We start from the raw sequence: 57671 nt of genomic DNA on the forward strand, positions 1-57671 counted from the left end.
TGCCCGTTTCTAGCTATTTTGCAAAATTATTTTTTTCTGTGGAACGGGCATCTTGCCCGTTTCTAGCTATTTTGCAAAATTATTTTTTTCTGTGGAACGGGCATCTTGCCCGTTTCTAGCTATTTTGCAAGAGGTCTAATATATCAATAAAATTGGTTCGTAGTGAGGACTTTAGTCCGCATAAATCAGAGGACTAAAGTCCTCACTACAAACCTTTTCACACAGCAGCTAAGCGCGATCGAATTTCCGTATCCGTATATTCCGGCGTCCAGCCTTCGGTGGTAATGAAATAGCGCACCGCTTTAATTTTCCGGGCTGCTGTCAAATAAAACCAGTGTTCTGTATTCGCCGGTACGTTGATAAATTCTTCCGGTTGTACCGTGAGCTCGACTTGGGTGCCGTCTGGCCGCACGAAGCCGAAAATGCCCTCACCTGCTACGATGTAGCGCACTTCATCGTCGGTGTGGATGTGGCACTTGTTGAATTTGGACAGCATGGTGTCGAGGTTCGGAATGTCTGGGTGCAGTACGATTAAGTCGCGGGACTGATAGCCTGCGGTTTCCTGGAGTTGTTGGAAGTAGCCGTCTAGGGCTTGCAGGATTTGCTCTTTTTCGCTGTCGCTAAGCGCATCTTTGGCTAGCAAATTTTGAATTTGTGGACTGTCACCCACGCGCCAGCGGTTGAGTTGAATGTTTAAGGGAGCGAGTTCGCGGGTAATGTCGCTCAGTTGAGTGTAGGTTGTACCGTTTTCGTGTCGCAGGATAGCCATTTTTGTACGTTCCAATTGTTGAGTCAGGCGATACACAGGCACTTTGCCAGATGTTTGTCGATCGCGCCTGTAGCAGAAAAACAATTTTAACGTTAATTTGAACAGGCTCTCCGGCCTGTTCCACAAGAGTTCAATTTTGTCGCGATAAGATTGATAAGTCAGGTGTCTGTCTGCACCGGGCGATCGCCATACTGACCTTATTCATGTAACTTTTGCAACAATCATGCCTACTTATACAGGAATTTCTAGCGAAGCTTTTCAGCATCCCCTCGATCGCCAAGCTGAGGAAGCATTGCGGAGCGTACCTGGATTTGACTTAATTGCCAGCAAATTTGTAGAATTCATCTACGAACGACCGCAATTCGTTTACCTAATGGGAAATAGCATTCAAGTCGGGCCGCGCCAATATGCCAGCATTTATCACATATTTCGAGAGTGCGTGCAGGATTTAGATGTTTTTCCAGAACCGGGTTTGTTTGTGTCTCAGAATCCTGCGGTTAACAGCTATGCCCTGGGAAAAAACCAGCCCTACATAGTCTTAAACACAGGTCTTTTAGACTTGTTGGATGAGTCAGAAATCAAGGTAGTGCTGGCTCACGAGTTGGGACACATTAAATGCGGTCATCCAACTTTAAATCAAATGGCGATGTGGGCGATGAACATTGCATCGACAATTGGTGAGATGACTTTTGGGCTGGGAAATATTGTCGGCAGCGGTTTGATTTTCGCTTTTTACGAGTGGCGCCGCAAGGCTGAATTGTCGGCAGACAGGGCGGCTTTGTTGGTGACAGATGACTTGAACAATGTGATGAAAACGATGATGAAACTTGCGGGAGTTAGCAGTAAATATGCTGACCAATGTAGTTTGCAAGAGTTTATCCGCCAGTCTGACAACTATCAAGAGCTCGATCGGGACAATCTCAACCAAGTGTATAAATTTTTACTTTACAACGGCGGCCAAGGCGTGATGCTGAGTCACCCTTTCCCGGTGGAACGTTTGCGGTATTTGCGAGATTGGGCGAGTTCGGAGGAATATCGCCAAATTAAGCTGGGAAACTACAAGCGGGCTGTGGCTGAGGGTGCGGTTGATGTGAAGTCCCAAACATCTAACAGCGAGACGGAGGCTTTGCGCCGTCAGATTCAGGAGTTGCAGCGGGAGATCGATCGGCAAAAATCCCAGCAAAAATAAGTTTAGGATGTGCCGCAAGCACCTGGCGGCTACAATTAGCGCGTTACACCACTGTTTGCGTAAGTCTTAGAAAATTTACCGGATTTGGGCGAGGGAGGAAAGTAGAAGGAAGACAGGCTAGTGAGAGACTTACTCGCAACTCGCCTCCAATCTAAAAACTGTCCTCTCCTTTCTGAAATCTGTTTCACAGAAGGTGTAGTTTAAATCTAGATAAGCTAATAACTCAAACGGGCTAGGAAAAAAAATGATTATTGATAAACCGATGAATACTCACAAACCAACTTCTAATTTTTTCGGCAATGTCGGAAAAGTTGCGATCGCCCTAACTGTTCTGGCTGCTGGCATGGTATTTACAAATCCTCCGAGAGACAAATACCTAACTTATGCTTCCGGCGTGCTCGAAACCGAGTTTAAAAACACTGTGCGCAATGATTCTCGCGTACCCAAAGCTTTGAGTGGCGTTGCAGAGACTTTGCTGACTTCGCAGCGCCGATCGATCGAACACTTGCTCGACAATACAACGGAACGTCAGAACTTAGGCGTTGTCAGCATTTACAAAACTCAACTGGGTAAAAAAAGCTATCAAACAGTTGGAGCTTTTGGGAATTTTGTTACCCTGCCACCTAGTTCTGAAAATGCTCAAAAGTAATGTCAAATTCAGTTAAATTATAGAAACCGGGTTTGGGATCGAGCCCGGTTTTTACTTGCGTAATTCTATGTAAGTAAATCTCAATAAATTCGGATACAGGCAGCACATCTTTTTAATCAAGCCCGCTATGAGACGCAAAATATTAATTTTTATTAAAGATGAAAAGTTCTTGTGGCACTTAATATTAACATTAGCAGTATAAATTTTTATGTTTGACAAATAAGCAAATGGCAATGCAATTAAATAAGGGTGAGAGATTTAATATCTCTAAAGAAGCGCCGGATTTAAAAAAAATGGCGATCGCCCTCGGTTGGCAGGTAGCTGAGGCAGGACAAAACTACGAGATTGATGTCTCTGCGTTTATGCTAGGTTCTGATGGCAAAGTACCTAACGATAAATATTTTATCTTTTACAACAATTTGCAATCCTGTGATGGTGCGGTACTGCAATCGATTCCTGAAAACAACAACCCAGGTAAAGAGAATAAGACTATTTACGGCGTTATCTTAGAAAAAGTTAATCCTGAAATTGAGGAAATAACTTTTGTTGTCACTATTCACGAAGCACAGAAAGTTAATGCAAATTTTAGCAATATCAGAAATAGTTTTATCAAAATTGTCAATTTGGATACGGGAATCGAACTTGTTCGGTATGAATTAAAAGAGAATTTTACGCGAGAAACTGCTGTAGAATTTGGTCGTTTGTATAGAAAGAATGGAGAGTGGAGATTTCAGGCGGTAGGAGCAGGATATCAGGCAGGCTTGCAGAGTTTTGTTGACAAGTATTGCAGCTAAAATAGTAATAATTTAGCAACCGGGTTTTGTAGAAAGTCCGGTTTTTACTTACGTAATTATATCTAAGTAAATCTCAATAAATTCAGATACAGGCATCACCTATTTTTAATCAAGCCCGCTATTAAATCAAAATATTAAGTTTTATTAAGATTGAAAAGTTATTGTGCCACTTAATATTAAGATGAGAGTTATAAAATTTTATGTTTGACAAATAAGCAGATGGCAATGCAATTAAGTAAGGGTGAGAGATTTAATATCTCTCAAGAAGCGCCGGATTTAAAAAAAATGGCGATCGCCCTCGGTTGGCAGGTGACAGAGGCAGGACAAAGCTACGACATTGATGTCTCTGCGTTTATGCTAGGTGCTGACGGCAAACTACCTAACGATAAATATTTTATCTTTTACAATAATCTGCAATCCTGTGACGGTTCGCTACTGCAATCGATTTCTGACAAAAATAACCGAGGTCAAGAAAAGAAGACTATTTACGGCGTTATTTTAGATAAAATTAATCCAGAAATTGCCGAAATAACTTTTGCTGTCACTATTCATGAAGCAGAAAAAATTAATGCCAACTTTAGCAACATCAAAAGTGCTTTTATCAAAATTACCAATTTGGATACGGGAAGCGAACTGGTTCGGTATGAATTAAAAGAGAATTTTTCGCGAGAGACTGCTGTAGAATTTGGTCGTTTGTATAGAAAGAATGGAGAGTGGAAATTTCAGGCGGTAGGACAAGGATATCAGTCAGGATTGCAGAGTTTTGTTGACAAGTATAAAAGCGGAAACAGCAATAATATTTCTCCAATTACTCACGAGTTGACAGCGGGAACAGCAGCAGATGATTTGCAGTTGCCGGCTTGGGAGTTGGAGGTGGAGCCAGAACAGGAACCTTCCGGCGAGACGGGGAGCCGGCGGCGATCGCAAATTAACAATCAAGTTAATTCGGGAAGTCGCAAAATACCGCTAGCTATAGCGGCAAGTTTAGGGGTTTTGGTGTTGGGGACAGGTGCAGGAGCGATCGCCTTTATGCGATCGGGAAATGAAACGCTGAAGCAATCGAAAATACTGGCAGTTGAAACGCAGAATGCAGCGCAAGCAAGCGATGTAAATCTGCTCAGAAGTTTCGATAAACGACTTAAAGAAACGATCGCGAATTTAGAGAAAATTCCTAACTTCCCCGGCTTTGGGTATCAGCAAGCTAGAGCTGATTTGCTGCAACTGCGCCCGAGTTTGGTTCCTGTAGAGCAAAACTTACAGGCGGCTGAAAGTCTAGAAGCAGCTCAAAAATTGGCGATGGAAGCTGCTGTGCTGGTGCAAAAACCGCCTCATCCGATGGAAGTTTGGCATCAGTCGCAAAGTAAATGGCAACAGGCGATCGCACTTTTAGAAGCGATCGATTCACGTACGCCTGTTTATAATCTAGCTCAAAATAAGTTATCTAGTTACCGAGCCAATCACGCTGTTATCAGTCAAAGAGTGGCGATCGCTCAAAAAGCCGCAACTTTCAGCAACCAAGGTTCTTTGAAAATTCAAAAGGGAGATGTTCCGGGGGCGATCGCAAATTTTACTCAAGCTTTAGGGCTGAATCCCAACATACCCCAAGCTTATCTCGGATTGGGAATTGCTACTTCAAAACAGGGAAACAAGCAGCAGGCAATTTACAATTACGATCGAGCACTGCAATTCAATCCTAACTTGGCAGAAGCTTATTTTGGTCGCGGTCAAGCATACTATGAATTGGGAGATAAGCAAAAGGCGATCGGGAATTACGAACAAGCTATTCGCGTTAATCCTAATTATGGTTTGGCTTATATGGAACGAGGCGCTATTCGCTGTATGCTGGGAACTAAATCGCAAGCAGTAGCAGACTTTAATCAAGCTGGAGAACTTTTCTCAAAGCAGGGAGACGGCAATAATTACCAATTAGCCAAAAACTTTATCAATGAGTGTCAAGAACCGACTGCACAGGCTGTAATCTGCGATTATCGCAGGAATATCGACTCCTTGGGGCGACGCTGTGGTGGAGTTCCGAATGTTCCGATTATAGTTAGAAAAAAATCCGCTAGTAGTGCCTCAAACTCTGACTCTACTGAGATTAAAACCAATAGCAGCGATGCAGACATCTCGCCGACAGATTCTGATAGCAGCAGCACAAAAACTCGCCGCAGGAAAAGAAGTAAAAGGTAAATTTCAGTCGCGTTAGTTAATAGATGACAAAATGTGCTGGTAGGCATTGATGGTTTGTCGGGCGATCGCCTCCCAGTTATAATGCTTTTTGGCATAAGCTTGCGCGTTCAAGCCCCGCCGCTGGCGTTCCTGTGGTGCCAGGAGTGCTGATTTGATCGTGGAGGCGATCGCCCCTACTTCCAGAGGCGCAACCCAGCCCGCTTCTGCTTGCTGGATGTCTGCGGAAATATGTACGCGATCGGAAATAGCAACAGGTACACCAGCCGCCATCGCTTCTGCCACAGCAATGCCGAAGTTTTCGTAATAGGAAGGCAACACAAATAAGTCAGCCTTTCTCAACACTTCCGCTTTTAAATCACCGCTAACAAAGCCCGTTATTGTTGTAAATGTTCCTAAATTTGAATTTTGTATTTGTTCTTTAATTTGAGTTTCATAATATGCATCTTGCGGATTGGAACCTGCTAAAATAAAGTGAAATTTTATGCCGTCTGCTAAAATACTTTCCAGTGCCGGGATGAGCAAATCTAATCCTTTTTTGGGTTCAATTCGCGACATAAATAATATAATTGGTACTTGAGAATCCGGCAATAAATCAGGAGATGAATCTGCCATCACCCCCAATGGAATAACCAAATCTAGTGGCATAAAATCTTGTGGCACAGGCATCTTGCCTGTGCTATGTTGTGGCATAAAATCTAGTGGCACAGGCATCTTGCTTGTGCTATCCAAACCAAATCTTTCTGAAATTTTAGCTTCTTGTTTGCTAGTGAAGTGAATCGCTGCTGCACCTGCTAAATTAGGGCGTTCTAAAAGTGCAGCATAAATCTGCTTCAAGCGCTTTTTTTTCTGCAAATCTGCGGGGTCAAGCATACCGCAGGGACGGATAATATACGGCAACTTATGATATCTCGCAATTGTAGCGGCGAGGGTAGTTACTGGCGAGAACAAAGCGTGAATGTGGGCGAGGTCAAATTGTCGCGCATTTTGATTCAACCACTGCAATAAACTCAGGGAAAATTTATATCTGCGGAAGGGAGAACAGCGGAAATAAATAATCTGATAACCGTTTTGTTTGATTGGTTGATTTAACGGCACATCTAAGGGAGGTTGACCAATATCTCCATTAGAATCTGTGGTGATAATTGTGACATCAATGCCTTGGGAAGCGAGGGCGGCAGAAAGTCCCAGTACCATTTGACTCGGGCCGCCGTAGACAAGAGAAATTGAGGGTATTATTTGAAGGATTCGCATGATTAGCACTTGGTTTTAGTTGGGGTAGCTTGTTGTGTTATCATAAGAAAAATTGCAAATCTTGTATTTTATACTCATTTAGGCGATCGGAGGCAGGTTATGCTGATTGGATTCAGCGTCGGCAACTACAAATCTTTTAAAGAAACTGTCACCCTCAGCATGGTAGCTTCCTCAATTACGGAGGATGATAAAGAGCTTGACGAAAACAATTTATTTGAAATCCATCATAAATTAAAATTGCTTAAAAGTGCTGCTATTTATGGAGCAAATGCCAGCGGCAAAAGCAATCTTGTTGCTGCTATTAGCTTTATGAAGTGGTTTGTCCTCAACTCATCCAAAGAAACGCAAGTTTCAGAGGCGATCGATATTGAAGCGTTCAGGCTAAGCACAGAGACAGAAAAAGAGCCATCCTTCTTTGAAATCGTTTTCTTGCTAGAAGGCAAAAATTTTAGATATGGTTTTGAGATTAACACGGAACAAGTTGTTGCTGAGTGGTTGTTTCAAACTGATGACTATGCAGAAAAAATGCTTTTTGAACGGGATTTAGACAATTTTATATTAGATGATTTCCCCGAGGGGCAAGGCATTAGCGATAAAACTAGAAGCAATGCTTTATTTCTTTCTGTTGTCGCACAATTTAATGGTAAACTTTCTGGAAAAATTCTGCTGTGGTTCAGTAAAAATTTGCAATTGATATCAGGCTTGCAAGATACACAATACCGCAAGGAAACTTTAGAGTCTTTTGAGAACGATCGCCACAGAGATGATATTATTGAGTTTATCAAAAAATTAGACTTGGGTATTGCTGATATCCAAATCACAAATCAACCTGTATTTATTATTTCCAATAATAAGGCATTATATGCTAGTTCCTACGGCGGTAGTTTATATCTTAATTCTGAAAGCAAACCAACCGTAAAAACAGTTCATCGGAAATATGATAGTGACGGTAAACAGACTGCTATCGAATTATTTGATATCGAAAAGCATGAATCCGAGGGAACAAACAAATTGTTTGCATTAGCAGGCCTTCTCCTGGATACTTTAAGGACAGGAAAGATTTTATTAATTGATGAACTTGATGCCAGACTGCATCCGTTGATTACTCGCGAATTAATCTGCTTATTCAATTCTAACGAGACTAATCCGCACAACGCACAGCTTATATTCACGACACACGACACAAATCTGCTCAGCAGCAAGGCTTTTCGCCGAGATCAAATATGGTTTACCGAGAAGGATAATAAGGGCGCTACTGATTTGTATTCTTTGGTGGAGTATAAAGTAGGAAAAGATGCCTCATTTGAGCGCGATTACATTATCGGTAAGTATGGCGCTATCCCTTTTATTGGTAATTTCAAAGAACTTCTAGGTGAACTTGATGCGTAAAAAAAGTTCATCGAAAAGAACAAATATTGATTATTATAACCGAAAAGTTAAAAATAGAATATGGTTTTTAATTTTCTGCGAAGGTGAGAAAACAGAACCAAACTATTTTAGAAGTTTCCCGGTAGACACAAAGGTAATCAAGCTTGATATCAAGGGAGAAGGGAGAAACACGAAGAGTTTAGTAGAAAAAGCTATTGAGTTAAAAAAAAACTCAGAATACGACGAAAGCGATCGATTTTGGTGTGTGTTCGATCGCGATATAAACGGTAAAAATTCTAACGACGCGCAAAATTTTAATGAAGCTATAACTCAATACGGTTTACTTAACACTATTTACGCCCCGGAGATCCCCCTAAATCCCCCTTAAGAAGGGGGACTTTGAGAGCATTCTTGTCCCCCCCTTTTTAAGGGGGGTTAGGGGGGATCTCTCTTAAGTGAACCGTATTGAGCTATAACTCTTGCCAAAAATAACGGCATTAAAGTAGCTTACTCCAATGATGCTTTTGAACTTTGGTATTTAGTACACTTCCATTTTTATAATACTGGAATTTCTCGCAAGGATTATCAAAATATGTTGACGAAGTTGCTCGGACACGAGTATCAGAAAAACAGCGAGACGATTTACGAGGAACTAAAAAACAAACAGCAGGATGCGATTAAACACGCAAAAAAGCTTTTGTTGGAATACGATCGCCCTAATCCTGAAAGTGATAATCCTTCGACAACGGTGCATCTGCTAGTGGAAGAACTTAACAGTTTTATTCCTGATTAATCGGAGATTTTGACAGGACATACATCCGATTCAGGACTTACCCAAAAAGTGTTTGACCCGCTACTTATACCGATCGCGTGCGCCGTGCACATTTGTAGTGATAATTGTGACATCAATACCTTGGGAAGCAAGGGCGGCAGAAAGTCCTAGTACCATTTGACTCGGGCCGCCGTAGACAAGAGAAATTGAGGGGATAATTTGGAGAATTCGCATCACGGATAGTTATTTAAATCAACATACCAACATCTCCCATTACAAATTTAATTATCTTGAAAAGGCTGCCCGTCTAGCTGTTCAGCTTCCTCTCTCTTGGTTGCTGTAATTTGGGTATTGTGAGATATTTTCTTGGAAAAATCATACATCTCACTGGCTTTGGCTTCAGCGGCTTTCACAATTTCAAGGATTTCCAGGAGTTGGCTTTCATCAGGTAATTGTTTCATGGCAATGCTTCTAATTTCTCAACTACTTTGTCTATCATAATTTTCGATTCGGGAGCAATATGTAGCAAGGCTGCTAAATAATCTCCTGCTTTTTGAACATCTTCATCCGGCACACCAGCCATCAATACATTGCCCACCATGTGCTCGGCTTGTAAGCGAGTACCTGCTACGTTGAATTGAAAATTGGTGATAGAAGAAAAGTATTGCATCAGTATTTCATTCTGGGGAAAAAGAGACATTGCTCTTCTAAGTGCAAAAAGTCCCTGCGTTGCTTGGCGTTCGGTATCGTCTAGTACCTGGTATAGTTCGCTAACCAAAGAGCGTATGTCGGGAGGAATAGACATTTACCACAGTTTTTTTTATTTAACACTTGCATTATAGCTAAAAGTTACAACAATTTTTTGTAGAATTCCAATAACTGCTCAGCTAAAGCTTTATTTGTATAATTGGTCATGGCTCTATGATAACCCCGATCGCCCAAATCAGCAGCCAACTCCCGCCGCTCCATCAATTGCCGCAAACAATCTCGCAAAACCGCTGCATTTCCCTCCGGGAAGACTAACCCCGCATCGCCGATGACGTGGGGAATTTCCCCGCAGTCGGAACCGATAACCGGAATTTTACAAGCCATCGCTTCGATTAAAACGTGACCAAATTGTTCTTTCCAACCCACAGTAGTCAAAGTTTTGAATTTATAGCTGGTTTGCGAGGGCAATACCAAGCAGTTCATTAAGTTAATGTAGGGGGGTATTGCTTCGTGGGAAACGCTTTCTATCCAGATTATTCGGTCGCTGATGCCCCATTCTATACATTTTTCTTCGAGGTGCGCCCGTAATTTTCCTTGTCCTACTAACAGCCACTTCCAAGAGCTTTTTTTCAACCCTGCCAAGGATTCAGCTAAAGTGAGCAGTCCTTTTTCTTCGACAAACCGCCCGACAAATCCTACCACAAAATCGGTCGGTTCAATGCCTAATTTTAGCGATAAATCAGCGTCTTTACCAGTAGGCAGAAACAATGTTTCATCTACTCCGAGTTGCGGCATTACTTCCATCATACCTGTGTAACCCCGCTGGTGCAGAATTTTAGAACCATCTAAATTGCCGGCAATAATCCCGTCGGTATTCTGAAGATTGCAATTTTCTAAGACAGAAATAGGCCATTTCAATTCATAGGATAGGTTCCACCAGGTAAATAATATATTTTTGGCTTGGAGTTTGAGTAATTTATTGAGTATAATTAATTGGGTGTAGGCTAGGGATTTTGAACCCTGTTCGACTTGGATAATCTGCGGCTGGAATTCCTGCAATAGTTTAATTATATCTGTGCCAAATGTTAGCAATCCTTGATTGTTTTGACTAAAGTTGGAGACGGGTACTACTTTAAATGACCCTTGTTGACAGAATTGCGTTTCTATAATTTTATTTTGTACGCCTCCGGGTTTCCAGCGTCGCGGCACTACAATTGTTACTTCAATGTCTGGTTCTAGGTTGGCTAATATTTTAAATTTTTCCCTATTTATGTCAACTATATAGGTGTGGCTGGCAACCAAGATTCTCATTGTTCAGTCATTGGTAATTGGTAGTTGATAATTGTAATTATTTAAGGTTAATGTGATCTTGATGAGTGTAAATTTGTCCGTCGTTCCAGAGGGACTGAATTAATGTATTGATGGCGCTAATCAAGCCGAGGATATAAAAAGTAAGTCGAACAATAATTTTAATGGGCGATCGGCTTTTATGACAAGGCGGATTCCCCAAAACGTGGCAGTCAAAGAGTTTGGCGAAAAATCGCAGGCATTGAAAGACGGTTAAATTTTTCAATCCCATCAGGAAGTGGTTGTGATAAAATGTGACTTGATATTCGATCGATCGCGTGCTGACATCGTGACATCCGCCGCTCTCCTCCCCCAAGTGAACTAAACAGGCAGTGGGATCGTACCAAATTTTCATGTTAGTCGATCGCAATCTCAAACAAAAATCCGACTCCTCCCGCACCGCACTCCCTGCAAACCGCTCGTCAAACCTCAGCCCGCATTCGACAAAAACTGAGGAGCGAAATGACATATTGCAGCCTCTAGCCGAGAGCACCTGCTGCGGTTTTACGGTATGCACCAAATCGATAAAATACCACGCAATGCCTGCATCCATCGCTTCTGGGGGCAAATATTCGATCGCCAAATCCCCTCCAGAATTATCCAGTTTCATTCTGTCAAAAACCCTGCCCGCCACACCTACCACATCCGGTTTTTCTAAATAGTTGCCAGCGTGAGCCGCCAAAAAACCATCTGGCAATTGTACATCATCGTCAATAAATAAAATAATCTCTCCAACTGCGCGCCGCACTGCATAATTTCGAGCTCCCGGTAAACTCGCCCAATCTACCCGAAACCACCGAATTTTGCCAGCATTTGCCAATTCCTCTAAATAAACTTGAGTTTCCGATTCGTGGGTGCGAGTTTGATCGATTACCAGCACTTCAAAATTCGGGTAATTTTGCCGAATCGCATCAGCCAATGTTTCTCGCAGGGGTTGCTCGCGGTTGTAGGTGGGTATCACAACAGAAATCATCATTCGCAGTTGCCGCTTTCATTATTTCTCTAAACGCCAAAGCCAGACATTGCCCGGTGGGTAAATTGGTGTAATTTTATATTTTTGCACTTGTTCTAATTCAAATTGCAATAGCTCGGTGCTTCGGTAGAGAAACACATCGCTAAAACCCTCAGGAATTTTGACTTGCTCGGGTTTAACTGCCAGCAAAAGCTGTACTTGCGGTTTCAGCAGATAGCTGACAGATAGTATTTTTCCGGTGATGTTGTTGCCTCCGTGACAAATCACTAACGGTTTTTGGGCTTGATTCACAATCGCGGCTACTCCGGGATTGTATCTAGTGCTAGAGGGATATTTGTTCCACCAAAGTTGTGACTGCGAGCTGACGGCACAAGAAACTATTTCACTTGAAATTATGGCGATTAAACCGATCTGCCACAGCTTTTGTTGTCGGGGATTGGTGGCGACTGAAATTTTAGTTGCGAACAGGTAGGCAACAGCTAGCTGGACTGCTAAAATATAGATAACTAGATAGCGATCGGCAACGCCTCCGACTGCTATCAATACTATCGCTGGAATTGCGATCGCTGTCAATACAAATAGCCAAACTCGTTTCGGAGTTGAGCGGTAGAGCAAGCATATTGAATAGGCGATCGCTAACAGCAATGCGGCCGCTACAATCACTCTGATTAAATCTGTCGCGAACTTGCTGGAACCAAAATTGATAATCCCGCCCGCCCAATGCGTGTCTACAAACATTCGGCAGGTGATGATAATTAAAGGTTTAAGTGAAGACATAAAAGACAGGGAAATGCGGGGAAAGCCTACTGTTGCCTCGACTTTTCGCGAGTTATGAATTAATACCAAAATCCAAGGTGCAAAAATGATGGTTGCTGCCGCTGAAGCTAGTAAGTAAGCAATCAATATTTTGCTAAAACGCCAATTTTCAGTGATAATTACATAGATGCCGTGGGCGAATATTACTAAAAAGAATAATAAACTAGAATAGAGTCCAAAAGTCAGGGCGATCGCATAAATGAACCAAACGGCCTTGCTCAATTTAGATGTGGCGGTAGAGTTTTGTAGTGCGATCCTCTTCGAGGGCTTCGCTAACGCCCGCAGCAGAATTGCATTCGACAGCAAGACGAGGACTGCAAACATCATGTACGGCCTTGCCTCTTGCGCGTACAAGACGTGAAAGGGCGACACAGCGACGATTGTAACAGCCATCCATCCCGCAGAGGTAGACTGAAATAATTCCCAGCACAGCCAATAAATGCTGGGGAAAAGTAACAAACTAATCCAAGCTGAAAGACTTCTGACAGTCGCCACTTGCGGGCCGAACAACTGCACCCAAAATCTGGCTAAAATAAAATACAGCGGCGACAGTTGAGGTTCTTCTGTAGCTAAACCTTTAATAGTATCTAACCAACTTTTTTCGGAATTTATCTGCTGATATTTCCGCTGCAAATCTTCGACGCTAATTGTTTTGCCTTGAAAATCTTGCTGCACCATTTCCGTCCAGGTGTAGCCAGAAATTCGCAGCGAGGTGATAGATTCGTCGAAAGAGTAGACTTTGCGATCGAGGTTTGTAAAGCGAAAAAATATCCCAGTTAGTAATATGACGACAATTAAAATTTTCAAGGAATTTCGCTGCAAGCCCATTTTGAATTGATTTGCTGTTCATAAAATCAGAAATGGGGAAATGAAGAAAGAAGGTTTTAGTTATTTAGGAGAGAGGGAATAAAGAATGAGAAATGAGTTTCAATTTTCCCTATATTTCTATAGATTGTTCTTTATTCTTCATTCTTCCTTCTTGCTTCTCCATTCTTCCTTCAGATTAATTCCCCATTTCCATCAAATAGCTATGTGTTGCTGAACGGCTAAGACTAAATTTTCAGTCCAGAAATTAGCCAATTCGGCGCTGGCAGCTTCTACCATAACTCGGATCAGCGGTTCAGTGCCAGAAGCGCGAACCAAAACCCGTCCCTGTTCTCCCATTGCAGTTTTAGCACGATCGATCGCCCGTTGCATTGCCTCGCACTCGTGCCATTTCAGGCGTTTTTCACGATCGTCCACCCGAATATTTCGCAGCAACTGCGGATAAGTTTGGAAACTGCCACTTACCAATTGTGCCAAAGATTGCCCGGACTGGCGCACCAGCGAAGCCATATGCAAAGCTGTCAACAAACCATCGCCACTGATACCGAAATGCGGACAAAGAATGTGTCCCGACTGTTCGCCGCCCAACATCGCACCGGTGCGCTGCATTTCAGCATGAACGTGCTGATCTCCCACGTTTGTTCTAGTTAGTTTGCCCCCCAATTCTTCCCAAGCTCGCTCGAAGCCGAGGTTAGCCATTACAGTAGAAATAATTAAATTATCCGGTAACTGTTCGGAGTCGCGCAATTGCCGGCCCCACAGATAAAGAATGTAATCGCCGTCAATCGATCGACCTTTGTTGTCAACACCCAAAACTCGATCGGCATCACCGTCAAAAGCAAATCCCAAATCAGCATTGTACTCCACAACCGCAGCTTGCAAACTGTCGAGATGAGTAGAACCGCAGTTAACATTAATGCGAGATCCATCAGGAGAGTTGTGCAAACAGATCACATCCGCCCCCATTTGCTCGAACACCTGCGGTGCCAAACCAGCCGCCGCCCCCCAGGCCAAATCCAAAACCACCCGCATTCCCGACAAATTCATCTGTTGCAGCGAATCAGAGAGAGAAGCAGCATAATCTTTCACCAACTCCTGACGGTGGTAGTGTTGTCCCAAAGCAAAACTAGCAACCGGAACCTTAGCCCCCCGGATTCCCGCTTCGATTTGTTCCTGCAACTGCTGCGACAGCTTCGAGCCGTTTGAGCCGAAAAACTTAATCCCGTTGTCTTCTGGGGGATTGTGGCTAGCCGAAATCATCACTCCGCCGACAGAATCCGAAATGCTTGCCAGATAAGCAACGCAGGGAGTCGGACACAAGCCCAAATTCCACACTTCCAAACCGGCGGCTGTCAAACCCGCTGACAGCGCCATTGCCAGCATATCGCTAGAATTCCTGCTGTCTTGCCCCAAAATAACAGGCCCCTGGTTGGGGGCATTTTGGCGGAGAACTTGTCCCGCCCAGAAGCCAACTTGCAGCGCGAGGGGCGCATTCAGCAATTCTCCAACTTTCCCGCGAATGCCGTCGGTGCCGAAGAGTTTGGTATTTGGCAGGCAGAGGCTATTGCCCACCAAAATCGCATCGCGTTTGGCTGGCACTGCCGAGTTAGCAGCCGGAAATTCGCTACCACGATGGCGCGAAGGTGTCTGAACCATATTCACTCCTTTAGGAATATTCACACTCACACTTTGCAACTTATGTTACAACTGAAAGTCTTTATTTTCAGCGTAAACTCGATTTATTTCGGGGATCGATCGCCCAAGTTGCTTTGACAACCCATGCAGCAAGCTTAACTTCCTCGGAAAAATTTGTATTGCATTCAATAGAAAAACTTTTATTTCCGGGCGCGCCCTGTGAAACCCGGTTTTTTTTCTGCATCCAGAGTGACGCCGCCGCAGCCGTTTGAGCCTGTTAGCAACTGCGCGTATAGAAAGTTAATGCTGTATTGCCGTATACTTTTTGGCGGCAAATTTCTAGACCGGGAATCGGTTGGGTCGATCGCTCCGGGCTGTGTTCGATCGCGATTTCGCCATCAGGTGCTAGCATTTCTTGGCTGGCGATCGCGTTTAAAACAGGTTCGTACAAGTCGCTGGCGTAGGGCGGATCGAAGTAAATGCGATCGAACTGCTGTGGGGCGAGAGCCGCCAATTTCGCCGTCGCGTTTCCCCGCAATATTTGGAATGTTTGGGAAGAGTCTGCTACTTGCTCCCAGTTTTCGCGGATAATTGCACAAGCTTTCGCCGACTGTTCGATACCCGTGACACTCGCGGCTTGGCGACACAAAGCTTCTGCACCCATCGAACCGCTGCCGGTACAAATGTCAAGCCACCTGCAATCTGCGATCGTCCCCTGCCAAATATTAAATAAAGCTTCTCTAACTCGCGAAGGTGTCGGGCGAGTTGCAAGTCCCGGCAGAGTTTTAATTTGGCGGTTGCCGCAGATTCTCAGACTCATACAATTTTAGATTTTAGATTTTAAATTTTAGAATTGAGGATGACTGAATAGATATGGGTTTGGATGCGAATTACAGTTGCATTATTTTGGGAAACTGGTATCGTTTAAAACCCAGATTTTACAGTATTTTCTTGTTGATTGCACTCAGGTACTGGTGTCTGAGCCTGTTTTACACATAAAACAGTATTGCTGACTACGAGCGATACTAACACCACTTTAACCGGAAACGAAACAGGAGGAGTATTCATAAATTTATAATTGGTAATGGCGAATTGGTAATGGCGAATTGGTAATGGCTAATAAGCTGCACTTGAGCTAGCTATCAACCGGGAATTTTGGGCAACCACCGGGGATTGCCCCTGCGACATAACAGCGATTAAAAGTTGTTGATAATCACCGGCTGGGTTTGCCGCGCCGGAGGAGATGCCGGTGCTGGTGCAGGATAAGGTTGCGGATAAACTGGATATCCTGCTTGCGGATATCCAGGTGCCGGCGGATAAGTTGGTTGTTGATAAGTTGGTTGTTGATAAGTTGGCTGTTGGGGAGTTGGGTATTGAGGCAAAGTATTGGGTTGTCCGGGATATTGAGGTGCAGCATTTGCCGGAAAAGTTTCAGGAGAACCAGCGGCTCCTTGGGGAAATTGCTGTTGATTTTCTGGGAGATTTTGAGGATTAGATGGAATTCCTAATATGCCTTCGACAGCGCGGCGGAGAATTGGTCTGAGGGGAATTGCTAAGCTCATTTCGGCGGTTGAGCCGATCGCCATTACAGACAGCGTTCCGACAATAGCTAGTTTTCCGAATCCTGTTTGCAGTTGGTGTTGAGTCATCATGTTTTGTCTTCCTTGTCAAGCGATTTTAGATTTTAGATTTTAGATTTTAGTTGACTGCCCAGAGGAATCTGGGTATTCAACTAAAATCTAAAATTTCAGGTGTTGGTCAATAGATAGATCTGGTAACCTACCGTTTATTTCAACGAACCCAAAACGAGATATCGCGGCGGCCGTTAACAGAAGTTCCAAAGTTAACAACACTGACATTGTTGCAGTTGAATTCACCTGGCAAACCGTAACCAAAACGGGCATTTTGGTTGGTGCCGCGGACGCCGATTGTCCCGTTACCATTAACATTTTGTACGACCCCAATGTGGCCGTGAGTGCCGTCAGCACCTGGGAATGAAGGCTGCATAATTACGACAGCACCGGGTTGAGGGCCAACTTGACGGAAGCCTTGGCGTTGCAAAACCTGACCGTAATCTTTGGCACTCCAAACGTAGGGAGGTCGCAGTTGAAAGCGGTTGTTTACGTAAATCGGACACTGGCAAAATTGTGCTGCTACCGCTGGTTTGATATTGGAGAAAGTCGCAGTTACAACAGTGCTGGCGGCGGCCAAAGCAGTGAACAATACGAGAGAGATTTTGGAGGAAGAAGTAAATAATTTCATGATTGATTCCTTGTTTGTTTGCGGTTGTTTGCTTAACTGTTGATACTTTCGCAGAAGCGCAAAAAAACCGAAACGGGAGAAGACGGAGTTAAACAAGGAGTTAAGGAAGTGCAGAAATATTTTTGTCAAGCCTTTGCTCGGAAAGGGTTTCAGGCGTTATAAAATTTAAGGAGCGCGGTTTGTTAACTCCGGTTTCTCCCGGATCGATCGCAAATTCCGATTTACTTCGGCGTACATCCCATATCTGACAAGGTGTTCGCTGCGCGCCCAAAGTCTCAATCGCAGTGCATAGTAAGGTAGCCGGCGCGGAGTGCGCGCCCGAATCGAGTTCCCGATTTAAAATCTAAAATCTAAAATCTAAAATCCACATGACTTTACCCAAAGCAAGGCGCGATCGCGGCAGAATACTGACAGACAAAGGATGGAAGAAAATCTGGGACGCTATTTACCTCAAATTTACCGATCGCCCCAGCTTGCAAAATATCTCGGAGCTCACAGATCCTGGATCTAATCCCAATTCTCCCTCTTTCGTCTCCACGGATACGGTGTCTAATATATTGAACCGGCGAGCACCGGCTGACAAAGCCAAAATTGAGAGTTTGTTTGCAGCTTTTGGACTGCGACTCGAAGCTGACGATCGCACTTCCGGGGATATTTCCGGCAATCTCGCGCCCGCGCCAACTCCTCAAATCCGCCAAAATTGCAGCGAATTGCCGGATATTTCGGGTTTTTGCGGCCGCCGGGAAGAATTGGGTTTGTTGAAAAACTGGATTTCGGGCGATCGCTGTCGTTTAGTTGCGATCTTCGGGATGGGGGGAATTGGCAAAACTGCACTTTGCGCGCAATTAGTCAAGCAAATTCAGCACGAGTTTGATTTTGTGATCTGGCGGAGTTTGTCAAATCAACCGAGTTGTCAAGATTTGGCGACCGGCTTAATTCAATTTATCTGCGACTGTCAGGGCAAAAAACTGCCGGAAAACCTGGGTTACGGCGTTTCCAGGCTGATCGAGTATTTGCAAGCGCACCGCTGTTTAATTGTGCTTGACGGTGTGGAAACGATTTTAGATACGGGCGGTTTGGCTGGCAAATATCGATCGGGCTACGAAGACTACGAAAAGCTGTTCAGACAAATAGCAGAATCCAACCATCAAAGCTGTTTGTTGCTTACCAGTTCCGAAAAATCAAGAGACATTGCTTTGTTGGAAGGTCAAACTCGCCCCGTGCGCTCGTATAAACTCACAGGTTTAGACAATATGGCAGCGCGGGAAATCCTGCAAGAAAGAGGCTTAGTTAAAGAAAGAGAATGGGACGAATTGATTGAATGTTATGCCGGTCATCCTTTGGCGCTGAGGATTGTTTCGGCAATGATTTTAGAGCTATTTAACGGTAAAACTTCGGAATTTATTAGAGAAAACACGGTATTTTTAGGTCAAATAAATCACATTTTATCCCAGCAATTTCAGCGGCTTTCCGTGTTGGAAACAGAGGTGATGAAGCAGTTGGCAACTGCGGGAGTGCCAATGGATCTCGCCCAATTGCGCGGGGGACTTTCTGCACCGGTTAAGACCTCGAATTTGATGGAAGTGCTGGAATCTCTGGGATGGCGATCGCTAATTGAAAAAATCACAGTCAGCGGTAATGTCGCTTTTACGTTGCAGCCTGTAGTGAGGAAATATGCGATCGAGCGATAGGTATTAGCTGGTGCGATATGCTGTGAGATAATAGTTTTCCGAGATCAGTAGACCTCTTACAAAAATAGCTAGGACGGGCAAGATGCCCATTCCACCAAAAGTTTTTTTCTTGTGGAATGGGCATCTTGCCCGTTCCGATTAAAACGACTGAGGCAAGAGATATATTACCTAAGCGGCAACTTTTGTCTTCACCAAACTGACAAAATTTGACAGCATTTTCAATCCCGTACTCGAAGACTTTTCCGGGTGAAATTGTACGGCCATCAGATTGTCTTTAGCTATAGCCGCCGTCACGTTTTGACTCCCGTGAGTCACCATTGCCGATCGCACTTCCAAATCAACAGGATCAACATAATAAGAATGCACGAAATAAACCCAAGGATCGGATGGTAAACCATCCCACAGCGACAGATTCGGCTGAGCAAATTCCAATTGATTCCATCCCATGTGTGGAATTGTCAACCCCGGTTCCGATTGAAACCTGCGTACTTTTCCCGCAATCACGCCCAATCCCGGTTCTACGCCTTCTTCGGAACTGTCAAACAGAATTTGCAAACCCAAACAAATGCCTAAAAAAGGCTTCCCCGAGGCGATCGCACTTTTTATCGGTTCTATCAAATTGCGCGATCGTAAATTCTGCATTGCCGGATCGAACGAGCCCACACCCGGCAAAACCACCGCATCAGCCTGCTCGATGGTAGCAGGAGAATCCGTAATTTTTGGCACTGCACCCACATTTTCCAAGCCTTTACAGACCGAGTGCAGATTACCCATGTCATAGTCCACTACTGCAATGACAGACATTGACTTACTTGCCTTATAGTATCAATATCAGTATTATTGCACAAAATCACCCGTAATAAAGGTTCGATCGTTCGGACTTTAGTCCGCATCAAATCCAGAGGACTTTAGTCCGAACGATCAAACCTATTTGATTGCGATCGATAGACAGGACATTATATGACTAATAAAATCCTGCTAACCTCATTTGATACTTGGCTTCCCCATCAGAAATCCAACTCTTCTGACGACTTATTAGCCAAAATTTCCCAAATGCAATCTTTGCCTAATTCCGTGATTTTTTTGAGGAAACTGCCCGTAGATGCCCAGCTAGCAGCGAATTTGGCGATCGCCCAGATCAACCAAATCCAACCCCACACCATTATCTGCTGCGGCATGGCCGAAAGCAGGTCAAAATTAACCGTAGAATCCTGCGCTTGCTGCGATACAGATATGCTGAAAACAGCAGTCAATCTCGAACCGCTAGTCGCCGATTTAGCCGCCACAGAAATCAGTCACGAAGCCGGGAAATATGTTTGCGAAGCCCTATATTATGCAGTTTTAAAGAATATTTGCGATGCTCAACTTACCGCTAAATGTATTTTCGTCCACGTCCCGATTTTAACTTCCGAAAACACCGACAAGATTGTCGCCGATTTTTTATTAATTATGCGCCGCCTAACTACAAGCAGAGACTAGAAACCGGGTTTCTTCCTATATTTCTCGTGACTCGTCCCCAAATCTCGTAGAAACCCGGTTTCTGAGGGCTTAGGTGCATGGACGAGAAACCGGGTTTCTTCGCATATTTCTCGTTACTCGTCGCACAATCTCGTAGAAACCCGGTTTCTGAGAGCTTAGGCGACGAGTAACAACTGCCAAGTAATTAACCGCCGTAATTCCAACCAGTGGTTTCCAACAGCAACGGAGCTCCCTCACGGTGAACCCCTGCACCGATAACTTCTCCCACATAAACCGTGTGATCCCCGTGTTCCACAGCACCCACAACATTGCACTCAATGTAACCCAGAGAGTCCGAAATAATCGGACAACCCGTTTCGGGCCCAGCATAAAATTCTACATCTTCAAATTTATTGCCAACGCGGCGCTGCGGCTTAAAGAAGTTCTGGGCTAACTCTTTTTGTCCTGCTTCCAGGAAACTCAAAGCAAACACACCGCTGGCTTTAATCATGGCGTGGGATTTCGAGTCTTGCTTGACGCAGTTGACGACTAAGGGAGGGGTAAAGGAAGATTGCATCACCCAGCTAGCGGTGAAACCGTTAACTTCCTCCCCGTCTTTGACACCGCAGATGTACAATCCGTGAGGGATTTTGCGCAGGATGGTCTTTTTAGCTTGTTCGTCTAGCACGGGCTTACCTGTCGATCGATAATTCTACACAGCCAGTTTACCAATGTCGCGCCCACAAACCCAACTGTCTTAAGGGCGATGCGCCACACCGAGACTGTTGAGATTGCCAATCTTGCTTTTTTCAATACCAAATTTTCTGCTTCCCGCAACATTTATTTTTATTAACCTAAATTTAGTTTCCCAGATTTTTTGACAACTAACTATCTGCTGTGTTAAAACTTGAGCTATTAATATTGCAATCTGAACGCAGTCGCTGAATCCATTAACTAAACTGGAGAAAATTCGATGACAGAATCGTTTAAGCGGAACTTTGGTTTAGGTCTTTTAGCCGTCAGTATATTATCTCTAATTTGTTTCGGCATAGTAGGGATTGGCAGAGACGGTCAACTCAATGCTGACGGTGGCGTCCTTTACGCGGCCGGACGTGCTTGGCTGATGGGTTTGAATGCTTACAACCACGATATGCTGACCAAAAGTGTAGTGGCAATCAAGGAAATTGACAACCTTCAAGATGCAGCTTTCTTTTATCCTCCTCAATCAGCCGCATTGTGTATGTTTGTCGGTCTTTTCGATTACTCAGTTGCCAAATTCGTCTGGCTCTTACTCAACTTGCTGTCAATCGCAGCGATTATTGCGATGACAGTTAGCACCATCAACGAACATCAAAATAATAATCAAAATCAACTCGGCAGTTTGGTGATGAGTGCGATGATTATCGGCAACCCATTCACTGCCCACGTTGTGTGGATGGGTCAAACTTCTTTGATAGCTTTTGCTGCAACAATGGCTGCTTGGTTCTTCAGCCAGCGGCAAAAATTTGTATTAGCAGGAATCTGTTTAGGTATAGCCAGCTTTAAACCACAACTATGCTTATTGCTCGGTATTTGGTTTTTGCTAGAACGGAACTGGAAAATATTAGCTGTAGCCTTCGCAACGGTTACAATTATGAGCGCTTACCCATTAGTGCTGTACGGCGGGCCCGTTGGGATGCTGGCAGCGTGGCATCAAGGAATTCAAGACAGCTATAGCTCTTTGCCTTTCAATCAACCGGGGTTTCAAGATAAAGTGGGCATGGAAAGTCTTTTCGCTTCTTTAGGATTGAAGATACCGGCGATCAAGATTGTGGCGGTAATTTTAGCGGTTCTGCTGTGGGTTTTCCGCAAGAGAATTAATCGCGAAGATGTCTTGGCTATCCTGATGGGTATATCCTTCACGTTTCTCGGATATACTCACGTTTACGATTATGTAGGTTTGTTCCCGATTTTGACATCCCTGTGGCTGTATTGCAACAATAACCGCAACGCTGCGCTCAGCAGTATTGCTTTAGTTTTTCTGCTCTTTTTTCCGAGACGGATATTTTTAGCGGCGGGTTTACCTTTTTTGATTCACTGGAGAACAATTGTTGTTTTGATGCTGGTAGTTGGTGTTGCTGCATTCAGCATTAAAGCTAAATCCAGTGAGGGATTGCAGCAAGAAATGGCTTGATTTTGCCAGTGGCTCAGTCAGGGCGGGTTTATAGGTATTCTGGATGTGAATTACAGATTGTTGGTGAAACCCGCTCCTACAAATAATGATTGGGAATGTTGTGTAGCAACTACTCAAAACTCTCAAACAACTCCGTGCTTTTTAAACCAATCTTGCAGCCGCTTCCAAGCATCATCAGCTTCTTTTTGTCGGTATGTGGGGCGATAGTCGGCGTTAAAACCGTGCGGCGCATCTGGATAAAGCACGATTTCGGAACCGCTGCTGCCAGTTTTGAGAACTTGCTGCATTTTCTCGACTGTATCGTTGGGAATTAAGTCGTCTTTGCCACCGTACAGCCCCAATACAGGCACTTTCAAAGTTGCTGCAAGGTCGATCGGCTGTTTGGGAGTTAAAGCCGTAGAATCGCCAACCAAACGCCCGTACCAAGCCGCACCAGCTTTGACTTTCGGGTTGTGTGCCGCGTACAGCCAGACAATTCTGCCACCCCAGCAAAACCCGGTAATCCCTAACTTATCAATATTGCCTTTTCCTGACTTTTGCGCCCAATCTACCGCAGCATCTAAATCCGACATAACTTGAGCGTCGGGAACTTTTGAGACAACTTTACTGACAATTTCTTGAATTTCGGTGATTTTAGAAACATCGCCTTGACGGGCAAACATCTCAGGGGCGATCGCCAAATAGCCTAATTTAGCAAAACGGCGGCAAATATCTTGAATGTGTGCGTGAACCCCGAAGATTTCTTGAATCACTAAAATTACTGGAAAATTGCTACCGCTGGCTGGCATTGCTCTGTATGCTGGAATTTGCCCATCTTTCACAGGAATTTTCACTTCACCTGCGACTAAATTAGTTGTATCTGTAGTAATAGTTGCCAAAGAAATCGGATGAACTGCTAAGGCAAATCCGGCGGTTAATGCGGTGACAGTGATAAATTGTCTGCGAGTTAAATCTTTCATTGGTTATTGGTTATTGGTTATTGGTTATTAGTTATTGGTTATTGGTTATTGGTTATTGGTTATTAGTTATTGGTTATTGGTTATTCTTCCATCCGCTACATCCGTTACATCCGTTACACAATCCGCTGCCGAACTTGCTTCTCTCGGAACAGCCGATCGTGCTCTGGATGATACAAGCGCGATCGCCCTTCCACTTCTTTACCCAAAGCCGGGCTAATTACATACATCGTAGTTCTAATCAACTTATTTTCGCGAGTAGCGATCGCCATTTTGTCAAGAGGAACCAGCACAATTTTCTCATCCGGCCAGCCCAACCGATAACAAATCGCCACAGGCAAATCAGACGGGTAATGTTCCATCAACTTAGCTTGAGCCTGTTCGACATGGCGCGCGCTCAAATACAGACACAAACTCGCTTGATGAGCCGCCAAACTAGCTAATTCTTCACGTTCCGGCACTTCGGTGCGGCCGCTAATTCTGGTCAAAATAATTGTCTGCACAACTCCCGGAACTGTCAACTCAATTTTAAGTTTAGCTGCCGCCAGTTGGAAAGCACTAATTCCCGGAATTACCTCAAAAGCAATTCCCGCTTCGGCCAAAGCCTGCATTTGTTCGCCCACAGCCCCGTAGAGACAGGGATCGCCGGAATGCAGACGGACGACGCTTTTGCCGTCGCGCACTCGCTCCACCATCAAAGGTACAATCTCTTCGAGAGTCTTATCCGCTGTTTGGATAACTTCAGCATCCGCACGCACCCCCTCCAAAATTTGCTTTGGGACTAGGGAATCCGCAAATAATACGACATCAGCCGCAGCCAGTAATTTTTGAGCCTTAACAGTCAACAAATCCGGGTCTCCCGGCCCTGCACCTACAATGTATACGCCTGGAATTAGGGATTGAATTTCTGTCAAACTCATGGCTGCTAAAAAAAAATTGCGAAATTTACCGGCGCTTCCGGATGCACCTATTTTGGTTGGAAGTAAGGGATGGTAGATGCACCCTGGTTTTGAACCCTAGAGACTAACGTCTCTGGGGTTTTTTATTGATCCTCTGGGGATTTGGGAGTGGAATTTGCCCGATCGCCCGTGGGTGAGACAACATCTGGCAAAGGTCGATCGACCAAATAAAGCCAAGCCAACCCACTCAATCCTAAAACTATTCCAGTCAAGCTTACCATCTGTGCAGCCCTGAGCGGCCCGAACATCAAACTATCAGTTCGCAACCCTTCAATCCAGACTCTACCGGAACTGTAAGCTGCGATGTAAACCAAAAACAAAGCACCAGTTTTTAATCTAATTTTGCCCTGCAAATCGCGGAAAAACAAAGTCAGCAGCAACCCAAATACTGTCAAATTCCACAGAGATTCGTAGAGAAATGTGGGATGGAAGTATTCAAAATTAGCATAGGCGATCGGGCGACTGTTTGCCGGAATATAGAGTTTCCAAGGCAAATCCGTAGGACTACCAAAAGCTTCTGAATTAAAGAAATTTCCCCAGCGTCCAATCGCCTGACCGAGAATTGCCGAAGGCGCGATTAAATCTGCCAATTGCCAAAAAGAAACTCGCTGGATTTTAGCAAAAATTAAAGCGGCAATCGTGCCGCCCAAAATCGCCCCGTGGATGGCAATTCCGCCTTTCCAAATCGCCACAATATCTTCAGGCCTTTGGGCGTATTGTTGCCACTCAAAAGCCACGTAGTAAATTCGAGCGCAGGGAATAGCGCCCAAAACTAGCCAAATTGCTAAATCGCCCAGCAATTCCGGGTTGACGCGGCGCTTTTCGGCCAAATATTGGGACAGACTGACCCCAATCAAGACAGCAGAAGCTATCAACAGCCCGTACCAACGGATAGCTACGGGGCCGAGTTCAAAGATAATCGGGCCCGGGGATGTAAATTGAAAGCCTAGAGGTAGCGCGAGAATATTTAGCACCATGAAAGTTGCATTATTTTTGGTGGAAAGCTGTCAAATTTGCATACCCTTTTACAAACTACAGAGTTTATTTTAGGTGGCTGCGGTCATTTACACGCAATATTTGGGGAATTTTGCCAAAAATTAACTTTGTGGCGGATATTTTTGTCAGGAGATCAGACGGCGGTTGAAACCGCGCCTACACAAACGAAGTCCGCCTCCGCGGTGTAAAGAAAGTAACGCAATTTTAACCGCCCGGTCTTGAACCCGCGCACCATCCGGGTTTTGTCTGTATAGACGCGGTTTCAACCGCCCGGTCTTTTGCATAAGTACCTTTAGGAGGATTTTCGGCAGTTTTGGTCGAGAAGTTTTAAGATAGAGGGTGGCTTTAAATTTTCTGATGACCTATGTCTCCTACTTCCGTTTCTCAGGTGTACTCTTCTGGTAATTCCAAGGGTGCGAATCAGTCTCGCAAGACTGCTGCTTTGGCTGTTGAGTCTGGTAAAATTCCGCCCTTGTTGGGCGCGAGTTTGGCTGAGTTAACGGAGTGGGTGCAGCAGCAGGGACAACCGGCTTATCGCGGCAAACAGTTGTACCAGTGGATTTATGAGAAAGGCGCGCGATCGCTCTCTGATATTTCTGTATTCTCGAAACAATGGCGCGAGACTGTTGCTAAAATTCCGATCGGGCGATCGACTATTCATTTGCGATCGGTCGCACCAGACGCTACAGTAAAGTATCTCCTAAAATTAGCAGACGGTCAAATCATTGAAACCGTCGGCATTCCCACCGACAAACGACTGACAGTGTGCGTCTCAGCCCAAGTTGGCTGCGCGATGGGCTGCGACTTTTGCGCCACCGGCAAAGGCGGTTTCAAGCGCAATTTAGAAGTGAACGAAATCGTCGATCAAGTCTTGACAGTACAGCAAGATTTCGGCCGCCGAGTCAGCCACATCGTATTTATGGGTATGGGCGAACCCCTGCTGAATTTCGATAACGTCGTAGCTGCTGTCAAGTGTTTGAATCAAGACGTAGGAATTGGACAGCGCAACATCACCATTTCCACAGTCGGAATCCGCAATCGCATCAGCCAACTAGCCGAACATCAACTGCAAGTTACCCTCGCCGTCAGCCTCCACGCTTCCAATCAAAGATTGCGCGAAGAGTTGATTCCTAGCGCCCACCCTTATCCTTTGGGTGAGTTAATGGCAGAATGCCGCGAGTATGTGCGATCGACCGGCCGTAGATTAAGCTTTGAATACGTGCTGTTAGCTAATGTGAATGACTTACCGGAACACGCAGCCGAGTTAGCAAGTCAGTTGCGCGGTTTTCAGTGCCACGTCAATCTAATTCCTTACAATCCGATTCAGGAAGCTGAATATCAGCGACCAACTCCCAATCGAATTAACCAATTTGTCACGGTTTTAAAGGAAAAGAAAATTGCAGTTAGCGTGCGGTATTCTCGCGGCTTAGAAGCAGATGCCGCCTGCGGACAATTGCGGGCATCTGAGGTTGAATAGTAGATTTTTCGTGTTAGGTAAAAAAGGTTCGTAGTGAGGACTTTAGTCCAATGGATTTGATGCGGACTAAAGTCCTGACTACGAACCTTTTTGATGCGGACTAAAGTCCTGACTACGAACCTTTTTGATGCGGACTAAAGTCCTGACTACGAACCTTTTTGATTGTGATTGTGCGAGTTGACATGATATTACAACAAACTCTACAAGCGTTTCACCAGTATCCACCGCAACTCCAACGGCGGCGTTTCTTGCACCGGAAACAAATCGCGCCCACTCGCCCAACTCACAAACCAAGGTGTCGGCGGCCAAGCAGAATCAGGCAAATGTTTTTGTTCGTATTCAATCACCGATTCATCCGAAACAATTTCTAACGGCAAACCCTCGATTGCTGCTTGCAATTCTTGCTTTGTGATGAGATAAGACCAACATAATTCAGACATTTGTTTTGCCATTTCATCAGGTTCGTACCCATCGACGGCTAAAAAAGTGCTGAATAGTATAAATCCACCACTTAACACAGCATCGGACATTTTGCCGAGGAAAAGGCGGACTTGTTCGGGATATCGAAAGTGGGAGAGAACTTCGGTAGCAATGGCTAATTTGTACCGATAGGTTTTCATCCTCAATAATGGATCTAAAACGTCCCCTTGGGTGACATTTATCGGCAAGTTTTCGGCGGTTGCTGCTGCTGATAGTTTTTCGGCAAATATGGGCGTTAGCTCGATCGCATCCACGGAATGCCCTAACCTAGCTAAAGGCAGACTATTGCGCCCTGGGCCCGCACCGACATCTAAAATAGGCGCTTTACCCGGTTCCCCTAATTCGGCAGCTACGGCGATGACTTTGGCATCGGGAAAGCTGCCAAATAAAGGTTCGGGGCGAATATCCGGCCAGCTATGATATTTCTGGGCCATTGATTCGACTTGAATCTTGGTATTCAGAGTAATGCCGCCGGCTAAACCAGTTTGGGAATTGGCGGGAAAGTATGAGACTATGAGATTAGCGTGGGGAGAATTTTTGAATCCTTCTGCTAAGGCGTTGGCGATTAATATTCGCAAGTTTTGGGTTTGCGCGGCGTCGAGGTTTTGCCCTAGAATGTTTAAGAAGTCTGAGAGTAATTTCAGATAGTCGTCTAACATCGATGGCACGCAAGGCAGATAAAATTCTCCCTTGATGCCGATGTTCTTTTTGAGCCTTTCTTTGAGGATTAATTTTAGGCGATTGGAGTCTGTCAGCGGCGGGCAACTTTCGGGCGATTCGGGGACAGATGCAGCACTGGTAAGGTTTTTAGTCACAATGTTTTTGATGGGATTCGGCAATAAGTGCGATCGCACCTACCATAATTTTATGCTCTTGCACCTGAATTCGAGCGTGCAAGGTTTCTGCGGTATCATCCGGCAAGACAGGCACCGCAGCCTGCATTAAAATCGGCCCGCTGTCTACTTCCAAATGAGCGATATGCACCGTACATCCCGTTATTTTAACCTTGGCAGCGAGTGCTTGCTCAACGGCGCGAATTCCTGGAAAACTCGGTAGCAGACTGGGGTGAATATTAATAACTTTGTCGTGAAAAGCATCGAGCAAAACTTTGGTAACAATTCGCATCCAACCTGCCATCACTACCCATTCTACATCATATTCTTGGAAAGTCTTAACAATTTTTGTATCTAATTCTTCGCGGGTTTTGCAGTCGCGGTGATTGAGCAAAATCGAGGGGATGCCGTATTTTTCGGCGCGGGCTGCGGCTTTCGCTTCGGGATTGTTGTAAATTAATACTGGGATTTGAACATTAAGTTGTCCCTTTTTGATAGCTTCGGCAATTACCTCGAAGTTGCTGCCGCTTCCTGAAGCTAAAACTCCTATTTTTAAGGGAGGATTAGCGGGAGAGGTAGAAGGAAAGCCAATCTCAGGAGAAATCAGGCTGGGAGTGGAATTAACAGATACTGGATTAGCGGTCATAAATGTTAGCAAAAATATTCACTCCTATTCTACAATATTATCAAAAAACTCTTCCCTCAGCAGCGAATAAATTTTCAGATCCCAATATCTGCCTTTGACAAATAGCTGCTGTCGCAAAATCCCTTCCAATTGCATCCCCACTTTTTCCATCACCCTAGCCGAAGCAATATTGTTAACTTTACATCGAGCCGCAATTCGATTCAGCAACATCTCCCGAAAGCCAAATTCAATAACTGCATTGACAGCCTCGCTCATATATCCTTGGCCCCAATATTTCCCAGAAAGTGCGTAGCCAAGTTCGCCGCGGCTGTGCGTCATGCTCCATTCGACAAATCCGCAAGTGCCGATCAACTTTTTATCGGCTTTGTGGACGATTCCCCAATCTACAAGCTCTCGTCTTTTGTACATTTTTGTAATTGACTTGAGAAAGTATTTCGTGTCTTCGAGCGAGGTGTGTGTTGACCACATTGTGTATTCTGATACTTCGGGGTTTGAGGCATACTCAAACATATCGCTGGCATCGTTTAAAGTGATTTTTCGGAGCAGGAGTCTGTCAGTTTCTATAGTGGGTAAATTCGCTAATATATCGAGAAGGTTCATTGTGAGATTGACCTAGATTGTGATACCATTTAAAACTAAAAGCTAAAATTTACAAGCCAATGGTTCCGATTAAATTTGGGCGTTTTAACTGGTTGGACAATGAGTCGATCGCAGCTTGGACATTTCTGGCCCCAGCTTTGCTATTTCTGGGTACTTTTTTGATTTGGCCGATCGCCTATTTATTCTACCTCAGCTTTACCAGCGGCAGCTTTACCCAGTCGGGAGTGCGTTTGATTGGCCCCAACAACTACTGGCGCCTCATCACAAACCCGGATTTTTGGCAAGTCCTCCAAAACACGCTCTATTTTACTACCGCCACAGTCATTCCCAGTTTAATAATTCCTTTGGGTTTGGCAGTTTTGCTAAATCGCTCGTTTGCTTGGCGGGGAGCTCTCCGCACTGCTTATTTTATCCCTTCGATTACCTCTTTAGTTGCCGTTGGGTTGGGTTGGCGGTGGTTGTTTCAAGCGGAAGGCCCGGTGAATAGTCTGTTAATGGCGATCGGCTTAAATCCTATTCCTTGGCTCAGCAGCACAGTTTGGGCAATGCCAGTCCTAATTCTACTAAGTATTTGGAAACAATTAGGCTTTAATATGATAGTATTTTTAGCAGGATTGCAAGCAATTCCGGTAAATCGTTACGAAGCAGCAGAATTGGATGGAGCTAATGCTTGGCAGCAATTTTGGTACATCACTTTACCAGGTTTGCGGCCGACTCTAGTATTTGCTACCGTCACTACAGCTATTTTTACTCTGCGGAGTTTCGAGCAAGTTTACGTCATCACCGGCGGCGGCCCTTTGAACTCTACTAATTTGCTAGTTTATTATATTTACGAGCAAGCTTTTTCCCAATTTGATTTTGGTTATGCAGCCGCAGCCGCAACTTTCCTGATGGCCATAGCTTTGATATTAGTTTATGTTCAGCTAAAAGTCTGGGGCGAAGAATCCTAAATTAGGCAAGGACACTGCCATTAGTGTCAAGTTAAGACTAAAATCCCTCACAAATCTCGCTGATCGCGTAGTCTCGATCCCCCTAAATCCCCCGAAAGCAAGGGGGACTTTGAAGCTCTTGTCCCCCCCTTCTTAAGGGGGGTTAGGGGGGATCGAGAGGCTCATGTTAAGCGACAAAATATTGGTAACTTTTGATCTTAATGCAAATAATACGTTCCTAGTTGGCATAAAACATACTTCGGATAGAGAGCAAAAATATCAGCGATTTGTTATCGTAGAAATGGTATAATTTAAATTATTCAAGCTATGCCGAGAATTATTCGCCATCGCGCCACAAAAATCTGTCTTGTGTGTCTTGCTTGCTTGTTAGTAATTGCTGTTTCGCCAATTTTTACGCCCGCCCAATCGACCAGTCAATTAGAGTTTCGGATTACTCAATTAGAAAGTCAAATTGCTGAACTCCGGGGACAAATCTACAGTTTGCAGTCTCAAGGTTCTGGAGTTAACCGGTCTGGATCTCCGAACCGCCCGGGTTCTAGTCGGACAAATCCTAGAATGCTTTCGGCAGATCCGATGTTTGACAATTTAGCAACTTTGGCAATTGAAACTAAGCAGGATGTGATCAAAATTCAAGAGCGGTTGTCTAAGCTAGAAGCTTCTAGAAGTCGTTAGTCATTAGTCATTAGTCATTTGTCATTAGGAAGAAGGAAGAAGGAAGAAGGAAGAAGGAAGAAGGAAGAAGGAAAAATTATCCCACTCTCCCACTCGCGCACTCCCCCCTTCTCCCCCTCTCTGACTTTGAGATGCCCAAAAGCAGGGTCTGCTAAAAGTCAACTTGCAGAACTATTCAATGATATGGAAATAAAAGGCTGCAACCACAAAATTGATAGCTAACAGCAACAGATACCAGCCTGTGCGAAAGGTGTAAGGGAATTTGCCCGTTTTCATCACGGAGTCGGATTTTAATTGGTTCTTTGCTATCTCTGCCATAATTCAAGCTCCTAATTCACAAGTCACTGTATTCACAAATAGCAGAGAGCGTGGCACATTGGCACAATCTTAGAGTGTTATTTTTTGTAACTAGGAGTTTATACCGAGTTGAATTGAGATTGCTTTTAGTCGATCGCTCCGGCGTGGTAGGAACTGCGGACGAGAGGCCCCGATCGCACGCGCTCAAACCCCATGTCGCGGGCGATCGACCCGAAACGGTCAAATTCGGCTGGTGTCCAGTATTTGCGTACTGGGAGGTGTTCTAGAGATGGTCTCATGTATTGACCGAGGGTGAGTCGATCGCACTTGGCATCCCGCAAATCAACCATCGCTTCCACAACCTCGGCCTCCGTTTCCCCGTGCCCCAACATCAAACCGGATTTGGTGGGAATACTTGGGTCATATTCCTTGACAATGCGCAAAACGTCGATCGACCGATCGTACTTCGCCCCCCTCCGCACCGGCCCTTGCAAGCGGCGCACCGTCTCAATATTGTGGTTGTAACAAGCCGGTTTCGCCTCTACCACCGTCCGAATCCGTTCTCGCTGCAACTCATCCAAACCGGAATTCTCCGCCTCAGCAGTCCTCCCTAGTCCTCCCCAAAAATCTGGCGTTAGTACCTCAACTTCAGTATCGGGGTTTAAATGGCGGATTTGGGCGATCGTCAACGCAAACCAACCCGCGCCCCCATCCGGCAAATCATCCCTCGCCACCGAAGTCAGAACCGCATAGCGCAAACCCAATAACTGCACCGCCTCGGCTACCTTCTGCGGTTCCTCCGGGTCGAGGGGCATCGGAGAATGACCTTTATCTACTTGACAAAAAGCACAAGCACGGGTGCAAGTCTGCCCCATCAACAAAAAAGTCGCCGTTTTTTGGGCGTAGCACTCCCCCCGGTTGGGACATCTGCCTTCTTCGCAAATCGTGTGAATTTGCCGCTGTTTGATAATTTTCTGCACTTCGGAAAGTTCGCTGGCTTTGCCAATGGGCCGTCGCAGCCAATCCGGCATCGCCTCGATTTCACTCCGCATTTGGGCGGCAGTTGCTTTGACAGTAGGAGTTTGAGGAGTTTGGGGCGACATAAGATCGAGTAGGAGTCAGTTAATATATTCGATCGTATCCGAAATCAAAGTCCCTGAACTTGTAGCAGCCAGGCGCGCAATCAGAATCGCGCGCGAGGTTGGAGCAAAACTCAACTAGCGCACAATTCTAGGTAGAATTCTCTTAGAGATATACTGAAGGTTGCCAATCACAAGACCACACGGTTCGCGGCTTTCCTCAGAGACTTCAGTCCTTCCCAGGAAAGCGACTCCGGGGACTTTAGTCCCGGTAGTCTGCGATCTATAATCTAGAGGCGACTAAGTAAATCTGTCTGCGTGACGAACCATCCTCCTACGGAAAAATTCCGGCCACTTAGTACACGCATTGAAGTGTAAAACAACAAGAGCAAGTAACAGCAGGATGGGGAGCGTACCGAACTGGTGAAAGCGCTAGACCCAGAAAGCATTTGAAAAGGATAACGTCAGCGCGATTGCAGCATCGAAAGATAGTTGTTTTGAGCGAAAACGAGGCACCTTGACAATGCCTTTGAAGATTGGTTTCTGATCTATTCAAAAATCTCAGTGGCCCCGGCCCTGAGACCGTCAACACTCATTACTGAAGGAGTCAGTCGTGGCTGGTCAAAAAATCTTGGTAATTGATGACAGTAAAGTCATCCGGGTTCGAGTTCGAGAGATGTTACCTCAAGGTAACTTTGAAGTTCTAGAAGCAAAAGACGGCGAAGAGGGACTCAAACTGATCCGCCAAGCCCGTCCGAATCTAATTATGTTAGATTTCCTACTGCCGAAAGTCAGCGGTTGGGAAGTTTATCAAAAAGTGCAAGCCCATCCCGAGCTTTCCAAGATACCTTTGGTGATCATGTCGGGCCGCGAAGAAGAGGTGATGGAGAAAATTCCGAAACCCTTCGAGAAGCATTTTTTTGCATTCATCGCCAAGCCCTTTGAGAAGAAGCAGCTAACCGAGGCGATCAAATCGGCGATGGTACTAGCCAAAAAGAAACCAGTACCAGAAGCCCCAGCCGCCGCTGCTGCACTCAGCTCTGGAGCGGGCGGCGCCGACATTCAGGCGATGACTCAGCAAATGGCGAAAATGCAAGCGGAAATTGATACACTCAAAAAACAAATGAGTCAGGTGATTACGATCATCAAGCAGATGAAAGCGAAATAATTCTGCTGTCTTTAGAAGGCACTTATAGCCTTTCTCAGAAAGATCAGGTACGCGAACGGCATAGGGCATAGGGCTATGGGCATAGGGCATAGGGCATAGGGCTATCCTCACTTTTTTGAGAACCGCTATACACTCTGAAACTCGATTGCTTTGTCTCAATGAGTTCCCTTCCTTGTATCCGCAGTTTTTTGCTAATTTTGTTTAGCGAGTGCTATCAGCCAACAGCCTGCAACGGGTTTCTCACAATTCCAGTGAGAAAATCAATTAAAAGTTAAAAATCAAACCAGGGAGGAAATCTATTATTAATCTGTATTAGGATTCTTAAGTGCTGCTCCTCCCACACTCAATTATCAACTCCTCGGTCTCATTTTTTGTGGTTAATGACTAACGACTATTCCGATTTTTTGCCTCAACTGCGTGCCTCAACAGAGCAATTATTGAAAAGATTAGACTGCTTCGATCGAGCGCAGGTATTAGCGATCGGAGATTTGACCTTGGACGAGTTTATTACCGGACAAGTAGAGCGAATTTCCCGCGAAGCACCTGTGTTGATTTTGCGCTACGAAAATACTCGGCAAGTACCCGGAGGTGGCGCAAATGCTGTCTACAATTTAGCCAAACTGGGAGGCAAAGTTAAAGTTGCTGGTTTGGTAGGAAAAGATGACCAGGGAAAGGCTTTGTGCGGTATTTTTGAGGCTGCGGGAATTGATACTGGTGGGATTTTAATCGATTCGCAGCGTCCAACTGTTACCAAAACTCGCATTTCCGGGCACGCGCGGCAGTCGGTGACTCAGCAAATTGTCCGAGTCGATCGCAAATCGGACGAGTTGCCGGATTTAGACTTGCAGTTGCAATTGGCAGACTACATCCGGCAGCAAATCCCGACAGTAGATGCCGTGGTTTGTTCAGACTACGGCGACGGAGTTTTGACTCATTTGGCGATCGAATCGGCAGTGGTTCCGGGCAAAACAATTGTAGACGCTCAAACAGATTTGCAGCGATATTCTGGAGCCATGCTGTTTACTCCCAACTTGCCAGAAGCCGAGCAAGCAGTCGGATATGCTATCAAAAACCCTCAAACTTTAATGCAAGCGGGACGCGATTTGTTGAACTTAACTCAAGCTCAAAAAATCTTGATTACTCGCGGCGAAGAAGGGATGAGTTTGTTTGAAAGAGTGAACGGCCAAGCTATTAAAAATTCACCTTCTCCAACATCGACTTGCCAAAAGGGGGAATTTGCCATTCAAAGCTGGGACATTCCCCCTTTTAACAAGACTGATGTATTCGACGTAACTGGTGCTGGAGATACAGTTGTAGCAGCAATGACTTTAGCTTTATGCGTCGGTGCATCGGGTTGGGAAGCGGCTGTTTTGGGCAATTTAGCGGCTAGCATTGTCGTGCGTCAATTCGGTACGGCGACGACGACAGTGGAGGAGATGAAAGAAGCTTTGAAAACGATGGTTTATGAGTAGTTATTAGTTATTGGTTATTAGTTATTGGTTATTAGTTATTGGTTATTAGTTATTAGTTATTGGTTATTAGTTATTGGTTATTAGTTATTAGTTATTGGTTATTAGTTATTGGTGATTGGCAATTGGTAATTAGTAATTAGTAATTAGTGATTGGTGATTGGTGATTGGTGATTAGTGATTGGTAATTGGTAATTAGGAATTGGTAATTAGGAATTGGTAATTAGGAATTGGTAATTGGTGATTGGTAATTTATTCCCAATTCCCAATGCCCAATTCCCAATGCCCAATTCCCAATGCCCAATTCCCAATAATTACTTACTCTTTTTCAAAATTTGTCCCTTGTCATCAATCATCAAACCAGTATTCGGAAAATCGCTCTTTGTCAAACGGCGAATCAACCCCACACTCCTAAAATCGTCATCCACAGACGGAATACCTTGGCTGCTAAGTTCGATGGGGATAATCTTACCAGAAACAAAATCCCCTTTTGAAGTCATTTTCACATCTAAAATTAGAGATTGACCGAGTTCTCCTGCTGTGGACAAAGTGCGATAACCCATAAAATTGCCCAGGGAATAAGCAATCAATTTCCCCTTGTAAAGTTCCAAAGCTCTGGTAACGTGCGGGCCATGTCCCAAAATCAAATCTGCTCCCGCATCAATCATCGTGCGCGAAAATAAAACCATGTTTCCGCGGTTTTCTCCGTAAAAGAACTCGTTTTTATTTCTGACATTTAGAGCTCCCGTTCCTTCAGCTCCCGCGTGAACTGAGATTACTACAATATCCGCTTTTTGCCTCGCTTTTTTGACAATTTCTGCTCCCGCTTGCAGTTCCAGCAAGGAATTGTGAACTTCGCCGTAGTTGCTGAAACCGATAAAGGCAACATTCACGCCCTTGACATTTTGATAAACAATTTGATCTCTTTTACCAACAGCTTTCATACCGTTGCTATCGATATTTTTGATCGTGTCCTTAAATCCCTGCTCGTTAAAATCGTAAGAGTGATTGTTGGCAACATTCAAAATATCAAAACCAACATCTTTGAAGATTTTGGCATAACTCGGAGGCGTCCGAAAGGCAAACAGCATTCCTCCGCCGCCTCCTTTGGAGCTGTAAGGATAATCGGTCATCGTGCTTTCAAAATTGCCAAACAGAATATCGGCTCCTTGGAGGTACGGTTTTACCGACTCAAATAACAGCTCTTTTTTTTGCGGCAATTTGTTGTAGGGAAAATTGGTGCCGGGGATCATGTCGCCAACTGCTTTGATGTTGACAGTTGCGGGCCGATTTGCAGGTGTTTTTGCTGCTTGGGAGGGGGATTTTGATGCGGGTTTGGTGCCGGATATTGACGCTGGGCTCGATTCTTTGCGGGATGGTTTCGCCGCGCCTACTTTTTGTACCGCAGGCTTTGACGTGAGAGGGTTAATCGTAGCGGTGGTTGAGGATTTGTTAAATTGAGAACCCAGTACAAAGCCAGCTATCGGTACGAGAATCAGACTCAGAGTACCGACTGACAGCCAAGATTTTTTAGTTTTAGTGCGGGCTAACTCTGGCTGCTTTGATGGCTTTGATGGTTTTTGGTGGCGTTGGTTTGTGGGTGGGAAAGTTGGGATTTGAGGGGGTTTGGGGGAGGATTTTTCGGGTGTTTGAGTGGGCGCAGTTGTGATATTTTGAGTTTTTTCTAGCTTTGGGAAAGCTACAGGAATTGGGGCAGCGGGTGCGCTGGCGCCAACTGCTGCATTCACGGCAACTGCTGCATTCACGGGTGCGGAAGTCAAGCGTTTTTTTAATTCTACTGTCTGAGTCCAAGCTGGCAGTTGCTGGCTGGCGCGCCGCCCGTAAATTGTTACTGAGTAAACGTTATTTGGTTGCAGCCGCTGCAATCCTTTGACTGCGACTCGGAGACAGGCTTCTTCTGCGGGCAATTGTTCTGCTTCCAGCAGCAGGTGCAGGGTGTCATTTTCCAGGCTGGCTTTAGCTGTGACGCCGAAGCTTTGGAGTGCTTGGCCGATCAGAAATGCGATCGCCCTGGCATCGCCTTCTTTTGCTAAATTTAGAATATCTTGTTGGCTCACAAATGCCTCTACTCTCACACTAAAAATTTAGCTCGATCTTATACCAAGTTGGGCTGTACGCGATTAAATACCGATCGATTTAACTTAAGCAAGTAGGTACAAATAAACATACTGAAAATATTTGGTTTAGCAGCTAAGAATGCACTTAAAAACCCGGGTTCTCGTTCAGAGGGCAAATCCCCTGTTGTCCGGCTTCCCGTTAAAATTAAGACAACAACGATCGACCCAGCAGCCAGGAAACAGTTAAACTCACAGGTCATGCGACGCTATCGGTGAGAAATCGACGGCGAGGAAGAATCGCTCACGGCGCAGCGCCTGCACTGCACGTAGCTAAGGCTTCGCTGGCTGAGGTGAGCAGCAATCAACTTTCTGGATGCCACTGCTTTACCCGCAGCCGCCGATGTAGCTCGTTTCAAAGTTATTAGGTGAAGGACTTGCACGTCATTCACGCAATTGTGTTACTGAGATCCGGAGCGCTACCACCTCAAACCAGGATTTTTCGCGAGTGGAGTGCTATTTGTGAGTTAGTTGAGCGCATAGCAGCTAGGATCGAGCTAACTCAAGGTTACACTAAAGCTCGTCAGGCGGCGGCCTCTCAAAAACCCGATTGAGTCTTATGGCGCATTACCGCTCCACTTTATGTTTGTTCACCTGCATTGCCTGTCTGGGCGCTGCCTTCAGTCCCACGGCGGACGGAAGGCAACAGATTGTCAATGGTTCCTACCGGGTTGTTTCCGAAGAAATTGCTCAGGCGAACTCTCCCCCGGACGATCGCCAGGACTCAAATAAGCCTCAAAAACCCTCTCCAGCGCCCGATAAAAACAAATCTCAGCCGTCGAAAACGCAAAAATCTAATTCCAAAATCCCGAAACCGATCTCCAAGATAATCGTCATTTTGTCTCACCAGCGGGGGTTGTTAATGTTGGGTTTGGCAGCAGTTGTCGTCACGGCAGCGGCAGTATTTATCATGCTAAAATTAGTTGGCAGCGACGATTCAAATCATGCAAAACGAAGACGGGGAAGAGCCGATCGCTACAACCAAAGAAACCCTAAATTCGCCAATCCGGATGCTCAGACAAGCTTGCCAGAAATTGGACAGGCACAGGTTGCTTCTGGGGGATCAAAACTGCTACCAGGATTGCCTTACCCTGTTAATTTCGCCCAGGGCTACAATGTTGACAGGAGCGATCGGGCTTTACCGTTAATCCGGGAATCTGGGGAACCGGAATCTGAGGATGAAGGGGTAGAGGGCGATGGCATGAATTCCGACACCGCGACGGAGGAAAATCGCAGAAACGGCTACAGCGAATCAGGTTTCAACATTCCCGAAACAGCCGATCGAGTCAATTCACTAACGAGTCGGAAAAAAGATATTTCCCTGGATGAAACAGATGGCAGCCCTAAAGTCGATCTGATTGAAACACTGATTGAAGATTTGCAGCACCTCAATCCAGCAAAGAGACGCAAAGCAATTTGGGAACTCGGCCAACAGGGAGATTCTAGAGCTGTGGAGCCGTTGCTGGATTTGCTAGCAAATTCCGACTCGAAGCAGTACAGTTTAATTTTGGCAAGTGTCTCGGAAATTGGCATTCGTACCCTCAAACCGATGAATAATGCCTGGTCTATTTCTCTGCAAAATGAAAACCCAGAAGTGCGAAAAAATGCGATTCGCGACTTGACACGGATTTACGAATTGGTGAATCAAATCAGTTACTTGTTGCACCGTGCGACGGACGATCCAGATGCAGAAGTTCAGGAAACTGCTCGCTGGGCAATTAATCAGTTAAATCGCATCCGTCCGCGTTCTGGGAGGGATGATTAAAGATTGGGAATTGGGAATTGGGAATTGGGAATTGGGCATTGGGAATTGGGCATTGGGCATAAAGAAAGGACTAAAGTCCTCACTACAAACCTAAGAGTCGATTCTCATGCCAAAAAAGGTTTGTAGTAAGGACTAAAGTCCTTATTCGATCAAAATAATAATCGATAGTATGCTAAAATAAGTGACCGCTGACTAATGACTAATGACCAATGACCAATGACTCTTTAAAATTATTGTTCCTATCAACTTCTGTCGGTCAACTCGGTTCTGGGTTGGGCGGGGGAGTAGAACTTACAGTCCTCAACACTGCTAAAGAATTGCACCGCCGGGGTCATAAAATAACAGTTGTAGCGCCTGCTGGTTCAGTTTTAGAATCAATTCCAGTTATCGAAATCAGGGGCGATTTGCAAGTAACTGCTCAATCACAAGATTACAATGATGCGATTGTGATGCCAGCCGATTCTGTGCTGGCGAATATGTGGGAATACGCCCGCCAAGTTCAGGATGAATGGGATCTGATTGTTAACTTTGCCTACGATTGGCTGCCGTTTTATTTGACGCCATTTTTTAGGACTCCGATCGCACATTTTATCAGTATGGGCTCACTTTCGCGATCCTTCGATCGCATCGCCGGACAAATCGCCACCAAATTTCCCGGTACGCTGGGAGTTTGCACCCTTAGCCAAGCCCAAACCTTTGCCTTTGGTAGCGAGTGTCAGTTAGTGGGAACCGGCGGCATCGATTTATCGCTGTACGAATTTTGCAGCCAACCGGAACCAAAATTAGCTTGGCTAGGCCGCATCGCCCCGGAGAAAGGCTTAGAAGATGCAGTGGCGGCCGCGAAAATTACAGGCATTCCCCTGAAAATTATGGGCAAAATGCAGGATGAGGATTATTGGCAAAAAATTTGTGCAGATTACCCGGATGCTCCGGTAGAATATTTAGGGTTTCTGACAACAACTAAAATGCAAGAGCAAGTCCGACAGTGCCGAGCATTGTTGATGACACCGCGGTGGGTGGAAGCTTTCGGAAATGTGGCGATCGAGGCTTTGGCGTGCGGTGTGCCCGTGATAGCTTACGAACGCGGGGGCCCGGCGGAAATTGTTCGGGACGGGCTGACGGGCTTTTTAGTGGAGCCTGACAGCGTAAATGGGTTGGTAAGTGCGATCGACCGTTTAGACGAAATTGACCGCAGTGCTTGCCGCCGACAAGCAGAGGTAGAATACAATTTAGGAGCTGCGGGCGATCGTTTTGAAAGCTGGTTCAAATCTATTCTAAAATTGACAGAACTTACGGATAAATAACGTATTTATATGTCCGAAGAGAGGAACGAAGCAATCGCAGCATCTATTTTTCATCGGTTCTAAGTAAGTCCTAATTGAGTTAAATAAACTCTTAATCAACCACAACAAAAGACCAGAGAAAAAAACTATGGCAACTGAACGTTTAGTGCTTTTATCGAGCAGAGAAGTCGAAAAAATGCGTCAAGCTGGCCGCTTAGCAGCCCAGCTTCTGCTGCATCTTGAACCAATGATTAAACCGGGTGTCAGCACTCTGGCAATTAACGACGAAGCCGAACGTTGGACTTTGGCCCACGGCGCAACAAGTGCTCCGCTAGGTTATAAAGGATTTCCGAAATCTCTGTGCGCTAGTGTAAATGAAGTTGTCTGTCACGGCATCCCGAATGCGAAACAAATTCTCAGAAAAGGTGACATTATTAACATTGATGTAACGCCTTTAGTTGATGGCTATCATGGCGATACTTCTAAGACTTTCTTTGTTGGAGAACCTTCACCTGTCGCTAAAAAGTTAGTTGAAGTAACTGAGGAATGTCTGAGAAGAGGAATTGCGGAAGTTAAGCCTGGTGCTCGTACTGGAGACATCGGTGCAGCAATTCAAGAATATGCAGAAGCCCAGGGTTTTTCGGTAGTGCGAAATTTTGCGGGACACGGCGTGCATCGCGTTTTTCACACTGAACCAGAAATTCTGCATTACGGTAAGCGGGGGACGGGAAAGAAGCTCAGACAAGGCATGGTTTTTACGATCGAGCCGATGATTAATGAGGGCACTTGGGATGTGGAAATTTTGGCCGATGGTTGGACTGCTATCACTAAGGATAAAAAGCTTTCGGCTCAATTTGAACATACTCTAGCTGTGACTGATTCTGGGGTGGAAATTCTGACTTTGCCGTAGGTGTTAAATGTAGAAATTTGTAAGGGCGGGTTCACCCGAATTTAAAATGAAATCCCAGAGTCCAAAAACCCGCCCTCTCCCCATCGCAGAATACCCGAAAATTGTCAGGTAATCGGAGTTGGTTGGTTGGGTGGGGGCGAGTTTATAAATACTCTGGATGTGAATTACAGATTGTTGGTGAACTCGCCCCTACAGAATTATACTAATTTGAAAAATTTTTGCTACAATTATTAATTGTATAAGAATTATCTGTCATTGGCATAACTCCCCGCCGGACACGGCAATGCCGTTTCCCTACAGATGAAATACTCTAATTCTTATGTAGTAATATTTTTCATGATTGGTATTACTTCTAATCCATCAGAATTGATATTCCTGGGTAAAAATCTATTATTCTTCCTTCTTGCGTCAATCCGTTACATCCGTTACATCCGCTACAAAATCCGTTGCCGAACTTCCTTCGATAATAACTAATATGAAATGGCTGCAACCGGGAGATTTGCTGCGGGTAATTGCACCTAGCGGCGCGCTGCGAGAATTGACTAATTTTGAACGCGGTTTGGAAATTTGGAAATCCCGCGGCTATCGAGTTGAATTAACACCCGGTTTGGCCGATCGCACTGGCTACTTGGCCGGTTCCGACGAAAACCGTGTCCGACAACTCGCAGATGCCCTTAGTGACCCGGATTGTCGGGGTATTCTGTGTGTTCGAGGCGGTTTCGGCAGCACTCGACTTTTGGAAAAAGGAAAAGTGGGAAAGGCAGAAAATTCCCAATCACTAATTCCCGATGCCCCATGCCCGATGCCCCATGCCCGATTCCCCATGCCCGATTCCCATGCGCCGAAATGGTTGATCGGCTTTTCTGACATTACGGCTTTGCTGTGGAATGACGACAAATTGGGGATTTGGGGCGTTCACGGGCCGCTGCTGACGACTTTGGCGGCTGAACCGGATTGGTCTGTCGATCGACTTTTTGACTGTATCGAAGGCCGTCCGTTACCATCTTTGCAAGGTAAAGGTTGGGGCGGTGGACAAGCTTCGGGGCGGTTGTTTCCGGCGAATCTGACGGTGGCTACTCATTTGCTCGGAACCCCGTATCAACCGGATTTGACGGGTGCTATTCTCGCATTTGAGGATGTTTCGGAGGCTCCTTACAGGGTCGATCGGATGCTGACTCAGTGGCGGATGGCGGGGGCTTTTGCGGGGGTGCGGGGGATTGCTTTGGGGCGCTTTAGTCGCTGCGAGGTTGGCCCGGATAGCATTAGTTTTACTATAGAAGAGGTTTTGCGCGATCGGCTCTTTGACTTGAATATTCCGATTGTCTCAGATTTGCCCTTTGGCCACGAGGGGGTTAACGCTGCTTTACCGATGGGAATTGAGGCGAGTCTCGATGCTGAATCGGGATTGCTGATTTGTGGGGATACATCGCAACTTTAAATTCGGCATCAGCGTCTATAAGTTTAACTTGAGATTTGGCACCAGCTAAATAGCTGATCCCCCCTAACCCCCCTTCTTAAGGGGGGAACCGGAAGCGCTCAAAGTCCCCCTTCTTAAGGGGGATTTAGGGGGATCTAGACTCTGCTAAAAGCGAGATTGATTAAGGGTTTTAGACCCGCCGATCCCCCCTAACCCCCCTTAAAAAGGGGGGAACCGGAAGCGCTCAAAGTCCCCCTTCTTAAGGGGGATTTAGGGGGATCGAGACTCTGCTAAAAGCGAGATTGATTAAGGGTTTTCGGCCCGCCGATCCCCCCTAACCCTCCTTAAGAAGGGGGGGAACCGGAAGCGCTCAAAGTCCCCCTTCTTAAGGGGGATCGAGACTCTGCTAAAAGCGAGATTGTTCAAGGGTTTTAGCCTTAAGTTGAGACTAATGGTTAACACAGTTGGCAGAAATTAGATTTAAAATAGAGTGTGTATGCAAATGTCGGTGCAAACAAGGCAAAAAGATTTTAAAGTTTTTGAGAGGTTGATATGAAAACACACAACTTGTTAAATAGTATTGCTACCGCTGTGCTAGTTGCGGGATTGGCACTTACGGCGATTCCATCAAGTGCAGTTGCTGAATCGATCCAAAATAACGATCGCATAGATGGAGTAATTCGCCGAACTTCCCCGATTTACCGTTTCCGAAATATGTGGACACCGGGTTCTCCGACGGAAGAATTGCGGGGTCAAGAATACACATTCAGCGCTAGGGAAGGCGACAACATTGAAGTGTTTTTAGATACAGATAGAAGTCGCGGTTTTACTCCCGTCATGGTGCTGTTTTATGGGAACAACAAACAAGTCGCTTTTACGCAAGACCGTGCTTTTAATTATGTGATTCCCCGTAGCGGCGATTACAAGCTTTTGGTGTTGACGAAGGATGCTGCGAGGGGCGGTAACTACACGCTGGAAGTTGCGGGAATTGATGGCGGCGACAGACGGGCTCGCAATAGGCGCGATGATAACCGCGATAGCCGCCGTGATGATGGCCGGGGTGACAGGGCGCAGATTTTGCAGGATGATTTTGGTTTGCGGTCTGTTGATTGTCGCGAGAGACGTTCTATGGTGAGAGTAAGGTTTGATGATAATAATCAAGATTCGACTTACTGCGCTGTGCCGACTAGAAACTTTCCAGCGGGAGATTATTATTACAATTCGCGGACTAGGGATTTAGATTCAGCTAGGAGTGATGATGGTAGATTCGATCGCCCTAATGATAATAGCAGGTTCGATCGTCCCGATCAATGTCGCGTATCCGTAGGTGGAGTCTGTGTGACTAGGTAATTTCGTTTGTTTAGTTGGGGCGGGTTTGACAAACCATCAATGAGTCAAACCAACCATCTCAAAAACCCGCCCCAAACACCGCGACTATGGAAGTATTTTCGCAAAAACCCCGTTTCTGACTACCCATGCCTTCAGGATTATTGGTATATTAATAATATTAATGATGTGGCAAAATCTATGAGTGTTAAAGAACTTGAAACAGCAATTATAAACTTGTCAGTTAAGGAACTATCCGAACTAACGGCTTGGCTGATAGAGTATCACCAACAAGTCTGGGATAGGCAAATTGAAAACGATTTGGAGGATGGGCTGTTAGATGCGCTACTTGATGAAGTTGATGCAGAGTATGAAGCGGGATTGGCTAAAGTGTTATGAAGCGTCTGACTTTACCGCGTTTTTGGAACTGCTATCACCAGCTACCTCAAGAAATACAAGCTTTAGCCGATAAAAATTACGAATTACTGAAAGTCGATCCGTATCACCCTTCGCTGCATTTTAAAAAAGTGGGCAGGCGAAAGCAATTGCAATCGGTGCGAGTAGGCGAGAGTTACCGAGCTCTGGGAGTTGAGAAACCTGAAAGTATTGTCTGGTTTTGGATAGGGACTCATGGCGATTATGATGCAATATTAGCTCAGAAATAAGGTTCACTTTGAATCCTTGAAACTAGAAAGTACGTCATCTATCAAACATAGGGGTGTCATGGAGATGCACAGTATTTGATTGATTAGGAGGTAAAAAAGCTGTATGGCTAGCATAAAACCGGGTACGAGTATCAAAACCCAGCCTATACAAGTAATGTAAAAATTTGAGCTGTACAGCAAAGGAGTAAATACAGCAGTGAGAAAAAGCGATTTGATAAAAAATGGTAAGTTACCCTGAGAGTTTATATTCTCTGAAAGATAGCTTATAATGTCTAAAACATTGGGCGAGAACTTGCCCGGACGAGGAGTAGGCTTGTAGATAAACCCGAGTACAGACATATCTATCCAAAGTTGTATAGTGGATTCAAATTTTATTTTTTTCATAGTGTTAACGTCGGGAGTCAAAAATAATGTAACAGCAGCATCCAGAATCTACCCGTTTATATTCTCAAGTATTGCTGTACTGGGTTCTTTACTAGGTTTTTATTCAATTTTTTTATTCAATGAGTGCCCCCAACAAGTGGGGGAAACTCCATTATACAGCCCATATAATGCCAGGAGTCTCGATGTCACTTGCGAGGCTGGTGGCGCAAAAAGGGCGCTTCAGCTAATTTACCGCCAGCCTCGCAACCAACCAAATCCCGATCGCCCCTAATCGAACTCAGCCACTCCCCTCATCTCCCTCCCCGCTGACAGATGAATTTTCGATCAAAAAGGACGATCGCAGAATGGTAAGCTACCAAAGGCATTAAAATATCTAAGGTAGAGAAAAGTTAAAATGTCGGCATTAAATGAAGTTCCCTTACTGTTGCGGGCAGCCCGCGGCGAAACCCTAGACCGCCCGCCCGTGTGGATGATGCGCCAAGCCGGCCGCTACATGAAGGCTTATCGAGATTTGCGAGAAAAGTATCCCTCCTTTCGCGAACGTTCCGAAATACCCGAAGTTGCGATCGAAGTTTCCCTTCAGCCGTGGCGCGCGTTTCAACCCGACGGCGTAATTCTGTTTTCCGATATCGTCACCCCAATGCCGGGTTTGGGCATCGAGATGGACATCGCCGAAGGCAAAGGCCCGATTATCCACGAACCCATCCGCACTCAAGAGCAAATCGACAACCTGCAACCGCTGAACCCGGAAGAAAGCTTGCCGTTTATCAAAACAATCCTCCAATCCCTGCGCGCGGAAGTCGGCAACAAATCCACCGTGCTCGGTTTTGTCGGCGCGCCTTGGACGCTGGCGGCCTATGCCGTAGAGGGCAAAGGTTCTAAGTATTATGCCATCATCAAAAACATGGCATTTTCCGATCCAACTTTACTGCATCAGTTGCTGTCGAAATTCGCCGATGCGATCGCAGTTTATATGCGCTACCAAATCGACTGCGGCGCGCAAGTAGTGCAAATGTTCGACTCCTGGGCCGGCCAAATGTCCCCGCAGGACTACGACACGTTCGCTTTACCATACCAAAAACAGGTATTTGAGCAAGTCAAAAAAACCCATCCCGACACCCCGCTAATTCTGTTAGTCAGCGGTAGTGGCGGCCTCCTCGAACGGATGACAAAATCCGGCGCGGATATCATCAGCGTCGATTGGACGGTTGATATGGCGGACGCACGCCGACGTTTGGGCCCCAACATGAACGTTCAGGGAAATCTCGATCCCGGCGTATTGTTTGGTTCTCAAGCGTTTATTCGCGATCGAATTCTTGATACAATTCGCAAAGCGGGCGATCGTGGACACATCCTCAATTTAGGACACGGCGTTTTACCGGGAACTCCCGAAGATAACGTGCGTTTCTTCTTTGAAACCGCCAAACAAGCCGACAAATTGCTCGCAGTTACTGCTTAAATTTGATTTGATTGCGATATTTGTAGGGACACGGCAATGCCGTCTCCCTACCGTCGAAAGAAGATACAATATTTGTAGGGACACGGCATTGCCGTCTCCTTCCGTGCCAACAACACACAATATTTGTAGGGACACGGCAATGCCGTCTCCTTCTATGCCAACAACACACAATATTTGTGGACAAAACACACAATATTCGTAGGGACACGGCATTGCCGCCTCCCTACCGTGCAACAACACACAATATTTGTGGAAACAACACACAATATTCGTAGGGACACGGCATTGCCGTCTCCTTCTATGCCAACAACACACAATATTTGTGGAAACAACACACAATATTTGTAGGGACACGGCAATGCCGTCTCCTTCTATGCCAACAACACACAATATTTGTGGAAACAACACACAATATTCGTAGGGACACGGCATTGCCGTCTCCTTCCGTGCCAACAACACACAATATTTGTGGACAAAACACACAATATTTGTAAGAAAGAGGACACGGCAGTGCCGTTTCCCTACCGTAGAAAGAGGACACGGCAGTGCCGTTTCCCTACCATCAAAAAACCCTCATTCCTCCCATCTTCCCCTGCGGCAAAATGAACTCCAAAAAAATTTTTGTGACGGGTGCAAGTGGCTGTATCGGTCACTACATGGCCGAAACCTTGATTCAACAGACAAACCACGAACTCTACCTATTAGTTCGCAACCCCGAAAAGCTAAAATTTGACACTAATGCCCGCCCCGGCATCAATATCATACAAGGCGACATGAGAGATATTGAGCAATTTGCCGAACTTCTGCAAACAATAGATGTCGCAATTTTAGCCGCCACCGCTTGGGGAGGAACCGAAGAAGTTTTAGACGTGAATGTCACCAAAACTCTCCGCCTAATTCAATTACTTTCGCCGCAGACTTGTCAACAAGTAATTTATTTTTCAACAGCCAGCATTCTCGGCCGAGATAACAATTTACTCAAAGAAGCGGGTGAATTGGGCACAGATTATATTAGCTCGAAATATAACTGTATGACGCAATTGTCAGTCTTAAAAAATCTACCTCCGATTACCGCACTTTACCCGACATTAGTATTGGGAGGAGACGCACAAAAACCAGTTTCTCACCTATCATCAGGTTTGCCGCTTGTCGCCAAATGGATTGGTTTGATTCGCTGGCTGAAAGCAGATGGCAGCTTTCACTTCATCCACGGCGCAGATATTGCTACAGTAGTTAATTACTTAGTCGAACATCCGACTGCTTCCGAAGAAACGCGACATTTTGTACTCGGAAATCCGGCGATTACCGCGAATGAAGTTGTCGAACAAGCTTGCAAATATTTGCATACAAAAATATTCTTTCGGATTACTCTGTCACCTTGGCTTGCCGATTTCTTTATTTGGTTGTTCCGAATTCAAATGGCTGCTTGGGATAGATTTTGCATCAGCTACCGCCATTTTACCTATCAAAATCTCGTCAATCCCGAAAGCATCGGATTGCCGAGTTACTGCGGCACAGTTGCCGATATGCTAAGAACTAGCGGGATTCCCGATAAAAATGCAAAGTAAAAGTTCGGCAGCGGATTTTGTAGCGGATGTAGCGGATGGATGCTAGGTGTTCCTTATGACTAATCTGTACTGTTTCAGGTTCTTTTTTGCCTTAATCCCATGCTGTTTAAATGCAATTATCGTCAATCAACTATGAAATACGATAAGATATCAGCATTTGCGGGCTCTGACAAGAGACTGCAAAATATAAAATTGCGCCCATGATATTTGTGTTAGGGGGTGTCACCCCTCGTCAGATATTCGATCGCGCGCAAGATTGTAATTTTAGCCTTAACATTAAGTCTTGAGAGTCGATCGAACTCTCATACACGCCAGCCCGATCGCAAGTTATTTACTGATGTGAGGTTTAACATAATATGCGAGTGCTTCTAGTTTACCCCCTGTTCCCGAAAACATTCTGGTCTTACGAGAAAATCCTAGAATTAGTCGATCGCCAAGTGCTGCTTCCACCGCTGGGTTTGGTCACAGTAGCAGCCATTCTACCCCAAGAATGGGAATTTAAGTTAGTCGATCGCAACATCAGACAAATCACAGAAGCAGAATGGGAATGGGCAGAGCTCGTTATTCTGTCCGCCATGATTGTCCAAAAAGAAGATTTGCTAGACATCATCCGCGAAGCAAAACGGCGCGGTAAATCCGTAGCTTGCGGCGGCCCTTACCCGACTTCCGTACCCGAGGAGCCCCAAGCAGCGGGCATCGATTACCTGATTCTCGACGAAGGCGAAATCACCATACCGATGTTCGTCGAAGCCATCGGGCGCGGTGAAAAAAGTGGAATGTATCGATCGGACGGCGTAAAACCCGATGTTACCACAACCCCAGTTCCCCGGTTCGACTTGCTCGAATTAGACTGCTACGATTCGATGTCAATTCAATTTTCGCGAGGTTGTCCGTTCCAGTGCGAATTCTGCGATATCATCGTCCTCTACGGTCGCAAACCCCGCACCAAAAACCCCGAACAATTAATAGCAGAACTCGACTGTCTCTACAACCTAGGTTGGCGGCGCGGCGTATTCATGGTAGACGACAACTTTATCGGCAACAAACGCAATGTCAAACTGTTGCTAAAAGAGTTAGAAGTTTGGCAAATAGAACACAAATTCCCCTTCAACTTCAACACAGAAGCATCCATCGACTTAGCCGAAGACCAAGAATTGATGGATATGATGGTGAAGTGTCATTTCAACGCAGTATTCCTAGGAATTGAAACCCCCGACGAAGAAAGCTTGCAAATGACCAAAAAATTCCAAAACACCCGCAATTCCCTCATCGAATCAGTAGAATTGATTGCCAAATCCGGTTTACGAGTAATGGCCGGATTCATCATCGGATTCGACGGCGAAAAAGCAGGCGCAGGCCAACGCATCGTAGACTTTGCCGAAGCAGCAGCAATTCCGAGTACAACCTTTGGAATGTTGCAAGCTTTGCCTCACACTGCATTGTCGCACCGACTAGCAAAAGAAGGGAGATTGCGCGACAAATCTGGCAACCTCAACCAGACTACTTTGATGAACTTCATTCCGACGCGGCCACTAGAAGATATTGCGAGGGAATATGTCCAAGCATTTTCTGATGTGTACGATGCTGAGAAATATTTAGACCGCACCTACCGCCACTTCTTGATGTTGGGTGCACCTACAGCAGATATACCATCAAGAATCCCCAGTTTAATCGACTTGCGAGCACTGCTAACTGTGGTGTGGCGACAAGGAGTCAAGCGTTCAACTCGGTGGAAGTTCTGGCATCATTTGTTCAGCATTCTGAGACGCAATCCGGCAGTTTGGGATCACTATTTAACAGTGTGTGCTCACAACGAGCATTTCCTGGAATACCGCCAAATTGTGCGGGATGAAATCGAAGAACAATTAGCCGAGTTTTTGGCTGACGAAGCTCAACAGGCTCAGCAAAAAGCGCTGATAGCTTCTATTGCAGAAAAACAAGTGCAAGTAGTTTAAGATTTCCACTCATCTGGAATGGTAATCAGAAACCGGGTTTTTTACGAATATCTCTCGTCGCAGTCGATAGATTAGGTGAAAACCCGGTTTCTTTGCGTAATGCGAGTCAAAAACCTGGTTTTTTACGAATAGCTCTCGTCGTAGTCGATAGATTAGGTGAAAACCAGGTTTCTTTGCTATGAAGTGCATTAATCTCGTTTCCAGGCTCTGCCACCTCTTGAGAGAGGGTAATTTAGTTTAATATAGTAGATAATTATGATATCATAGAATCCAAAACTTATTGAGTCGAATTATATGACCACAATAACCACAATAACAACAGCGTCCCAACTAGCAGATTACTACATTTGGTTTGCCAATGACGTAGGCTCCTACCTCAGCAACCACAAGCTACAAAAACTCTTGTACTATGCCCAAGCATGGTATCTAGCCTTTGAAGACACACCGCTTTTTGATGAGGATTTTGAAGCCTGGGTGCACGGGCCGACTATCCCGACTTTATTTTACGAATACAAAGAGCAATTTGGGTTTAAGCCAATTCTCAAAGAAGTCGAAAAACCAGAGTTTCAAGAAGACGTACAAGAGTTTTTGGACGAGTTATCCAATGATTATTTATTTCGGGATGCTTATGAGTTAGAATTGATGGTGCGCCGCGAATACCCTTGGATTAAGGCGAGAGGTGAGTTGCCAAAAGATGAACCTTCTCATGCTATTATTTCTAAGGAATCAATGAAAGAATACTACAAAACCCGTGTCATCGAAGAAGAATAAAAAAAGACAAGATACAAATCTTCGCAGTCAGCCATCTTCAGCCAAGAGAGAGGTTGTCCAAATACAAATACCGGAAGGAGTTAGTTTTTCTTTCAGGTATTATCAGGATGACAAAGATAAATTTTCACTAGCCGGCCGAGATTCTAGATATCTAGCCTCTCTATTGAGAAGGCTACGGGATTTATCACAATTGAACTCTCAAGAAATCATCAATAATCAGAGTAAAAGCCTGCGTTGTCATGGAATAGCATGGCAAGATACAACTGAACCGAATGGTTTCGGGATTCCCAATGAAGCTATGCTCGTAAATATCCCCTACCAGTTTCAAATATCTGCTAATGAATACGGTAGGGTGCATGGATTTTTTAGTGAAAATATTTTTTATATTGTTTGGCTAGACCCAGACCACAATCTTTATAGTTCAATACGGTTCACTTAAGACAGTCCGTTGGGAAAACGATGTGAAAAATAGACACAGTTTGCTTCGCGGGTACAGCAATGACAAAAAAGCGTTAAGTGAACTGTATTGCTTGATAGTTGAAATGTTGGTAATTATGTCAAATTTAATCAATGTCTTATTTATATAATAAAAAAACTTATTTAGTCAATATTCTATCAAAAAACGCAGATGATTTATACTCATCTGCGTTTATCTGCGTTTATCTGCGGTTAAATTAAACCCTTTTAAACAACCGCCGAAACCTTATCTACAGGCTTTACCTGAGCGAGGAAGTCGTGCAGTTTCTCACCTTCAATCACCTCAGTCTCCAACAGTTTCGCCGTAATTGTTTCTAACAATTCTCGATTTTCCTTGAGAATATCCAAGGCTTGTTTGTGTGCTGTTTCGACAATCTCTTTGACTTCTTGGTCGATCGCCTCAGCAGTTTGGGCACTGACAGCGCGGCGGGCATTTCCCATCCCATCGTTCAAAAACATCGCCTGCTGGCCCTTATCATACGCTAGAGGCCCCAAAACCTTACTCATGCCGTAAGTTGTGACCATTCTCTCGGCTAAATCAGTCGCCCTTTGCAAGTCGTTTGAAGCGCCGGTGGTGATGCTGTTGAAGACAACTTCTTCAGCCGATCGCCCTCCCAACAGTGTAGCAATCTGACCGCGCAACTCCGACTCATCCAACAAGAAACGGTCTTCAGTCGGAACCTGCAACGTGTAACCCAATGCAGCCATACCGCGCGGGACGATCGAGATTTTCGCCACTTCCCCACCGCCAGTCATCGCAGCACCAACCATCGCGTGTCCGACTTCGTGGTAAGCCACAATCTTTTTCTCTTTCTCGTTGAGCACCCGGCTCTTCTTTTCCAAGCCAGCTACAACCCGCTCAAATGCCTCGAAAAAGTCTTCCTGTGCCACAGCGAGGCGCTTGTTGCGCGCAGCCAGCAAGGCAGCTTCATTGACCAAATTTGCCAAATCTGCGCCCGAAAAACCGGGGGTGCGAGTGGCGATCGCCTTCAAGTCAATATCCGGGCCCAACTTGACTTTTTGAGAGTGAATGTTCAAAATTGCTTCGCGGCCAGATAAATCCGGGCGATCGACCAAAACTTGGCGATCGAAACGGCCCGGGCGCAACAAAGCAGCATCCAAACTTTCCGGGCGGTTAGTTGCAGCCAGCACAATTACTGTAGTATTGCCCGCAGCAAAACCGTCCATTTCAGTTAACAGTTGATTGAGAGTTTGTTCGCGTTCGTCATTACCGCCAAACATTCCGCCGGTACTGCGAGATTTGCCGATCGCATCCAACTCATCAATGAAGATAATACAAGGAGCCTGTTTTTTCGCCTGCTCAAATAAATCTCTGACTCGGGCAGAACCGACACCGACAAACAGTTCCACAAACTCCGAACCGGAGATGCTAAAAAACGGCACGCCAGCTTCACCAGCTACTGCCTTTGCTAACAGCGTTTTGCCAGTTCCCGGAGGCCCGACTAACAGCACGCCCTTCGGAATGCGCGCACCAATTGCCGTGAATTTGTCGGGAGTTTTCAGGAATTCCACAACTTCGACTAATTCAGTTTTAGCTTCTTCAACTCCGGCTACGTCAGCAAACGTAATTTTCGCCGATTCGCCTTCTACGTAGACCTTAGCTTTGCTTTTGCCGATCGACAGTGCACCCTGCGGCCCACCACCGTTGCGGTTCATAAAAAATTGAAAAATCGCCACAAAAATCAGCGGCGGAACCACCCAGCTTAAAACGCTGCCGATCCAGCCATTTTTAGAAGGGGGAGTTGCCGCAAATTCAACGCCTTTTTCTTCCAAAAGTTTAGGAAGTTCCAGGTCAAAAATCGGCGTAGTTGACAGCACTTGACCGGGTTTGTCGCCTTCGCCTTTGAGTTGGTAGCGAATTTCATTTTGGCCTACCGAAGCTCGCACTACATCTTGTTCTTGGACTTGGTGGACGAACAAGCTGTAAGGTACTTGCGGAATTTGCGGCCCGAATAAATTGGGCAAAAAGATATTTGCCAGCAGAAACAAACTGGATAGCAATAACAAGACATTGCTAATTTGCCGAAAACGAGGGGGTTGGGGCTGGTCTTTAATTGCCATTGATAACGGTCATCCTTTAATTTAAACCAGTTTCATTCATTTATTTTCTCATCAAATACGCACGCGGTGTCAAGCGGATTTCCTCACTCGATCGGTTCGGTTAACTGGGCTGCACCTATTTGGTATTAAGAACGAACCGCGAAGGCACGAAGAACAGGCGAGACGCCTGTTCCACGGAAGAGAAGAATAGAATAGAAGAGAAGATTACTATATTTGTGAAGGGTTGGTTAGTAGTTGCTGAATGGTTATTAGTTCAGAATTGGTTGAAAATTATCTTCCTCTTTTCCTTTTATTCTGTGGAACAGGCGTCTCGCCTGTTCTTATTCTGTCTTCACTGTTCGTTATAATTATGCAGCTTCTGGGTTTAATTGAATCATTTCCCAAGTAGTATAAGTGCCGATCGCACCCCAAATCGCGTAAGGCAAAAGTAACAAAGCCGCAGTTTGAGAAATCGGCAAAACAGCCAGCAGCAGCACAACTCCCAAAATCTCGCCAACGCCTCCCAAAATTGTCCCTACTTTCAGACTTTTGGCTCTGAGAGTCGCGGGAATATAGGCAACTGTGACAATTTCTAAAAGCAAGTAAACAGCCATCAGCAGCCAAGTTTTGATACTCCCCGGATCGCGTTCCCACACGACAGCAGCGCTGCCGGCCCCGCAAGCAAAAATCACCGTCCAAATTAACGGAATCGCAGGCTCAAAAAACATCCAATCTGGTCTTTGAAGTTTGACGGCCCAGTTAATATCGCGGAGTTTGAAAAACAGAGTCCCGAAGGCGACTGAGAAAGTCACGCCGCCGATAATCATCCAAGATTGCATCATGGTTCTCAACTTTCAAATTGCTCGATCGCTCAATTAGTCGATCGTGCCAACTCACAGCCGAACTTCCATCCGCCTTTAGCAATAACTTCAGCAAAGCCAGATCCAACAATAGCTAACCGCCCGAGACATTCTTAGCAAACTCATCGCGTCCAGACACCAAATTAGCTGGAACACCGTTAGGGAAATTTTGGGCGATTAAAGCTTGCAACTTTTCAACTCGATTCTCAGGATTCGGGTGAGAGCTCAAAAACTCCGGCGGCGCTTCGCCCTTCCTAGCAGCACCGAGAATTTTCATCACCTCAACAATACCTCTAGGATCGTAACCCGCCTCGGTCATAAACCGAAAACCGAGCCGATCGCTCTCAAGTTCATCAGACCTACCATAACGTAAACCGACAACTTGATTGACAGCTTGAGCAATTAATGCTGCCTGCTGGCCGCCACCGCGATCGTCGCTAGTAGCCACCCCAACCGCCGTCACCAAAGCCCTGCCCAACTGCTGTTTTGCCAAGTGTTCCGCGCCGTGGCGCCCTACAACGTGACCGGCTTCGTGCCCCAGTACAGCAGCCAACTGAGCCTCGGAATTCAGCCGCCGCAGCAGTGCGGCGGTAATGAAAACTTGTCCCCCGGGGAGAGCAAAAGCATTGACAGTTTGGGCGTCTCGCAGCAGGTGGAATTCAAACGGATAACCCGCTTGTTTCGCCGCCGAATTGTTGACAACTTTTTCTCCTACTCGATCGACATATTGCTGAATTGTTTGGCTGGGATAAAGCCCCCCATGCTTTGCGGCCATTTGATCTCGCGCCTGCAATCCTAAAACTATCTCTTGGCGGGGAGAAAGCTGCACCCGCTGTTTCTCCCCAGTTACGGGATTTTGTACGCTGCTGGTAAAATAGGTGATTGACCCAAAAAATGCCATTAATAAGCCGATCGCGGCTCGGAATAAAAATCTATTCACAGGCGTTTACCTAAAAAGTTTCGCGCTTATGATACTACGGTGACAGCTATCTCTACATCTGTCTGAAGTATCAAGAATGGAAAGTTGTTAGATATTTTTTTGGATGATTTGCGAACAAGGCTTTTTTTAAGGAACCAATGAAAGTCGCGAAAAAGAACAGGCGGGACGCCTGTTCCACAACAAAGCAAGAGAAGAAGAGAAGAACGTTATAGTGATTAAATCCGTTAAATCCCGTACATTGCTCGTTGCCGAACTTCCTTCGCAATATGTTTCAAACTACCCGCCGCCGCCTCGCTATTTGGTACACTGCCGTTACTGCTGTATTGTTACTTGTATTCGCCACTGGTTTCTATTTATACGTCCGCAATACTTTGATCGATCGCATTGACGATACTCTCAATCACGTTGTGGAAGTAGTAGAGCGAACTCTCGTTATCGAACCGCTAACTTCCCGTAAGTCTGGAACTGAAACTAAGTCGCAAGTCAATATTCAAGCTAGTTTTCGAGACAGCAGCGATGCAGTAGAAGATGACCACATTGATTTAGAATGGTTCAGTCCTACGGGGGAATTGCTGTGGTCTACTTTGTCGGAACCGCTGAATATTCCGATTAACGCTAAGCGCACCGGTGAAACCGTTTGGGTAATTAACAATAAGTTGCAGTCCGATCAAAACAATTCTCTCAGACAAGTGACGCAGCGCGTGGAAATCGGCCGCCAGGTTTTGGGATATTTGCGAGTCAGCCATCCTTGGTTTGAAGTGACAAAACCGATTCGCCAATTAATTCTTGATTTGATTTTGGGTGCGGGTTTAACTTTAATTTGCGTGGCTGCTATTGGCTGGCTGCTGTCGGGATTGGCGATCGCACCTGTGCGAGAATCCTACAGTCGTCTTAAACAGTTTACCGCCGATGCTTCCCACGAACTCAGAAATCCGATCGCCACTATTCAACTTAACGTGCAAGTAGCTTTGGCGGAACCGGACATCGAACCGCAGCAACACCAACAGCTACAGGTTATCGAACGTCTGACGCGCCGTTTGGGACGGTTGGTTGACGATTTGCTGTTTTTGGCTAGACAAGACAGCGGAATCGTTCAGCAGCAGTGGGTTGATGTGCCTCTGGATGCTTTGTTGATGGAGGTAATTGAAGAACAACTGGCGATCGCGACTACCCAAAATCTGTCTCTTGCTTTGGAAATTGTCGATCGACCCAACACAGAAGACAACTTTACAGTATTGGGAGATTGGGATCAACTAGCTCGACTGTTTACCAATATTGTCAGCAACGCCGTGCAGTACACACACTCTGGTGGCGAAATTCAAGTAGAATTGCAGTTTGCAGCTAAAAACAAAAGAAATTCGGCGATGTTAAATTCAGCACTGCAAATCACAGTCACAGACACCGGCATGGGGATTTCCCCGGAAGCGCTACCGCATTTGTTCGATCGATTTTACCGCGCCGATCCCGCGCGCACCCACCGCAGCGCCGCCGGTTCCGGTTTAGGATTAGCCATCGCCAAAGCCATTATCGAAAATCACCGAGGCCAAATCCACATAGACAGCCAACTCGATCGAGGTACAGTTGTTACCGTCACCCTCCCCGCCCACAAATCAGAAACATCTCGCCCCTAAAACTTCCCCTCTTCCCCCTCATCCTCTGCGCCCTCTGCGCCCTCTGCGGTTAAAAAAAATCCACCCCTCAAACCCTGATTATTCCTACCTCGCGCCCAAACCCAACTATTAAAATTCATTTCCGCCATAGATTAACATAAACGTTGTTGGAAAACCTCGATCGAACTTGTGAGGAGTTATTTATGTTTCGCCACAATCTACCGTTGAAAAAAATCAGCTTGCTAGCAGCCACCTGCGGGGGTTTACTCGTCACTCTCGCGACACTTTCCCAAGCCGGCGGCCCCCCGCCCCAATCAGGAAAACCCGTTTCCCAACCCACTCCCGCAGCCACTCCCGCCACTGGAAAGCCCGTGGACGAACCGAGTCCCACGGTGAGTCCCAGCCCCAACGGGATGCCCTCAAAACCCACAACAGACGCCCCTCCCCGCTTCCCGATGCCCGGTGCCCGAGTTACCCCAGCAGAGGGCATGGTAGTAATTAAACTGGTGAATACCACCAATGCAGTCATCAATTATCAAGTCGTAGGCGTGACCCCACCGCGCACTCTGGGCGAACAATCGGAAATTTTGCTTCAAAACATCAAAGTACCGATCACCCTCACTTACCAGCGTC

The 57671-nt window shown here is 45.6% G+C and carries 55 protein-coding genes and 1 pseudogene (1 of these 56 running past the window's edge); 28 read left to right on the forward strand and 28 right to left on the reverse strand.

Features of this window, described 5'->3' with window-relative positions:
* Positions 1 to 217: 217 nt before the first annotated feature.
* A complete protein-coding gene (locus tag QUB68_RS23295; protein WP_332997082.1) occupies positions 218 to 769 on the reverse strand; it encodes a 1,2-dihydroxy-3-keto-5-methylthiopentene dioxygenase in 552 nt (183 codons plus the stop codon).
* A gap of 223 nt (positions 770 to 992) precedes the next feature.
* Between QUB68_RS23295 and QUB68_RS23300 the strand changes: the two genes are divergently transcribed.
* The 4 genes from QUB68_RS23300 to QUB68_RS23315 all read left to right on the forward strand — a co-directional run bounded on the left by QUB68_RS23300 (position 993) and on the right by QUB68_RS23315 (position 5591).
* Positions 993 to 1958: a M48 family metallopeptidase gene (locus QUB68_RS23300; protein ID WP_332996896.1), complete on the forward strand. Its 966-nt coding sequence runs from the start codon at positions 993 to 995 to the stop codon at positions 1956 to 1958.
* A gap of 244 nt (positions 1959 to 2202) precedes the next feature.
* A complete protein-coding gene (locus QUB68_RS23305; RefSeq protein WP_332996898.1) occupies positions 2203 to 2607 on the forward strand; it encodes a DUF4359 domain-containing protein in 405 nt (134 codons plus the stop codon).
* A gap of 233 nt (positions 2608 to 2840) precedes the next feature.
* Complete coding sequence (locus QUB68_RS23310) at positions 2841 to 3401, forward strand: TerD family protein (RefSeq protein WP_332996900.1); 561 nt, start codon at positions 2841 to 2843, stop codon at positions 3399 to 3401.
* A 225-nt stretch (positions 3402 to 3626) separates the two neighbouring features.
* Complete coding sequence (locus QUB68_RS23315) at positions 3627 to 5591, forward strand: TerD family protein (RefSeq protein WP_332996902.1); 1965 nt, start codon at positions 3627 to 3629, stop codon at positions 5589 to 5591.
* Positions 5592 to 5603: 12 nt separating this feature from the next.
* On the opposite strand, the gene hpsP is transcribed toward QUB68_RS23315, so the two are convergent.
* On the reverse strand, positions 5604 to 6842 hold the full coding sequence (gene hpsP, locus QUB68_RS23320) for a hormogonium polysaccharide biosynthesis glycosyltransferase HpsP (RefSeq protein ID WP_332996904.1): 1239 nt from the start codon (positions 6840 to 6842) through the stop codon (positions 5604 to 5606).
* Positions 6843 to 6941: 99 nt separating this feature from the next.
* Here hpsP and QUB68_RS23325 point away from each other — a divergent pair, with 99 nt between their 5' ends.
* Together QUB68_RS23325 and QUB68_RS23330 are read left to right on the forward strand one after the other, a co-directional pair.
* Positions 6942 to 8231 carry an AAA family ATPase gene (locus tag QUB68_RS23325; protein ID WP_332996905.1) on the forward strand — a complete coding sequence of 430 codons (1290 nt, stop codon included), beginning with the start codon at positions 6942 to 6944 and terminating at the stop codon, positions 8229 to 8231.
* Positions 8224 to 9003 (forward strand): annotated as a pseudogene (locus QUB68_RS23330) (RloB family protein). The gene QUB68_RS23325 and the pseudogene QUB68_RS23330 overlap by 8 nt, the downstream one beginning before the upstream one ends.
* A 60-nt stretch (positions 9004 to 9063) precedes the next feature.
* On the opposite strand, the gene QUB68_RS23335 reads toward QUB68_RS23330, so the two are convergent.
* The 11 genes from QUB68_RS23335 to QUB68_RS23385 form a co-directional block, all read right to left on the reverse strand.
* Positions 9064 to 9219: a hypothetical protein gene (locus QUB68_RS23335; RefSeq protein WP_332996907.1), complete on the reverse strand. Its 156-nt coding sequence runs from the start codon at positions 9217 to 9219 to the stop codon at positions 9064 to 9066.
* A 44-nt stretch (positions 9220 to 9263) separates the two neighbouring features.
* Positions 9264 to 9443, reverse strand: coding sequence for a hypothetical protein (locus tag QUB68_RS23340; protein WP_332996909.1), 180 nt, complete (start codon positions 9441 to 9443; stop codon positions 9264 to 9266).
* Positions 9440 to 9652 carry a hypothetical protein gene (locus QUB68_RS23345; protein ID WP_332996911.1) on the reverse strand — a complete coding sequence of 71 codons (213 nt, stop codon included), beginning with the start codon at positions 9650 to 9652 and terminating at the stop codon, positions 9440 to 9442. The genes QUB68_RS23340 and QUB68_RS23345 overlap by 4 nt, the downstream gene beginning before the upstream one ends.
* Positions 9653 to 9831: 179 nt before the next feature.
* Positions 9832 to 11001 (reverse strand): hormogonium polysaccharide biosynthesis glycosyltransferase HpsO, encoded by a 1170-nt coding sequence (gene hpsO / locus QUB68_RS23350; protein ID WP_332996914.1) that lies wholly within the window; start codon positions 10999 to 11001, stop codon positions 9832 to 9834.
* A 37-nt stretch (positions 11002 to 11038) separates the two neighbouring features.
* Positions 11039 to 12013: a hormogonium polysaccharide biosynthesis glycosyltransferase HpsN gene (gene hpsN / locus QUB68_RS23355; RefSeq protein WP_332996915.1), complete on the reverse strand. Its 975-nt coding sequence runs from the start codon at positions 12011 to 12013 to the stop codon at positions 11039 to 11041.
* A gap of 18 nt (positions 12014 to 12031) precedes the next feature.
* Positions 12032 to 13654 carry a glycosyltransferase family 39 protein gene (locus QUB68_RS23360; RefSeq protein WP_332996917.1) on the reverse strand — a complete coding sequence of 541 codons (1623 nt, stop codon included), beginning with the start codon at positions 13652 to 13654 and terminating at the stop codon, positions 12032 to 12034.
* A gap of 192 nt (positions 13655 to 13846) precedes the next feature.
* Entirely contained in the window at positions 13847 to 15307 is a 1461-nt protein-coding gene (gene glmM / locus QUB68_RS23365) for a phosphoglucosamine mutase (protein WP_332996919.1), read from the reverse strand.
* Between the two features lie 256 nt (positions 15308 to 15563).
* Positions 15564 to 16106: a 16S rRNA (guanine(966)-N(2))-methyltransferase RsmD gene (rsmD, locus tag QUB68_RS23370; RefSeq protein ID WP_332996920.1), complete on the reverse strand. Its 543-nt coding sequence runs from the start codon at positions 16104 to 16106 to the stop codon at positions 15564 to 15566.
* A gap of 104 nt (positions 16107 to 16210) precedes the next feature.
* Positions 16211 to 16354, reverse strand: coding sequence for a hypothetical protein (locus QUB68_RS23375; protein WP_332996922.1), 144 nt, complete (start codon positions 16352 to 16354; stop codon positions 16211 to 16213).
* 128 nt (positions 16355 to 16482) lie between these two features.
* The gene (locus QUB68_RS23380; RefSeq protein WP_332996924.1) at positions 16483 to 16938 is read right to left on the reverse strand and encodes a hypothetical protein; all 456 of its coding nucleotides are present in this window, start codon (positions 16936 to 16938) and stop codon (positions 16483 to 16485) included.
* A gap of 139 nt (positions 16939 to 17077) precedes the next feature.
* Positions 17078 to 17548: a CHAP domain-containing protein gene (locus tag QUB68_RS23385; protein WP_332996926.1), complete on the reverse strand. Its 471-nt coding sequence runs from the start codon at positions 17546 to 17548 to the stop codon at positions 17078 to 17080.
* Between the two features lie 368 nt (positions 17549 to 17916).
* Here QUB68_RS23385 and QUB68_RS23390 point away from each other — a divergent pair, with 368 nt between their 5' ends.
* On the forward strand, positions 17917 to 19239 hold the full coding sequence (locus tag QUB68_RS23390) for an NB-ARC domain-containing protein (protein WP_332996928.1): 1323 nt from the start codon (positions 17917 to 17919) through the stop codon (positions 19237 to 19239).
* 168 nt (positions 19240 to 19407) lie between these two features.
* On the opposite strand, the gene hisH is transcribed toward QUB68_RS23390, so the two are convergent.
* Entirely contained in the window at positions 19408 to 20043 is a 636-nt protein-coding gene (hisH, locus tag QUB68_RS23395) for an imidazole glycerol phosphate synthase subunit HisH (RefSeq protein ID WP_332996930.1), read from the reverse strand.
* Positions 20044 to 20199: 156 nt separating this feature from the next.
* Between hisH and QUB68_RS23400 the strand changes: the two genes are divergently transcribed.
* Complete coding sequence (locus QUB68_RS23400) at positions 20200 to 20718, forward strand: pyroglutamyl-peptidase I family protein (RefSeq protein WP_332996932.1); 519 nt, start codon at positions 20200 to 20202, stop codon at positions 20716 to 20718.
* A 184-nt stretch (positions 20719 to 20902) separates the two neighbouring features.
* Here the strand turns inward: QUB68_RS23400 and QUB68_RS23405 are convergent, their stop codons facing one another.
* Positions 20903 to 21385: a flavin reductase family protein gene (locus tag QUB68_RS23405; RefSeq protein ID WP_332996934.1), complete on the reverse strand. Its 483-nt coding sequence runs from the start codon at positions 21383 to 21385 to the stop codon at positions 20903 to 20905.
* Between the two features lie 285 nt (positions 21386 to 21670).
* Here QUB68_RS23405 and QUB68_RS23410 point away from each other — a divergent pair, with 285 nt between their 5' ends.
* On the forward strand, positions 21671 to 22870 hold the full coding sequence (locus tag QUB68_RS23410; RefSeq protein ID WP_332996936.1) for a glycosyltransferase family 87 protein: 1200 nt from the start codon (positions 21671 to 21673) through the stop codon (positions 22868 to 22870).
* Between the two features lie 122 nt (positions 22871 to 22992).
* Here QUB68_RS23410 and QUB68_RS23415 read toward each other — a convergent pair whose 3' ends face one another.
* From QUB68_RS23415 to lgt, 3 genes are all read right to left on the reverse strand, one after another.
* The gene (locus tag QUB68_RS23415; protein WP_332996938.1) at positions 22993 to 23829 is read right to left on the reverse strand and encodes a dienelactone hydrolase family protein; all 837 of its coding nucleotides are present in this window, start codon (positions 23827 to 23829) and stop codon (positions 22993 to 22995) included.
* Between the two features lie 113 nt (positions 23830 to 23942).
* Positions 23943 to 24746, reverse strand: coding sequence for a precorrin-4 C(11)-methyltransferase (cobM, locus tag QUB68_RS23420; protein WP_332996940.1), 804 nt, complete (start codon positions 24744 to 24746; stop codon positions 23943 to 23945).
* A gap of 122 nt (positions 24747 to 24868) precedes the next feature.
* Positions 24869 to 25762 carry a prolipoprotein diacylglyceryl transferase gene (lgt, locus tag QUB68_RS23425; protein WP_332996942.1) on the reverse strand — a complete coding sequence of 298 codons (894 nt, stop codon included), beginning with the start codon at positions 25760 to 25762 and terminating at the stop codon, positions 24869 to 24871.
* 383 nt (positions 25763 to 26145) lie between these two features.
* On the opposite strand from lgt, the gene rlmN reads away from it, so the two are divergent.
* The gene (gene rlmN, locus QUB68_RS23430) at positions 26146 to 27258 is read left to right on the forward strand and encodes a 23S rRNA (adenine(2503)-C(2))-methyltransferase RlmN (RefSeq protein WP_332996944.1); all 1113 of its coding nucleotides are present in this window, start codon (positions 26146 to 26148) and stop codon (positions 27256 to 27258) included.
* A 200-nt stretch (positions 27259 to 27458) separates the two neighbouring features.
* On the opposite strand, the gene QUB68_RS23435 is transcribed toward rlmN, so the two are convergent.
* Genes QUB68_RS23435 through QUB68_RS23445 form a run of 3 tightly spaced genes read right to left on the reverse strand, consistent with a single transcriptional unit; the run spans position 27459 to position 29817 of the window.
* Positions 27459 to 28553 carry a class I SAM-dependent methyltransferase gene (locus QUB68_RS23435; protein WP_332996946.1) on the reverse strand — a complete coding sequence of 365 codons (1095 nt, stop codon included), beginning with the start codon at positions 28551 to 28553 and terminating at the stop codon, positions 27459 to 27461.
* Positions 28546 to 29217, reverse strand: a complete 672-nt coding sequence (gene purN, locus QUB68_RS23440; protein ID WP_332996948.1) for a phosphoribosylglycinamide formyltransferase — start codon at positions 29215 to 29217, stop codon at positions 28546 to 28548. Before purN ends, QUB68_RS23435 begins: the two co-directional genes overlap by 8 nt.
* 24 nt (positions 29218 to 29241) lie before the next feature.
* Entirely contained in the window at positions 29242 to 29817 is a 576-nt protein-coding gene (locus tag QUB68_RS23445) for a GNAT family N-acetyltransferase (RefSeq protein WP_332996950.1), read from the reverse strand.
* 59 nt (positions 29818 to 29876) lie between these two features.
* On the opposite strand from QUB68_RS23445, the gene QUB68_RS23450 reads away from it, so the two are divergent.
* Positions 29877 to 30767 (forward strand): carbohydrate ABC transporter permease, encoded by an 891-nt coding sequence (locus tag QUB68_RS23450; protein ID WP_332996952.1) that lies wholly within the window; start codon positions 29877 to 29879, stop codon positions 30765 to 30767.
* Positions 30768 to 31073: 306 nt separating this feature from the next.
* On the forward strand, positions 31074 to 31439 hold the full coding sequence (locus QUB68_RS23455; protein ID WP_332996954.1) for a hypothetical protein: 366 nt from the start codon (positions 31074 to 31076) through the stop codon (positions 31437 to 31439).
* 171 nt (positions 31440 to 31610) lie between these two features.
* Here QUB68_RS23455 and QUB68_RS23460 read toward each other — a convergent pair whose 3' ends face one another.
* Both QUB68_RS23460 and lipA read right to left on the reverse strand, forming a co-directional pair.
* A complete protein-coding gene (locus QUB68_RS23460; protein ID WP_332996956.1) occupies positions 31611 to 31757 on the reverse strand; it encodes a photosystem I protein PsaX in 147 nt (48 codons plus the stop codon).
* Between the two features lie 125 nt (positions 31758 to 31882).
* Positions 31883 to 32839, reverse strand: a complete 957-nt coding sequence (lipA, locus tag QUB68_RS23465; RefSeq protein ID WP_332996959.1) for a lipoyl synthase — start codon at positions 32837 to 32839, stop codon at positions 31883 to 31885.
* 589 nt (positions 32840 to 33428) lie between these two features.
* Between lipA and QUB68_RS23470 the strand changes: the two genes are divergently transcribed.
* A complete protein-coding gene (locus tag QUB68_RS23470) occupies positions 33429 to 33983 on the forward strand; it encodes a response regulator (protein ID WP_332996961.1) in 555 nt (184 codons plus the stop codon).
* A 380-nt stretch (positions 33984 to 34363) separates the two neighbouring features.
* Positions 34364 to 35455, forward strand: coding sequence for a bifunctional heptose 7-phosphate kinase/heptose 1-phosphate adenyltransferase (locus QUB68_RS23475; protein WP_332996963.1), 1092 nt, complete (start codon positions 34364 to 34366; stop codon positions 35453 to 35455).
* 311 nt (positions 35456 to 35766) lie between these two features.
* Here the strand turns inward: QUB68_RS23475 and QUB68_RS23480 are convergent, their stop codons facing one another.
* Complete coding sequence (locus QUB68_RS23480; protein WP_332996965.1) at positions 35767 to 37530, reverse strand: CapA family protein; 1764 nt, start codon at positions 37528 to 37530, stop codon at positions 35767 to 35769.
* A 266-nt stretch (positions 37531 to 37796) separates the two neighbouring features.
* On the reverse strand, positions 37797 to 37946 hold the full coding sequence (locus QUB68_RS23485; RefSeq protein ID WP_332996966.1) for a hypothetical protein: 150 nt from the start codon (positions 37944 to 37946) through the stop codon (positions 37797 to 37799).
* A gap of 200 nt (positions 37947 to 38146) precedes the next feature.
* On the opposite strand from QUB68_RS23485, the gene QUB68_RS23490 reads away from it, so the two are divergent.
* The 12 genes from QUB68_RS23490 to QUB68_RS23545 all read left to right on the forward strand — a co-directional run bounded on the left by QUB68_RS23490 (position 38147) and on the right by QUB68_RS23545 (position 51529).
* Positions 38147 to 39352 carry a HEAT repeat domain-containing protein gene (locus QUB68_RS23490; RefSeq protein ID WP_332996968.1) on the forward strand — a complete coding sequence of 402 codons (1206 nt, stop codon included), beginning with the start codon at positions 38147 to 38149 and terminating at the stop codon, positions 39350 to 39352.
* A 209-nt stretch (positions 39353 to 39561) separates the two neighbouring features.
* Positions 39562 to 40656, forward strand: a complete 1095-nt coding sequence (locus tag QUB68_RS23495) for a glycosyltransferase family 4 protein (RefSeq protein WP_332996971.1) — start codon at positions 39562 to 39564, stop codon at positions 40654 to 40656.
* Between the two features lie 127 nt (positions 40657 to 40783).
* Entirely contained in the window at positions 40784 to 41545 is a 762-nt protein-coding gene (gene map / locus QUB68_RS23500) for a type I methionyl aminopeptidase (RefSeq protein WP_332996972.1), read from the forward strand.
* A gap of 466 nt (positions 41546 to 42011) precedes the next feature.
* On the forward strand, positions 42012 to 42983 hold the full coding sequence (locus QUB68_RS23505) for a S66 peptidase family protein (RefSeq protein WP_332997084.1): 972 nt from the start codon (positions 42012 to 42014) through the stop codon (positions 42981 to 42983).
* A gap of 531 nt (positions 42984 to 43514) precedes the next feature.
* Entirely contained in the window at positions 43515 to 44312 is a 798-nt protein-coding gene (locus tag QUB68_RS23510) for a hypothetical protein (protein WP_332996973.1), read from the forward strand.
* 39 nt (positions 44313 to 44351) lie between these two features.
* Complete coding sequence (locus QUB68_RS23515; protein ID WP_332996976.1) at positions 44352 to 44687, forward strand: hypothetical protein; 336 nt, start codon at positions 44352 to 44354, stop codon at positions 44685 to 44687.
* The gene (locus QUB68_RS23520) at positions 44684 to 44953 is read left to right on the forward strand and encodes a ParE family toxin-like protein (RefSeq protein ID WP_332996978.1); all 270 of its coding nucleotides are present in this window, start codon (positions 44684 to 44686) and stop codon (positions 44951 to 44953) included. Before QUB68_RS23515 ends, QUB68_RS23520 begins: the two co-directional genes overlap by 4 nt.
* A 778-nt stretch (positions 44954 to 45731) precedes the next feature.
* Positions 45732 to 46796: a uroporphyrinogen decarboxylase gene (gene hemE / locus QUB68_RS23525; protein ID WP_332996980.1), complete on the forward strand. Its 1065-nt coding sequence runs from the start codon at positions 45732 to 45734 to the stop codon at positions 46794 to 46796.
* Between the two features lie 602 nt (positions 46797 to 47398).
* Positions 47399 to 48364, forward strand: coding sequence for an NAD-dependent epimerase/dehydratase family protein (locus QUB68_RS23530; RefSeq protein ID WP_332996981.1), 966 nt, complete (start codon positions 47399 to 47401; stop codon positions 48362 to 48364).
* A 356-nt stretch (positions 48365 to 48720) separates the two neighbouring features.
* A complete protein-coding gene (locus tag QUB68_RS23535; RefSeq protein ID WP_332996983.1) occupies positions 48721 to 50319 on the forward strand; it encodes a B12-binding domain-containing radical SAM protein in 1599 nt (532 codons plus the stop codon).
* 294 nt (positions 50320 to 50613) lie between these two features.
* Entirely contained in the window at positions 50614 to 51090 is a 477-nt protein-coding gene (locus tag QUB68_RS23540) for a Panacea domain-containing protein (protein WP_332996985.1), read from the forward strand.
* Positions 51071 to 51529, forward strand: a complete 459-nt coding sequence (locus tag QUB68_RS23545) for a hypothetical protein (protein WP_332996987.1) — start codon at positions 51071 to 51073, stop codon at positions 51527 to 51529. Before QUB68_RS23540 ends, QUB68_RS23545 begins: the two co-directional genes overlap by 20 nt.
* A 245-nt stretch (positions 51530 to 51774) precedes the next feature.
* Here the strand turns inward: QUB68_RS23545 and ftsH4 are convergent, their stop codons facing one another.
* From ftsH4 to QUB68_RS23560, 3 genes are all read right to left on the reverse strand, one after another.
* Positions 51775 to 53649, reverse strand: coding sequence for an ATP-dependent zinc metalloprotease FtsH4 (gene ftsH4 / locus QUB68_RS23550; RefSeq protein ID WP_332996988.1), 1875 nt, complete (start codon positions 53647 to 53649; stop codon positions 51775 to 51777).
* Positions 53650 to 53996: 347 nt separating this feature from the next.
* Positions 53997 to 54470 (reverse strand): TspO/MBR family protein, encoded by a 474-nt coding sequence (locus QUB68_RS23555; protein WP_332996989.1) that lies wholly within the window; start codon positions 54468 to 54470, stop codon positions 53997 to 53999.
* A 112-nt stretch (positions 54471 to 54582) separates the two neighbouring features.
* A complete protein-coding gene (locus QUB68_RS23560) occupies positions 54583 to 55428 on the reverse strand; it encodes a M48 family metalloprotease (RefSeq protein ID WP_332996991.1) in 846 nt (281 codons plus the stop codon).
* Positions 55429 to 55694: 266 nt separating this feature from the next.
* Between QUB68_RS23560 and QUB68_RS23565 the strand changes: the two genes are divergently transcribed.
* Both QUB68_RS23565 and QUB68_RS23570 read left to right on the forward strand, forming a co-directional pair.
* The gene (locus QUB68_RS23565) at positions 55695 to 57059 is read left to right on the forward strand and encodes a sensor histidine kinase (RefSeq protein WP_332996993.1); all 1365 of its coding nucleotides are present in this window, start codon (positions 55695 to 55697) and stop codon (positions 57057 to 57059) included.
* Positions 57060 to 57241: 182 nt separating this feature from the next.
* A protein-coding gene (locus tag QUB68_RS23570; protein ID WP_332996995.1) for a hypothetical protein crosses the window boundary here: on the forward strand, positions 57242 to 57671 show its 5' portion. 143 nt of this gene lie beyond the right edge of the window; only the first 430 of its 573 coding nucleotides appear in the window; its start codon is at positions 57242 to 57244; its stop codon lies beyond the right edge, outside the window.

This window comes from Microcoleus sp. A006_D1 (assembly GCF_036702805.1).
Lineage (GTDB): Bacteria > Cyanobacteriota > Cyanobacteriia > Cyanobacteriales > Microcoleaceae > Microcoleus.

What these genes read in the sequence shown, in the direction of transcription:
- QUB68_RS23510 (WP_332996973.1), top strand. Translation starts at nt 43,515, where the DNA reads ATGAAAACACACAACTTGTTAAATAGTATTGCTACCGCTGTGCTAGTT.
- QUB68_RS23375 (WP_332996922.1), bottom strand. Translation starts at nt 16,354, where the DNA reads ATGAATACTCCTCCTGTTTCGTTTCCGGTTAAAGTGGTGTTAGTATCG.
- hemE (WP_332996980.1), top strand. Translation starts at nt 45,732, where the DNA reads ATGTCGGCATTAAATGAAGTTCCCTTACTGTTGCGGGCAGCCCGCGGC.
- QUB68_RS23345 (WP_332996911.1), bottom strand. Translation starts at nt 9,652, where the DNA reads ATGCAATACTTTTCTTCTATCACCAATTTTCAATTCAACGTAGCAGGT.
- hisH (WP_332996930.1), bottom strand. Translation starts at nt 20,043, where the DNA reads ATGTCTGTCATTGCAGTAGTGGACTATGACATGGGTAATCTGCACTCG.
- QUB68_RS23360 (WP_332996917.1), bottom strand. Translation starts at nt 13,654, where the DNA reads ATGGGCTTGCAGCGAAATTCCTTGAAAATTTTAATTGTCGTCATATTA.
- QUB68_RS23325 (WP_332996905.1), top strand. Translation starts at nt 6,942, where the DNA reads ATGCTGATTGGATTCAGCGTCGGCAACTACAAATCTTTTAAAGAAACT.
- QUB68_RS23305 (WP_332996898.1), top strand. Translation starts at nt 2,203, where the DNA reads ATGATTATTGATAAACCGATGAATACTCACAAACCAACTTCTAATTTT.
- hpsO (WP_332996914.1), bottom strand. Translation starts at nt 11,001, where the DNA reads ATGAGAATCTTGGTTGCCAGCCACACCTATATAGTTGACATAAATAGG.
- QUB68_RS23295 (WP_332997082.1), bottom strand. Translation starts at nt 769, where the DNA reads ATGGCTATCCTGCGACACGAAAACGGTACAACCTACACTCAACTGAGC.
- purN (WP_332996948.1), bottom strand. Translation starts at nt 29,217, where the DNA reads ATGACCGCTAATCCAGTATCTGTTAATTCCACTCCCAGCCTGATTTCT.
- cobM (WP_332996940.1), bottom strand. Translation starts at nt 24,746, where the DNA reads ATGAGTTTGACAGAAATTCAATCCCTAATTCCAGGCGTATACATTGTA.
- QUB68_RS23515 (WP_332996976.1), top strand. Translation starts at nt 44,352, where the DNA reads ATGAGTCAAACCAACCATCTCAAAAACCCGCCCCAAACACCGCGACTA.
- QUB68_RS23520 (WP_332996978.1), top strand. Translation starts at nt 44,684, where the DNA reads ATGAAGCGTCTGACTTTACCGCGTTTTTGGAACTGCTATCACCAGCTA.
- hpsP (WP_332996904.1), bottom strand. Translation starts at nt 6,842, where the DNA reads ATGCGAATCCTTCAAATAATACCCTCAATTTCTCTTGTCTACGGCGGC.
- rlmN (WP_332996944.1), top strand. Translation starts at nt 26,146, where the DNA reads ATGTCTCCTACTTCCGTTTCTCAGGTGTACTCTTCTGGTAATTCCAAG.
- hpsN (WP_332996915.1), bottom strand. Translation starts at nt 12,013, where the DNA reads ATGATGATTTCTGTTGTGATACCCACCTACAACCGCGAGCAACCCCTG.
- QUB68_RS23460 (WP_332996956.1), bottom strand. Translation starts at nt 31,757, where the DNA reads ATGGCAGAGATAGCAAAGAACCAATTAAAATCCGACTCCGTGATGAAA.
- QUB68_RS23385 (WP_332996926.1), bottom strand. Translation starts at nt 17,548, where the DNA reads ATGAAATTATTTACTTCTTCCTCCAAAATCTCTCTCGTATTGTTCACT.
- rsmD (WP_332996920.1), bottom strand. Translation starts at nt 16,106, where the DNA reads ATGAGTCTGAGAATCTGCGGCAACCGCCAAATTAAAACTCTGCCGGGA.
- QUB68_RS23490 (WP_332996968.1), top strand. Translation starts at nt 38,147, where the DNA reads ATGGCGCATTACCGCTCCACTTTATGTTTGTTCACCTGCATTGCCTGT.
- QUB68_RS23310 (WP_332996900.1), top strand. Translation starts at nt 2,841, where the DNA reads ATGCAATTAAATAAGGGTGAGAGATTTAATATCTCTAAAGAAGCGCCG.
- QUB68_RS23455 (WP_332996954.1), top strand. Translation starts at nt 31,074, where the DNA reads ATGCCGAGAATTATTCGCCATCGCGCCACAAAAATCTGTCTTGTGTGT.
- QUB68_RS23315 (WP_332996902.1), top strand. Translation starts at nt 3,627, where the DNA reads ATGCAATTAAGTAAGGGTGAGAGATTTAATATCTCTCAAGAAGCGCCG.
- QUB68_RS23450 (WP_332996952.1), top strand. Translation starts at nt 29,877, where the DNA reads ATGGTTCCGATTAAATTTGGGCGTTTTAACTGGTTGGACAATGAGTCG.
- QUB68_RS23540 (WP_332996985.1), top strand. Translation starts at nt 50,614, where the DNA reads ATGACCACAATAACCACAATAACAACAGCGTCCCAACTAGCAGATTAC.
- QUB68_RS23410 (WP_332996936.1), top strand. Translation starts at nt 21,671, where the DNA reads ATGACAGAATCGTTTAAGCGGAACTTTGGTTTAGGTCTTTTAGCCGTC.
- QUB68_RS23415 (WP_332996938.1), bottom strand. Translation starts at nt 23,829, where the DNA reads ATGAAAGATTTAACTCGCAGACAATTTATCACTGTCACCGCATTAACC.
- QUB68_RS23530 (WP_332996981.1), top strand. Translation starts at nt 47,399, where the DNA reads ATGAACTCCAAAAAAATTTTTGTGACGGGTGCAAGTGGCTGTATCGGT.
- QUB68_RS23300 (WP_332996896.1), top strand. Translation starts at nt 993, where the DNA reads ATGCCTACTTATACAGGAATTTCTAGCGAAGCTTTTCAGCATCCCCTC.
- QUB68_RS23475 (WP_332996963.1), top strand. Translation starts at nt 34,364, where the DNA reads ATGACTAACGACTATTCCGATTTTTTGCCTCAACTGCGTGCCTCAACA.
- lgt (WP_332996942.1), bottom strand. Translation starts at nt 25,762, where the DNA reads ATGGTGCTAAATATTCTCGCGCTACCTCTAGGCTTTCAATTTACATCC.
- map (WP_332996972.1), top strand. Translation starts at nt 40,784, where the DNA reads ATGGCAACTGAACGTTTAGTGCTTTTATCGAGCAGAGAAGTCGAAAAA.
- QUB68_RS23340 (WP_332996909.1), bottom strand. Translation starts at nt 9,443, where the DNA reads ATGAAACAATTACCTGATGAAAGCCAACTCCTGGAAATCCTTGAAATT.
- ftsH4 (WP_332996988.1), bottom strand. Translation starts at nt 53,649, where the DNA reads ATGGCAATTAAAGACCAGCCCCAACCCCCTCGTTTTCGGCAAATTAGC.
- QUB68_RS23390 (WP_332996928.1), top strand. Translation starts at nt 17,917, where the DNA reads ATGACTTTACCCAAAGCAAGGCGCGATCGCGGCAGAATACTGACAGAC.
- QUB68_RS23495 (WP_332996971.1), top strand. Translation starts at nt 39,562, where the DNA reads ATGACCAATGACTCTTTAAAATTATTGTTCCTATCAACTTCTGTCGGT.
- QUB68_RS23535 (WP_332996983.1), top strand. Translation starts at nt 48,721, where the DNA reads ATGCGAGTGCTTCTAGTTTACCCCCTGTTCCCGAAAACATTCTGGTCT.
- QUB68_RS23565 (WP_332996993.1), top strand. Translation starts at nt 55,695, where the DNA reads ATGTTTCAAACTACCCGCCGCCGCCTCGCTATTTGGTACACTGCCGTT.
- glmM (WP_332996919.1), bottom strand. Translation starts at nt 15,307, where the DNA reads ATGGTTCAGACACCTTCGCGCCATCGTGGTAGCGAATTTCCGGCTGCT.
- QUB68_RS23380 (WP_332996924.1), bottom strand. Translation starts at nt 16,938, where the DNA reads ATGATGACTCAACACCAACTGCAAACAGGATTCGGAAAACTAGCTATT.
- QUB68_RS23555 (WP_332996989.1), bottom strand. Translation starts at nt 54,470, where the DNA reads ATGATGCAATCTTGGATGATTATCGGCGGCGTGACTTTCTCAGTCGCC.
- QUB68_RS23445 (WP_332996950.1), bottom strand. Translation starts at nt 29,817, where the DNA reads ATGAACCTTCTCGATATATTAGCGAATTTACCCACTATAGAAACTGAC.
- lipA (WP_332996959.1), bottom strand. Translation starts at nt 32,839, where the DNA reads ATGTCGCCCCAAACTCCTCAAACTCCTACTGTCAAAGCAACTGCCGCC.
- QUB68_RS23400 (WP_332996932.1), top strand. Translation starts at nt 20,200, where the DNA reads ATGACTAATAAAATCCTGCTAACCTCATTTGATACTTGGCTTCCCCAT.